Origin of the sequence: Liquorilactobacillus aquaticus DSM 21051, assembly GCF_001436755.1 — a bacterium.
Taxonomy (GTDB): domain Bacteria; phylum Bacillota; class Bacilli; order Lactobacillales; family Lactobacillaceae; genus Liquorilactobacillus; species Liquorilactobacillus aquaticus.
On the sequence record NZ_AYZD01000023.1, the window covers coordinates 1 to 57,671 of the forward strand.

The 57,671-nt window shown below is 36.1% G+C and carries 63 protein-coding genes, 1 other RNA gene, 1 pseudogene and 1 other annotated feature (1 of these 66 running past the window's edge); of the genes and pseudogenes, 7 read left to right on the top strand and 58 right to left on the bottom strand.

All coding sequences use genetic code 11. The features are described 5' to 3' along the window. Nucleotides 1–269: 269 nt before the first annotated feature. Together FC19_RS07940 and FC19_RS07945 are read right to left on the bottom strand one after the other, a co-directional pair. Nucleotides 270–659, bottom strand: coding sequence for a CvfD/Ygs/GSP13 family RNA-binding post-transcriptional regulator (locus tag FC19_RS07940; protein WP_057876447.1), 390 nt, complete (start codon nt 657–659; stop codon nt 270–272). Between the two features lie 28 nt (nt 660–687). Further along, on the bottom strand, nt 688–1,254 hold the full coding sequence (locus FC19_RS07945; protein ID WP_057876517.1) for a peptidylprolyl isomerase: 567 nt from the start codon (nt 1,252–1,254) through the stop codon (nt 688–690). 152 nt (nt 1,255–1,406) lie between these two features. On the opposite strand from FC19_RS07945, the gene FC19_RS07950 reads away from it, so the two are divergent. Together FC19_RS07950 and FC19_RS07955 are read left to right on the top strand one after the other, a co-directional pair. Beyond that, nucleotides 1,407–2,405: an NAD(P)/FAD-dependent oxidoreductase gene (locus FC19_RS07950; RefSeq protein ID WP_057876448.1), complete on the top strand. Its 999-nt coding sequence runs from the start codon at nt 1,407–1,409 to the stop codon at nt 2,403–2,405. 62 nt (nt 2,406–2,467) lie between these two features. Then, nucleotides 2,468–3,109: a VTT domain-containing protein gene (locus tag FC19_RS07955; RefSeq protein ID WP_057876449.1), complete on the top strand. Its 642-nt coding sequence runs from the start codon at nt 2,468–2,470 to the stop codon at nt 3,107–3,109. A gap of 147 nt (nt 3,110–3,256) precedes the next feature. Here the strand turns inward: FC19_RS07955 and FC19_RS07960 are convergent, their stop codons facing one another. The 19 genes from FC19_RS07960 to ccpA all read right to left on the bottom strand — a co-directional run bounded on the left by FC19_RS07960 (nt 3,257) and on the right by ccpA (nt 19,075). Beyond that, the gene (locus FC19_RS07960; RefSeq protein WP_057876450.1) at nt 3,257–3,880 is read right to left on the bottom strand and encodes a TIGR01906 family membrane protein; all 624 of its coding nucleotides are present in this window, start codon (nt 3,878–3,880) and stop codon (nt 3,257–3,259) included. Next, the gene (locus FC19_RS07965) at nt 3,873–4,652 is read right to left on the bottom strand and encodes a TIGR01457 family HAD-type hydrolase (RefSeq protein ID WP_057876451.1); all 780 of its coding nucleotides are present in this window, start codon (nt 4,650–4,652) and stop codon (nt 3,873–3,875) included. The genes FC19_RS07960 and FC19_RS07965 overlap by 8 nt, the downstream gene beginning before the upstream one ends. 13 nt (nt 4,653–4,665) lie before the next feature. Continuing rightward, a complete protein-coding gene (locus tag FC19_RS07970; RefSeq protein WP_057876452.1) occupies nt 4,666–5,295 on the bottom strand; it encodes a YutD family protein in 630 nt (209 codons plus the stop codon). Nucleotides 5,296–5,328: 33 nt separating this feature from the next. Then, nucleotides 5,329–6,708: a bifunctional metallophosphatase/5'-nucleotidase gene (locus FC19_RS07975; protein ID WP_057876453.1), complete on the bottom strand. Its 1,380-nt coding sequence runs from the start codon at nt 6,706–6,708 to the stop codon at nt 5,329–5,331. Nucleotides 6,709–6,729: 21 nt separating this feature from the next. Beyond that, nucleotides 6,730–7,332: a metallophosphoesterase gene (locus FC19_RS07980; protein WP_057876454.1), complete on the bottom strand. Its 603-nt coding sequence runs from the start codon at nt 7,330–7,332 to the stop codon at nt 6,730–6,732. A 117-nt stretch (nt 7,333–7,449) separates the two neighbouring features. Next, on the bottom strand, nt 7,450–8,814 hold the full coding sequence (locus FC19_RS07985; RefSeq protein ID WP_057876455.1) for an amino acid permease: 1,365 nt from the start codon (nt 8,812–8,814) through the stop codon (nt 7,450–7,452). A 329-nt stretch (nt 8,815–9,143) separates the two neighbouring features. Continuing rightward, the gene (locus FC19_RS07995; protein WP_057876457.1) at nt 9,144–10,355 is read right to left on the bottom strand and encodes an acetate/propionate family kinase; all 1,212 of its coding nucleotides are present in this window, start codon (nt 10,353–10,355) and stop codon (nt 9,144–9,146) included. 19 nt (nt 10,356–10,374) lie between these two features. Beyond that, nucleotides 10,375–11,385, bottom strand: a complete 1,011-nt coding sequence (locus FC19_RS08000; protein WP_057876458.1) for a class I SAM-dependent methyltransferase — start codon at nt 11,383–11,385, stop codon at nt 10,375–10,377. A gap of 68 nt (nt 11,386–11,453) precedes the next feature. Further along, entirely contained in the window at nt 11,454–11,768 is a 315-nt protein-coding gene (locus FC19_RS08005) for a hypothetical protein (RefSeq protein WP_057876459.1), read from the bottom strand. Then, a complete protein-coding gene (locus FC19_RS08010; RefSeq protein ID WP_057876460.1) occupies nt 11,765–12,226 on the bottom strand; it encodes a ComGF family competence protein in 462 nt (153 codons plus the stop codon). The genes FC19_RS08005 and FC19_RS08010 overlap by 4 nt, the downstream gene beginning before the upstream one ends. Next, nucleotides 12,198–12,485 carry a hypothetical protein gene (locus FC19_RS08015; RefSeq protein WP_057876461.1) on the bottom strand — a complete coding sequence of 96 codons (288 nt, stop codon included), beginning with the start codon at nt 12,483–12,485 and terminating at the stop codon, nt 12,198–12,200. Before FC19_RS08015 ends, FC19_RS08010 begins: the two co-directional genes overlap by 29 nt. Then, entirely contained in the window at nt 12,472–12,891 is a 420-nt protein-coding gene (locus FC19_RS08020; protein ID WP_057876462.1) for a type II secretion system protein, read from the bottom strand. The genes FC19_RS08015 and FC19_RS08020 overlap by 14 nt, the downstream gene beginning before the upstream one ends. Then, on the bottom strand, nt 12,881–13,198 hold the full coding sequence (gene comGC, locus FC19_RS08025) for a competence type IV pilus major pilin ComGC (protein WP_057876463.1): 318 nt from the start codon (nt 13,196–13,198) through the stop codon (nt 12,881–12,883). Before comGC ends, FC19_RS08020 begins: the two co-directional genes overlap by 11 nt. Next, a complete protein-coding gene (gene comGB / locus FC19_RS08030; protein WP_201782318.1) occupies nt 13,195–14,214 on the bottom strand; it encodes a competence type IV pilus assembly protein ComGB in 1,020 nt (339 codons plus the stop codon). The genes comGC and comGB overlap by 4 nt, the downstream gene beginning before the upstream one ends. Then, nucleotides 14,204–15,190, bottom strand: coding sequence for a competence type IV pilus ATPase ComGA (gene comGA / locus FC19_RS08035; RefSeq protein ID WP_057876465.1), 987 nt, complete (start codon nt 15,188–15,190; stop codon nt 14,204–14,206). Before comGA ends, comGB begins: the two co-directional genes overlap by 11 nt. Before the next feature lie 289 nt (nt 15,191–15,479). Beyond that, nucleotides 15,480–16,400 carry a ribokinase gene (rbsK, locus tag FC19_RS08040; RefSeq protein WP_057876466.1) on the bottom strand — a complete coding sequence of 307 codons (921 nt, stop codon included), beginning with the start codon at nt 16,398–16,400 and terminating at the stop codon, nt 15,480–15,482. A 167-nt stretch (nt 16,401–16,567) separates the two neighbouring features. Then, nucleotides 16,568–17,296 (bottom strand): YebC/PmpR family DNA-binding transcriptional regulator, encoded by a 729-nt coding sequence (locus FC19_RS08045; protein WP_057876467.1) that lies wholly within the window; start codon nt 17,294–17,296, stop codon nt 16,568–16,570. Nucleotides 17,297–17,392: 96 nt separating this feature from the next. Then, complete coding sequence (locus FC19_RS08050; protein WP_057876468.1) at nt 17,393–17,893, bottom strand: VanZ family protein; 501 nt, start codon at nt 17,891–17,893, stop codon at nt 17,393–17,395. Between the two features lie 180 nt (nt 17,894–18,073). Further along, entirely contained in the window at nt 18,074–19,075 is a 1,002-nt protein-coding gene (ccpA, locus tag FC19_RS08055; protein WP_057876518.1) for a catabolite control protein A, read from the bottom strand. A gap of 180 nt (nt 19,076–19,255) precedes the next feature. Between ccpA and FC19_RS08060 the strand changes: the two genes are divergently transcribed. Further along, on the top strand, nt 19,256–20,359 hold the full coding sequence (locus FC19_RS08060; protein ID WP_057876469.1) for an aminopeptidase P family protein: 1,104 nt from the start codon (nt 19,256–19,258) through the stop codon (nt 20,357–20,359). Between the two features lie 240 nt (nt 20,360–20,599). Here FC19_RS08060 and FC19_RS08065 read toward each other — a convergent pair whose 3' ends face one another. Beyond that, nucleotides 20,600–21,064, bottom strand: coding sequence for a hypothetical protein (locus tag FC19_RS08065; protein ID WP_057876470.1), 465 nt, complete (start codon nt 21,062–21,064; stop codon nt 20,600–20,602). Nucleotides 21,065–21,088: 24 nt separating this feature from the next. Next, the gene (locus FC19_RS08070) at nt 21,089–21,496 is read right to left on the bottom strand and encodes a DUF948 domain-containing protein (RefSeq protein ID WP_057876471.1); all 408 of its coding nucleotides are present in this window, start codon (nt 21,494–21,496) and stop codon (nt 21,089–21,091) included. Between the two features lie 162 nt (nt 21,497–21,658). Between FC19_RS08070 and FC19_RS08075 the strand changes: the two genes are divergently transcribed. After that, complete coding sequence (locus tag FC19_RS08075) at nt 21,659–22,570, top strand: mechanosensitive ion channel family protein (protein ID WP_057876472.1); 912 nt, start codon at nt 21,659–21,661, stop codon at nt 22,568–22,570. A gap of 251 nt (nt 22,571–22,821) precedes the next feature. Here the strand turns inward: FC19_RS08075 and FC19_RS08080 are convergent, their stop codons facing one another. The 3 genes from FC19_RS08080 to cbpB form a co-directional block, all read right to left on the bottom strand. Continuing rightward, nucleotides 22,822–23,976 carry an N-acetyldiaminopimelate deacetylase gene (locus tag FC19_RS08080; RefSeq protein WP_057876519.1) on the bottom strand — a complete coding sequence of 385 codons (1,155 nt, stop codon included), beginning with the start codon at nt 23,974–23,976 and terminating at the stop codon, nt 22,822–22,824. 110 nt (nt 23,977–24,086) lie between these two features. Then, complete coding sequence (dapD, locus tag FC19_RS08085; protein WP_057876473.1) at nt 24,087–24,794, bottom strand: 2,3,4,5-tetrahydropyridine-2,6-dicarboxylate N-acetyltransferase; 708 nt, start codon at nt 24,792–24,794, stop codon at nt 24,087–24,089. A gap of 17 nt (nt 24,795–24,811) precedes the next feature. Continuing rightward, the gene (gene cbpB, locus FC19_RS08090; protein ID WP_057876474.1) at nt 24,812–25,321 is read right to left on the bottom strand and encodes a cyclic-di-AMP-binding protein CbpB; all 510 of its coding nucleotides are present in this window, start codon (nt 25,319–25,321) and stop codon (nt 24,812–24,814) included. A 147-nt stretch (nt 25,322–25,468) separates the two neighbouring features. Between cbpB and FC19_RS08095 the strand changes: the two genes are divergently transcribed. Beyond that, nucleotides 25,469–26,203, top strand: coding sequence for an MIP/aquaporin family protein (locus tag FC19_RS08095; protein WP_057876475.1), 735 nt, complete (start codon nt 25,469–25,471; stop codon nt 26,201–26,203). A gap of 314 nt (nt 26,204–26,517) precedes the next feature. Here the strand turns inward: FC19_RS08095 and FC19_RS08100 are convergent, their stop codons facing one another. The 16 genes from FC19_RS08100 to FC19_RS08175 all read right to left on the bottom strand — a co-directional run bounded on the left by FC19_RS08100 (nt 26,518) and on the right by FC19_RS08175 (nt 41,167). Further along, nucleotides 26,518–27,489: a Gfo/Idh/MocA family protein gene (locus tag FC19_RS08100; RefSeq protein ID WP_057876476.1), complete on the bottom strand. Its 972-nt coding sequence runs from the start codon at nt 27,487–27,489 to the stop codon at nt 26,518–26,520. An 86-nt stretch (nt 27,490–27,575) separates the two neighbouring features. After that, nucleotides 27,576–28,652 carry a histidinol-phosphate transaminase gene (hisC, locus tag FC19_RS08105; RefSeq protein ID WP_057876477.1) on the bottom strand — a complete coding sequence of 359 codons (1,077 nt, stop codon included), beginning with the start codon at nt 28,650–28,652 and terminating at the stop codon, nt 27,576–27,578. 20 nt (nt 28,653–28,672) lie between these two features. Then, nucleotides 28,673–28,993, bottom strand: a complete 321-nt coding sequence (gene hisE, locus FC19_RS08110) for a phosphoribosyl-ATP diphosphatase (protein ID WP_057876478.1) — start codon at nt 28,991–28,993, stop codon at nt 28,673–28,675. Between the two features lie 18 nt (nt 28,994–29,011). Beyond that, nucleotides 29,012–29,320 carry a phosphoribosyl-AMP cyclohydrolase gene (hisI, locus tag FC19_RS08115; RefSeq protein WP_057876479.1) on the bottom strand — a complete coding sequence of 103 codons (309 nt, stop codon included), beginning with the start codon at nt 29,318–29,320 and terminating at the stop codon, nt 29,012–29,014. Then, nucleotides 29,317–30,075 carry an imidazole glycerol phosphate synthase subunit HisF gene (gene hisF, locus FC19_RS08120; RefSeq protein ID WP_057876480.1) on the bottom strand — a complete coding sequence of 253 codons (759 nt, stop codon included), beginning with the start codon at nt 30,073–30,075 and terminating at the stop codon, nt 29,317–29,319. Before hisF ends, hisI begins: the two co-directional genes overlap by 4 nt. Then, entirely contained in the window at nt 30,065–30,790 is a 726-nt protein-coding gene (gene hisA / locus FC19_RS08125; RefSeq protein ID WP_057876481.1) for a 1-(5-phosphoribosyl)-5-[(5-phosphoribosylamino)methylideneamino]imidazole-4-carboxamide isomerase, read from the bottom strand. The genes hisF and hisA overlap by 11 nt, the downstream gene beginning before the upstream one ends. Next, nucleotides 30,787–31,398 carry an imidazole glycerol phosphate synthase subunit HisH gene (gene hisH, locus FC19_RS08130; RefSeq protein ID WP_057876482.1) on the bottom strand — a complete coding sequence of 204 codons (612 nt, stop codon included), beginning with the start codon at nt 31,396–31,398 and terminating at the stop codon, nt 30,787–30,789. Before hisH ends, hisA begins: the two co-directional genes overlap by 4 nt. Next, complete coding sequence (hisB, locus tag FC19_RS08135; protein ID WP_057876483.1) at nt 31,398–31,982, bottom strand: imidazoleglycerol-phosphate dehydratase HisB; 585 nt, start codon at nt 31,980–31,982, stop codon at nt 31,398–31,400. Before hisB ends, hisH begins: the two co-directional genes overlap by 1 nt. Further along, on the bottom strand, nt 31,983–33,269 hold the full coding sequence (gene hisD, locus FC19_RS08140; RefSeq protein ID WP_057876484.1) for a histidinol dehydrogenase: 1,287 nt from the start codon (nt 33,267–33,269) through the stop codon (nt 31,983–31,985). Beyond that, nucleotides 33,266–33,922 carry an ATP phosphoribosyltransferase gene (hisG, locus tag FC19_RS08145; RefSeq protein ID WP_057876485.1) on the bottom strand — a complete coding sequence of 219 codons (657 nt, stop codon included), beginning with the start codon at nt 33,920–33,922 and terminating at the stop codon, nt 33,266–33,268. The genes hisD and hisG overlap by 4 nt, the downstream gene beginning before the upstream one ends. After that, nucleotides 33,897–35,069: an ATP phosphoribosyltransferase regulatory subunit gene (locus FC19_RS08150; RefSeq protein WP_057876486.1), complete on the bottom strand. Its 1,173-nt coding sequence runs from the start codon at nt 35,067–35,069 to the stop codon at nt 33,897–33,899. Before FC19_RS08150 ends, hisG begins: the two co-directional genes overlap by 26 nt. Nucleotides 35,070–35,113: 44 nt before the next feature. After that, nucleotides 35,114–35,350: a binding site (T-box leader), on the bottom strand. Nucleotides 35,351–35,419: 69 nt separating this feature from the next. Beyond that, nucleotides 35,420–36,256: a histidinol-phosphatase HisJ gene (gene hisJ, locus FC19_RS08155; RefSeq protein ID WP_057876487.1), complete on the bottom strand. Its 837-nt coding sequence runs from the start codon at nt 36,254–36,256 to the stop codon at nt 35,420–35,422. A 27-nt stretch (nt 36,257–36,283) separates the two neighbouring features. Then, nucleotides 36,284–37,216 carry an alpha/beta hydrolase gene (locus FC19_RS08160; RefSeq protein ID WP_057876488.1) on the bottom strand — a complete coding sequence of 311 codons (933 nt, stop codon included), beginning with the start codon at nt 37,214–37,216 and terminating at the stop codon, nt 36,284–36,286. A 250-nt stretch (nt 37,217–37,466) separates the two neighbouring features. Further along, nucleotides 37,467–38,816 (bottom strand): glucose-6-phosphate isomerase, encoded by a 1,350-nt coding sequence (locus FC19_RS08165; RefSeq protein ID WP_057876489.1) that lies wholly within the window; start codon nt 38,814–38,816, stop codon nt 37,467–37,469. A gap of 230 nt (nt 38,817–39,046) precedes the next feature. Beyond that, entirely contained in the window at nt 39,047–39,907 is an 861-nt protein-coding gene (locus tag FC19_RS08170) for a GRP family sugar transporter (protein ID WP_057876490.1), read from the bottom strand. An 84-nt stretch (nt 39,908–39,991) separates the two neighbouring features. Continuing rightward, nucleotides 39,992–41,167, bottom strand: a complete 1,176-nt coding sequence (locus tag FC19_RS08175; RefSeq protein WP_057876491.1) for an RsmD family RNA methyltransferase — start codon at nt 41,165–41,167, stop codon at nt 39,992–39,994. Nucleotides 41,168–41,394: 227 nt separating this feature from the next. On the opposite strand from FC19_RS08175, the gene FC19_RS08180 reads away from it, so the two are divergent. After that, nucleotides 41,395–43,557, top strand: a complete 2,163-nt coding sequence (locus FC19_RS08180) for an LTA synthase family protein (RefSeq protein ID WP_057876492.1) — start codon at nt 41,395–41,397, stop codon at nt 43,555–43,557. 120 nt (nt 43,558–43,677) lie between these two features. Here the strand turns inward: FC19_RS08180 and ssrA are convergent. From ssrA to trhA, 8 genes and pseudogenes are all read right to left on the bottom strand, one after another. Continuing rightward, nucleotides 43,678–44,045: a transfer-messenger RNA gene (gene ssrA / locus FC19_RS11360) on the bottom strand. A 70-nt stretch (nt 44,046–44,115) separates the two neighbouring features. After that, complete coding sequence (locus FC19_RS08185; RefSeq protein ID WP_235809351.1) at nt 44,116–45,516, bottom strand: L,D-transpeptidase; 1,401 nt, start codon at nt 45,514–45,516, stop codon at nt 44,116–44,118. 213 nt (nt 45,517–45,729) lie between these two features. Further along, complete coding sequence (locus FC19_RS08190; protein ID WP_057876493.1) at nt 45,730–47,190, bottom strand: NCS2 family permease; 1,461 nt, start codon at nt 47,188–47,190, stop codon at nt 45,730–45,732. A 252-nt stretch (nt 47,191–47,442) separates the two neighbouring features. After that, a complete protein-coding gene (locus FC19_RS08195; RefSeq protein ID WP_057876494.1) occupies nt 47,443–47,622 on the bottom strand; it encodes a hypothetical protein in 180 nt (59 codons plus the stop codon). Further along, nucleotides 47,609–48,307, bottom strand: coding sequence for an NAD(P)H-dependent oxidoreductase (locus tag FC19_RS08200; protein WP_057876495.1), 699 nt, complete (start codon nt 48,305–48,307; stop codon nt 47,609–47,611). Before FC19_RS08200 ends, FC19_RS08195 begins: the two co-directional genes overlap by 14 nt. A 17-nt stretch (nt 48,308–48,324) precedes the next feature. After that, nucleotides 48,325–48,879 carry a ribonuclease H family protein gene (locus FC19_RS08205; protein WP_235809352.1) on the bottom strand — a complete coding sequence of 185 codons (555 nt, stop codon included), beginning with the start codon at nt 48,877–48,879 and terminating at the stop codon, nt 48,325–48,327. An 18-nt stretch (nt 48,880–48,897) separates the two neighbouring features. Then, nucleotides 48,898–49,026, bottom strand: a pseudogene (locus tag FC19_RS11910) (ribonuclease H1 domain-containing protein); the annotation flags it as partial. Between the two features lie 141 nt (nt 49,027–49,167). Continuing rightward, nucleotides 49,168–49,800 carry a PAQR family membrane homeostasis protein TrhA gene (gene trhA / locus FC19_RS08210; protein WP_057876521.1) on the bottom strand — a complete coding sequence of 211 codons (633 nt, stop codon included), beginning with the start codon at nt 49,798–49,800 and terminating at the stop codon, nt 49,168–49,170. A 210-nt stretch (nt 49,801–50,010) separates the two neighbouring features. On the opposite strand from trhA, the gene FC19_RS08215 reads away from it, so the two are divergent. Beyond that, entirely contained in the window at nt 50,011–50,532 is a 522-nt protein-coding gene (locus FC19_RS08215) for a DUF1836 domain-containing protein (protein WP_057876497.1), read from the top strand. 380 nt (nt 50,533–50,912) lie between these two features. On the opposite strand, the gene FC19_RS08220 is transcribed toward FC19_RS08215, so the two are convergent. The 8 genes from FC19_RS08220 to pstA all read right to left on the bottom strand — a co-directional run. Beyond that, entirely contained in the window at nt 50,913–51,776 is an 864-nt protein-coding gene (locus FC19_RS08220) for a class II fructose-bisphosphate aldolase (protein WP_057876498.1), read from the bottom strand. Between the two features lie 177 nt (nt 51,777–51,953). Further along, nucleotides 51,954–52,124 (bottom strand): FeoB-associated Cys-rich membrane protein, encoded by a 171-nt coding sequence (locus tag FC19_RS11510; protein WP_157061295.1) that lies wholly within the window; start codon nt 52,122–52,124, stop codon nt 51,954–51,956. Then, on the bottom strand, nt 52,124–54,256 hold the full coding sequence (feoB, locus tag FC19_RS08225) for a ferrous iron transport protein B (RefSeq protein WP_057876499.1): 2,133 nt from the start codon (nt 54,254–54,256) through the stop codon (nt 52,124–52,126). The genes FC19_RS11510 and feoB overlap by 1 nt, the downstream gene beginning before the upstream one ends. Further along, nucleotides 54,253–54,738 carry a FeoA family protein gene (locus FC19_RS08230; protein WP_057876500.1) on the bottom strand — a complete coding sequence of 162 codons (486 nt, stop codon included), beginning with the start codon at nt 54,736–54,738 and terminating at the stop codon, nt 54,253–54,255. The genes feoB and FC19_RS08230 overlap by 4 nt, the downstream gene beginning before the upstream one ends. A gap of 191 nt (nt 54,739–54,929) precedes the next feature. Then, on the bottom strand, nt 54,930–55,583 hold the full coding sequence (phoU, locus tag FC19_RS08235; protein WP_057876501.1) for a phosphate signaling complex protein PhoU: 654 nt from the start codon (nt 55,581–55,583) through the stop codon (nt 54,930–54,932). A 15-nt stretch (nt 55,584–55,598) separates the two neighbouring features. Beyond that, nucleotides 55,599–56,354 carry a phosphate ABC transporter ATP-binding protein PstB gene (pstB, locus tag FC19_RS08240; RefSeq protein ID WP_057876502.1) on the bottom strand — a complete coding sequence of 252 codons (756 nt, stop codon included), beginning with the start codon at nt 56,352–56,354 and terminating at the stop codon, nt 55,599–55,601. A gap of 12 nt (nt 56,355–56,366) precedes the next feature. After that, nucleotides 56,367–57,176 (bottom strand): phosphate ABC transporter ATP-binding protein PstB, encoded by an 810-nt coding sequence (pstB, locus tag FC19_RS08245; protein WP_057876503.1) that lies wholly within the window; start codon nt 57,174–57,176, stop codon nt 56,367–56,369. Nucleotides 57,177–57,193: 17 nt separating this feature from the next. Continuing rightward, nucleotides 57,194–57,671 carry the 3' portion of a phosphate ABC transporter permease PstA gene (pstA, locus tag FC19_RS08250; protein WP_057876504.1) on the bottom strand. Its footprint extends 410 nt past the window's final position, so 478 of the gene's 888 nt are visible here — the last part of the coding sequence; its start codon lies beyond the right edge, outside the window; its stop codon occupies nt 57,194–57,196.

Consider the following 57,671-nt stretch of genomic DNA (forward strand, 5'->3'; position numbering starts at 1 on the left):
TAGGAGACCCTACACATTTGATTCGTCGAAACTTTGTTCAGTTTTCAAAGATCTACTTAATTTAACACAACTTCTAAATGATACCTTAATATTTATGAGATGTCAACAATTTCTTTCATGTATAAAATTAATGACCATCAATAAAAATATAATTGTGTAATTAGTTGACTACTAAACCGCATAAAACTAACAAAAATTCTGTCGCGCCGTTCGTACCAACAAGAAATATATTACCAACATATTCATTAATGGTCAAGCTTTTTTTTATTCTATTTGTCTATATCTGATAATGTTTCCGCAATCCATGCATCTAACCGCTCTTCAATAGGTGTAAAACCAGTATCGACATGCCTACTAGTCCAATAATGCTTATGCTCACACCTAACCTTTATTCCAACCTTGCTTAAGTTATTATCGAGGGATCTCTCCAAACATCGCAATGATAAACTTATTTTTTGAGTATACTCATCAATATCAATGATTCTAACTTTAACCTTTTGATTAACCTTAAGATATTTATGAATGTCCTCCACAAAACCATGTCTGCATTCAGAAATATGAATCAAGCCTTGCGTATTATCTTTCAAAGTAACAAAAGCACCATACGGCTGAATACCCGTGACTCTGCCTTCAACGACCATTCCTATTCTGTATTCCATTTTTTCTCCTCAAAACATAAAGCTAAACTTATTCAATCACAATTTTTTCAACAATAACATCATTGACTGGCTTATCACTTGAATCGGTTTTTACCTCTGCAATCTTGTCAATTGTCACCAAGCCCTTTATTACTTGTCCAAAAACTGTATGGTGATGATCTAACCATGGAGTACCACCTTTTTTATACATTTCAACGACTTCTTCTGGATAACCAGCTTTCCTCATTTGTTCCACCATTTGTGCAGGAAGATTCTTGTTTTGAACAATAAAAAATTGGCTTCCATTTGTATTAGGTCCAGCATTAGCCATTGAAAGGGCTCCTCTAAAATTGAAAAGATCATTAGAGAACTCATCCTCAAATGCTTCTCCCCAGATACTTTGTCCACCCATCCCTGTTCCAGTAGGGTCCCCTCCTTGGATCATAAAGTCTGAAATAATTCGATGAAAGATTCCGGAGTCATAGTATCCTTTTTTTGCCAACGCACAGAAATTTTCAACTGTTTTAGGCGCTTTTTCAGGAAACAACACCACTGTGATGTCACCAAGATTTGTTTTAAAAGTTGCCTTTGGGTTGCTTGTATCCTCTAAATTCATTTGTGGAAATGTCAAATTAATTCCTCCTATTTTATATTTCTTATATTTATTCTTTATTCTATCTAAAAAGTAAATATTTTGCCAATTTAATTTATTTTGTCACTCAATTATGCTAATGTAGCCTAGTGTAAACAATTGAAAGGAGTATTTTGATGTCAAGCCAGAACGATTACGATATAACAATCATCGGTGGTGGTCCTGTTGGGCTTTTTACCGCTACATACGCTAGAATGCATAAAGCAAAAGTCCAAGTTATTGAGAGTCTTGATCAATTGGGAGGGCAAGCCAATGCCCTATTCCCCACCAAAAACATTTATGATATTCCAGGGTTCAGTTCAATAAAAGCATCTGCTCTTATTGATAATCTTATTGAGCAAATTAAAGTTTTTTCACCAGACATTTTTCTAAACGAAACAGTGAATTCATTTGAAAAAACAGATACCGGTTTTTGTATTAAAACTTCTAAGAAAACTACGCATTCACGCTCTATAATAATTACTACTGGTATAGGCTCATTTCAACCCCGCCGCCTTGCAGTTGATGGGGCCTGCGGCTTTGAAGGAAAACAACTTCGCTATTTTGTACAGGATCCCAATGAGTTTACGGATAAAAATGTTGTCGTTGCGGGCGGGGGAGACTCAGCTATCGATTGGGCCTTAGAACTCGAAAAAAAGACTGCTGGACTACATATTGTTCATCGTAGAAATAAATTTCGAGCACTTGAGGCAAATGTTGACAAACTACTGCAGACAAAAACTATTTTCGACACCCCTTACTTGATTGACGGTATCGAAGAGCGCAAGGATGATAAAATTGCCATCACTCTGAAAAAGGTAAAGAGTGACGAACGACAGCAAATAATTGCAGACTATTTGCTAGTAAACTATGGTTTTATTTCAGATAATAAAATCCTCCATTCTTGGAATTTGGAAACTGAACACAATCTAGTGAAGGTTTCACGTGATATGCAAACTTCAATACCAGGGGTCTACGCAGCAGGAGACATTATAACTTATCCCGGACGCGCAAATTTAATTGCAACAGGTTTTGGTGAAGCTCCTGTCGCCGTTAACAGTGCTATGCAATATATTTACCCAAATATGCGACAAGCAGTGCATAGCACTCAGCTAATGAAACACTTTCTTAAGTAAAGAAAAAATAAAAATTGATGCGCATATTGAAAAAAGATGCGTATATTAATAAGGAGTACCCTATGAGTTTTCTAATTGATTTTATTTTGCACATTGATGCCCATCTGGTTACAATCGTAAACACTTTTGGAAACTGGACCTACCTGATCTTGTTTCTTATTATCTTTATCGAGACTGGTGCTGTTATTCTACCGTTTCTACCAGGTGATTCATTACTTTTTGCAGCATGCGCCCTTGCAGCGAATCCCGAATATCATTTGAACATCTGGATTTTTGTAATCTTGTTCTGGGCAGCTCCACTTCTAGGTGATTCCTTGAATTTTTTCATCGGCCAAAAAATAGGTTCAACGATTAATGACCAATCCTTTCTAGGTCGTTTCATCAAAAAAGAAGATTTAAACAAAACAGAAGCTTTCTTCGAAAAACATGGTGGAATGGCAATTTCATTAGCTCGTTTTATGCCTATAATTCGAACCATGTCACCTTTTGTTGCAGGTGGAAGCGGTATACAGTACCGCAAGTTCATTCGCTACAGTTTCATAGGAGCAACATCATGGATGATTCTTTGTTGTAGTGCAGGCTATTATTTTGGTAATTTCCCAATTGTCAAAAAACACTTTTCCTTGATAATCATTGGTATTATTATCGTTTCATTGATACCTGCTATTGTCGCTGGTTTAAAGAAACACTTTGCCAAAAAGTAAATTACTGATTAATAAATGTCCTTATTGATATTTTGGTCTTAAATAAATTATGTTTTTGACTCCACTTAATATAACAAAAAGATTCAGGTACGTTGAGTTTGTTCACTCACTGCCTGAATCTTTTTATCTGAAAATGTTTTAACCACATTATAGATCTTTACGACCACAGATGATCCCGATTCCCATAAGGATTTCCAATAATAAAAAGAACACACCAAAGCAAGCCATAAAAAAAGTATCTGGTAATGCGTTGATAATTGGATCTAAATTAGGGTCAAAAAGCCAGTCATTATTTCTGAATAAAATCCGATGAAAGTCCACAAAAAACGTATTAAACTGTAATACCATCATAAGTGCCACGACAGCAAAGAGAGACATTCCCATCTTGAAGGGAAAAATCAGACGCCATAGCTGCTTTACGTTCTTCATTCTTACCAAAAATAAAATACTTATTGGCAAAGTACCAAAAAATACGAGATGATTGACCAGAAAAAGCCTTTTTACGTCCCAAAAATGATGCAGTCCATTATATGACATATCCAATGAGAGATTAAGCCTATTAACCCACGGAAAATTCAGAAACGCCAACAAACGATAATACTCCCTCATTAACTGGTTATTAGTTAATCCGACATTTCTAGCTAAATCATCATGTATAACAAAGAATTGGTACAAGGGAGTAAAGCTAATTGTCAAAACTATGCTCAATGAAATTAAACACAAGAAAAGACACATCCATTCAAACGTTGATAAAAAACGATTCTTAATCATTTCCTAGCGTCCACTCATCCAAAGAGTCAACTACATGAGTCGGCTTAGTCTCTTTTTCTTTAACCTGTTCAGGCGTTGAAACACCAGTATAGACCAACAACGTATCAATTCCGAAATTGATTCCAGCTGCAATGTCAGTCATATAGTTATCACCAACCATAATTACATCGCCTTTTTCTAATCCTAATTTATTTAGGGCCTTTTTCATAATAATAGATTCGGGTTTTCCAATATAAGTCGCCTTTTGCTGTGTTGCACATTCTACTAAGGCAATTATTGAACCAGCTCCTGGAACTAAGCCCCTTTCATTAGGCAAATTAGTATCCGCATTTGTTCCGATAAACTTGGCCCCCTCTTTGATTGCTAGGGTTGCAAGCTCAAATTTATGATATGTTACATCATAATCTAGACCAACGACAACATAGTCTGGTTTTTTTTCTGCAAAGTAAAAGCCATTATCAAACAATGCTTTCTTCAAACCAAATTCACCTATTGCATAGACGGAGCGTTTAGTTTTATCTAAACTTGCCAAGTAATCGGCGGTTGCAAGAGCCGTTGTATAGACATTATCCGTTGTGACATGAATATCAAAGTTATGCGCTAAATTATTGACCACAGCCTGTGGTTCTTGTGTACTATTGTTAGTCACAAACAAGAATGGAATGTTTTTTTCTTGTAGTCTTTCAATAAAGCGCTTAGCTGCAGGGATTTTTTCCTTTCCCCTATACATCGTACCATCCAAATCAATTAAATATCCCTTATAACTTTTCATTATTTTCCCTCATCTATTCATTTTTACTTTTTTGTCTGATCGTAAAGTGCCTTTTTTTTAAACTTTTAGCATATACTGGTTTGCTTTTCAGATCCTGTTTTTTTTCTTTCTTTTTATGAATTTCAAATCTTTTTTCTTCTGTAAATGCATGTCTTTTCTTAATAGCCTTTTTGAAATTTTTCTTAGTGGGGTTTTTACTATTTTCATTACGTTTTGCTGAGCTCCGTCTGCGGCTACGTTTCTTATTATTTCCAGAGACCTTCACCTTCTGAACATCCAAATTATGCAATATAAAATATGCACAACCAAAATTGCAATATTCGTACAGATAATCATCCAAATGTGCAATATTTTGTGACGGAAATCCCTTGTCACTATCGTCCGCGTAAAAGCCATGCAATCTAAGCTGATCATATCCCCAATCTCCAACAATATAATCGTACTTAGTCAGGATTTGACTAAAACGTTCCTTTAACTTTTCTACTTGAAAACCCTCGCGGACGTTTTTTACAAGTAAATACGGATGTCCATCAATAGTTAGCTCCGTTGAATTTTTCATCTGAATATCACTCGCATAAGCTTTTAACGTTTCAGCTTTTTTCGCGAGCTGGGCCTCTCGGCGTTCTTTTTTTTCACTATTCATGGATACTCTCCTTCAAAAAATGTTGATACCTAATTATACAGGATATTTAGCACCAAAGTAATCCCCAACGACATCCCTTAAAAAACGATCGCCTATATACTTAGGATGCCCTACAATTTCCAATGTCGGAAAAAATGGACAATAAATGAAGTTATCAACAGTTGCAATTTCATAATCTGCACCAGGATCCAATACTTGTCCATGCCAACTAACACTTTTACTTAGTGGATCAAATTCTATACCATCATACACAAGTTCCCCAAATACCTTACCGCGAAAGCCATTTCCCTTGACAACTGAATTACGTAGGTGATTACGATTTTTTTCCATTTCTCTAATCAAACGCCACAAATTATAACCATTCAACCTTACTTTGACTATTCGCATAGGGTGTGGAAGAATATGGTGCAAGTCGTAACGTGTTAAGACTCCTTGATGCAGATCATCCAAAAACAAACCGCCATTTAGAATCGAGGCCTCTGTTTGAGTAACAAATTGAATTGCTTTTAGGCTAACATTCATTAAGGGAGATCTTTTTACCCAAGAACCTGGATAGTCCTTTGGTAAAACCGCAACTTTCTTTTTTCTCAATAATGCCTCACCTTTTTTTTGATATTGCTCTATTTCGATGGCATCACCTGAGCTTTCAGGCAATAAAGCCGTTTCTACAACCTCCGCTTTTTTTTCAAGCAATTTATGGTTAGCTACATTTAAGGTTACTTGTCCGATATACCTCCCCCATTTACCCGCTGCGCAAAGAAGTGTCTGATCAACTTCTTCGCCGTGTTCTAATAAATGGTGTGTGTGACTTCCCAAAATAACGTCAAATTCAGGATATTTTCTCGCAATCGCGCGATCTACATCTATTCCTAAATGGGACATCAATACTAGCACATCAACTTGTGGGCGTACTTTCTTTAGTAAACTCGGTAATACTTCATCAACTTCCATAGGGGCCCAATCATTCATCCGATAAGTTGCACTAAAAGGCGCCGTACAAGCTAGAAGTCCAATTTTAGTCCCTTTATCTGTCGTAATAACTCTGCTCAGATGTGCCCATCGTGGTGGCCTTCGCGTACGTCCATTAACAAGGTTATCTAAAATAATAGGAAAATCAGCTCGTTCATACATTGCATTTAATTGCTCATGTGAATTACCAATTCCTTCATTATTTCCAACTGTGGCTGCGTCATATCCAACAGTATTCATAAGTTCGATATTTATTTTACCGTTAGTTGCCTCACTCAATGGATGAACTCTGTCCATAGCATCACCTAGATCAACTGTTATAACCGCTTCACCTTTTTTGATCAACCGTTTACGTGTTCCGATAAGATACCGTCTTATTTTCGGCCAATTTTCAAAATGTGAATGTATATCATTAGTATGCAGAATTGTAATTCTTTCACTCATCGTCAAAACTGCCTCTTTCTTTTATTTGTTTTCGAAAACACTCTTCTTTTTTTCCACCATTTTAAGAATGTCAACACTGCTAAAGGGCTCACCAAAATAAACCTTTCTGTTCAAATACCCGCTTTCTGGTGTGTCAACTCCAACATTGATATTATAAGAACTATTAAGACTATAATGGTGCACATGTCCATGAAGATTGATGCTATTCTTAGAAATTCCTAGCATTAGCGGATAATGCGTCAAGAAGAATTGATAATGATCGAACTTTATGATACATCCTACGTCATGTAAAACAAATTTACTTTTCCCATTGCTAAGTTGGTAGTTATTTTTCTGTAAAAATTTAAAAAAATCTCTTGTATCATGATTTCCCTTAACAATATTTATTTGTCCATTCAATTCGTTTAGTATGGATGAAAGTTTAATAAAGCCTGCACGATTAGAATCCACCATCCCCACATCCCCTAAAAGATAGACAACATCATTTGAAGAAACAACATTATTCCAGTGATCAATAATCTCCCGGTTCATCTCTGCTGCGTTCAAAAAGTCTCTCTGTGCAAAATGCATATTATGTGCTAGTTTTTCATCAAAAAAATGTGTATCCGCTGTAAAAAAAAGCATTTTTAAACATCTCCATTTTTTTATGGAACACAAACTCCAGTTTAATCTTACAACTAAATATTCTACAAAAAAAGATGCTAAGTTTAAATAAATCAACTCACCATCTGTTTAGAACTACTATATTCGCCGTGCAACAAACTTTATTAAGAACAAAAAACCTAACCATACTATTGATGCAATCAATGCTGCTAACGTTGTCTTATCCAAACACATCACACCTGCAACAAAAAATAAAAAGCCCAAGACCAAGTAGTCTCCCCAAGGAAAGAATGGCATCCTAAACTTACTTTGACGAATCTCATTCTGAATTTTTTGCTGCTGTTTTCTAAACTTTAAATGCGCAATTATAATCATTCCCCAGATAAACAAAAAGCATGTCGTTGCCACACTGGAGATGAAAGAAAACAATGCTGCATTTGGAATGACAAAATTAGCTAAAACAGCAAGTGTAATTACAATTGCTGAGAAGATTATCCCATTAGCTGGCACTTGACGCCGGGATAGTTTACTAAGCCACTTAGCAAAATGATTTTTATTCTTGTAATTTAAAGAAAATAGCATTCTACCCGTGCTAAAAAGAGAACTGTTACATGCAGAAGCCGCCGCCGTCAAGACAACAAAATTAATAATCCCAGCTGCAGCCGTGATCCCAATATTTTCGAAGACCTGTACAAAAGGGCTTTGTGTCGCAGAGATATTCTTCCAAGGATAAATACTCATTAATGCCAGTAAGGAACCGACATAAAAAATAATGACACGCGTCGGGATCTCATTTATTGCTTTCGGAATAACCTTTGTCGGATTTTCCGCTTCAGAAGCCGTCACACCTATCAACTCAATCCCAATAAAACCAAATGTAACCATTTGAAACGATAACAAGAAACCCTTCAATCCTTTTGGAAAAATTCCTCCGTAATTAAACAGGTTTCCTAAACTTGCTTCGCCTAGTGGTGTTTTAAATCCTATTATAACAAGTAAAATCCCAACAAAAATCAATGCTACGATAGCAACAATCTTAATCAGGGCAAACCAGAACTCGGTTTCACCAAATAATCCAACTGTAATCAAATTCAATACCAATAAAATGGCCACGACAATCAGACCAGGAAGCCATTGTGGGACATTAGGGAACCAATATCGTACGTACAATCCAGTTGCTGTCACGTCCGCCATTGCAATGGTGATCCAACAGATCCAGTATGTCCACCCTGTCACAAAGCCTATATTTTCCCCCATATATGTACGAATAAAATCAATAAAAGAATTTTTCTTAAGATCAGAAAGCAGCAGTTCTCCCATCGCTCGCATCAACAAAAAACAAATAGTTCCTGTAATAAGATATGCTAACACAATTGAGGGCCCCGCTAGGTGAATAGATTTACCAGCTCCTAGGAAAAGCCCTGTTCCAATAGTCCCACCTAAAGCGATCAATTGAACATGCCGACTTTTTAACTCTCTTGAAAATTCTTGCTTTGCAGCCATAAAAAAACTCCTAACTAATATCTAATGAATATCTCTAACAATTTGTCCATTAATTTATAAACACAATTAATAGTGTAAACTAATTATTAATTGAAGTAAAATTCAACAAGTTCATTGTACAATGATTTATATTCATCTTAATCAAAAAAGCAATTCGGTTTTCTTACTCGCTTTTTCAAAAAAGACTCCTATTCCATTTTCTGATCACAACAAAAAAGCCGAGACATTCCTGCCTTCGACTTTCAACGTAATTTCGATAATTCAGCTAGTATTGAACTTTGATTTTGATGCTAATTCAAATGAAACATTCAATTTTTTCAATGGTATAACTAATGTAACGCTTTAGTTGCTCTTATTTCACTGTATAATTTTTCAACATCTTCGGCAATCATCAGCTCTTCATTTGTTGGAATTGTCCAAATATCCGACTTTGAATCAGGTGCGCTTATTCTAGTTTCCTTGGCCTTAACCTCATTCAAATTGTCGTCGATTTTTATACCGAAAATTTTTAGCTTATCACAGATAAGCTTTCTAACATACGGAATATTTTCTCCAATTCCTCCTGTAAAGACCAATGCATCGACTTTTTCTAGCTCAGCAGCATATGCGCCAATATATTTTACGATACGATTAACAAAAATTCTAAGTGCAAGATCAGCACGCTCGTTATCCTTGCGAATCTCCATGATTTCTCGCATATCTGAAGACACACCTGAAATGCCTAAAATACCTGACTTATTGTTTAGCATCTTAAGTACTTCTTTAGAGTCAACACCCAACTTGTTTTCAAGATAAATTAACATTGATGGGTCAACATCGCCTGACCGTGTTTGCATAGCTATTCCGGAGACAGGTGAAAAACCCATACTTGTGTCAAAAGACTTGCCACTACGAATAGCACATATAGAAGCACCAGAACCAAGATGCAAAATAATAATATTTGTTTTCGCGCGTTTGTAACCAGCAACTTTTAAGAAACGTTGCAGTACATAACGGTAGCTTATTCCATGTGCACCGAACTTCTGTACATGAAACTTTTGATAATATTCATATGGTATGGCATATACTGTGTTTTCTTCTGGAATCGTTTGGTGGAATCCCGTATCGAAAACCGCTACACTTAGAGCTTGCGGTAATTCTCTCCTGAAAGCTTTGATTGCCATAATATTGGCTGGATTATGCAGTGGGGCAAATTCAATCAGACTCTCCATCTTCTCTAGAACATCATCATCAATAATTACCGAACTCGCAAAGCAGTCCGCCCCGTTAACAAATCTATGCCCTACTCCTTTTATTTCATCTAACCTATCAACTACTTGATATTCTGTCAGGATTACTAAAAGTTTGTCAACTGCCTGCTGATGATTTTTTATTACTAATTCTTCACAAAATTTATTTGTTTTCGTCACAATTGACAAGCGTGCATTTTGAAAACCAATGCGCTCAATTTGCCCTTTTGCAATAACATCTGCTCCAGGCATTTCAAATAACTTCCATTTTAGTGTAGAACTACCTGCATTCACTGCTAAAACTTTAATCATTCTCTTCTCTCTCCAATAACTAATCTAAATTTTCCTTGGCCCAATCATCAATATTTTTAAGAAAATGAGCAAACTCCTTTTTGTCTTTCAATGGTGGAAAGTCACCAATAAGAACTTGTTTTACTTGGTTTCCCTCGCCACCATGCTTTTGAAGCAATAAAAGTGCCTTTTCATTCTTTTTATTCAAGAAAAGATCTTCTGGTAAATTCAACATTCCTTGAAAATAAGCCTGATTCTTAATCACACGCAACAGCCCTTGTGTTTCTTTCGTTTCAAATAAACCGCGTGGGACTAAAAATAGTCCATAACCACCTGGAACAAGCTGCAACAATGCTTGCTCAATGAGTAAATGATGAACATATGAATGTCCCTTATCAGAATGAGTCTTGAAATTAACAACCTTTTTATCTACTGGATAGTACCCAACAGGCAAATCACTTACGACAACATCAACTTTAGGTGTTATCAAGTTGTCTATTGCATCCTGATGAAAAAGTTCAGCTGGAATTTTTTGTAAACGTGCACTCATACTCGCAATCGATAGCAATGTATCATCATTATCTACACCATAAAGTTTTATATCTTTATATCCGTTTACTTTCATCCTTTGATACACCGTACTCAATAAATTCCCAGTTCCCACGGTAATATCAAGAATTTTATAACTCGCATTTTTAGTAAGAAACTTTTCCAAGATATAACCTACCAGAAAGCCAATCGTATCAGGTGTCATTTGATGATTGGCTTGTATTTTATCAAATTGGTTAGCTTTTACAAGAGCAAACTGAATAACTTGTCGCAACTCTTCAGATGTCATAGAAAGAGCCACCATCTGTTTATACAGCTCTGCTAACTGATCTCTGACCTTTAACGAGGGTTTCCCATCTTCTATTAATAGTTCCCCACCTTCTGCAAGATTATCTCCTGTTTCGATTATTGCGTCTAAATAGGAAACAGCCAAATCTTTTTGAAGGAGCTCAACCGCTTGTTCAAATTTTTTATAAAATTGTTCTATCTTTTCCAATGTCAATTAGCACACCCCAAGTATTAAATTACTTGTCTTAGTTTAACGATTCTTCTGCGTTATTTCAAGTCTTGTTACTTGTGCTTTCCCTCTTCAAAATCATATTTTGGCAGCGTCTTTAACTCGATTGCTTTTCTGTTATTCATTTTTATTATGAAACGCCCAGCTTTTTTTGTGACACTTCCTTGATTAAACCACATAACTTCATTGTTGCTGATTCTATTAGCTAAAGCTAAATTTCGCATTGTTCGAGCTATATTATAATCTTTCAAGTTCTGATAACCTAGCAACTGTTCATGATAATATAGAGTTTGTGCACCAAAGATGATCCCCATCAAAAATATTCCCATTATTCCAGAATATAATAAATGTCCTTTCGTTTTCTTCAATTGTCCATCTTCCTTTTTGGCATAACAATATGGCAAATATAGTCCCGACCCTTCATCTTAACCATAATTGTTAGAGTTGAATTTTCATATTTTGTCGTAAAGCTGTGAACATCATACAGCAGAGGAATATATCCTAATTCGACCCCTGTCATTCTGATTAGATTATCCTTATAAAACAAGCGATAAATTTTATTTTTGGTTGGACTATAAAATCTGATTAAATTTTTCCCAGTCACGTATTCTAACGATAAATTATCTGAACTTATCAGATCAACAAACTGAACCCATTCAAAATCATCACTAGTCCTTGTTTGCTTCACCACAGTATTTGAACTTTTTATTGCTACTGCCAAAACACTAAATGCCAATGCACTTATTAAAAGAGCACTTATGCTCTCAATCAACGTAAATCCTGAAACTTTTTTTACTTTATTTAACTTTAACTTCAAATGTTCCATACCGACTTTTAACAGATATTTTATCTTGAAAAGGTCTTGTCTCATTTTTTGAAAACACCTGCTCTTCACTAGTAATCAATATTTTTTTACTCATATTGACTAACTCCTCTGTTGCTTTATATTGTTCTACTGCCTTATTCCTATTTTGAGCAAGATAGCGTTCATTTTCACAGAATAAGATAATTGCAGTGCTGATAAGCACTAATCCTATTGTTGCTTCGGCCAATAAAAAGCCTTCTACTTGTTTAATGTGTAACATGGTATTTCCCCCAGCCAAGCTGAATCATAATATAATATGGCTTATCCTGCAGTGTTGAATCAACAATAATAGTTCTTCCACTTATACTGCCAGTATCATTAACACTTATCGACTCATATCTCCTAATAGACATTGTTTTAGGTAGCCTAACCATAACTTTTCTATTATTTTTTTCACTAAAAACAATTTTATTGTTTTTAAATGCAATTGTGTGCACTTTTTTAAACTTTGATGAAGAAATTATCTCGTTTGTCCAAGTTTGTTTAAAAGACTGCCAAAATATTTTCTCTTGCAATCCGTTAATAGAATTTTCTAATGGGCTTACTGTCAGCAATAACGTGAAGGCACTTAAAGCCAACACGACTAATATTTCAGCTAATGAAAAAGCGGACTGCTTATTCCTCATTTTCTGCCTGAACTTCTATTTTTGCTTTTTTTGCTTCACTATATTGTTTCTCATTTAAATATCCGCTGTTTTTTAAATCCTCAAGTGAAATATTTTCTTTATCTGTTTCGTTTCGATAAAGATCTGCTTGTGTTTGTACAACATCACCCAAAGCTTGATTACCAATGCCACGTGCATTATCACGTTGTTTACCGATGTTAGGAAGAATTATCAAAATAAGCAGACTTATTATAAACATTACCACCGCCATTTCAATTAGAGTAAATCCTGCACATCTTTCCTTTAACGCAAACCGATCATCCTTCATTTATATATTCCCCCTAAATTGTTATACATCGGCATTAACATGCTCAAATATATCGAAATGATGACGATAGCTATGACCAAAAATAATATTGGCTGAACACAGTTGATCATCCTATCAATTTGTCTTATCAGCTTTTCGTATGCTAATTCCGAAAAAAGTAGTAACTCAGAACTTAATTCATCAATAGTGTTCCCCTTGCCTAAGAAGAGATTCAATTCTGGCGGAATAAAAGTATATTTTGAAACAAAATAAGTTAATTCATTGCCGCCTAGTAAGTTTTTTTTCAATTCCTTTCCAAAGTTTGCAAGCAATGACTTTTCATCAAATTCTTCGAGAAAAAGACAGATTTCACGTATTTCAAGACCGCTTTTTAAAAGTAATCCAAAATTAAATGTAATATAGTAATAACAATACTGACGATAAGCAGCGCCTAGAAAAGGAATATGACAATACCATTCTTGGCGAGATAATATCGGTTGTTTAGTTAGACGATATACTAGCTTGAAGCCAAAAACACCTGTTATTAACAGGACGCTACCCACAATGAATGGATATAGCTGCGCTTGCCATAAAGCGGTGTTTAAAACCTGGATTTCCTGAAATTTATCTAGCTCAGGTCTCAACCAAAACTTGATTGCAACCATCAACCCTCCAAGCATTATTAACAATATTATTGGATACAGTAAAACAGCTTTTAATTTATCCATCTGCCTAGCTTTTTGTTCAAGATTCTTACCAAGCTGCTTTATGCTATCACTTAATTTCCCATGCTTTTCAGCAATATAAATTTGATTAAAAACATTTTGTCTAACATATGGCTTAAAGGCAGTGCTCAACATTTTCCCCTCTGCCAATTCAACATGAACGTAGTCCAAAAGATCTTTATTTTCTGGAAAAAAGATCATAATATCTTCAAAAGCTTGTCGAAGAGAAAAACCAGCATTTAATAAATCAGCTAAGGACTGAAAAAATAAAGCTTGTTTCCGTTCACTTAATCGATTTTTTCTAACCTTCACTATATTTTTTATATGTTTCTTCTGAAATCCAATTTTTTTGAACACATTTTTCAAGAGATTCCCTCCATCCTACTGACATTCCAGTCATGCCACCGTTTTCTAATTTTTCCCAAGGCAATTTCTCAACACTCAACTGCTCAAACAATGCCTTAACATTTCCTACGGTAGTTGGAATTAATCGTTGATACATTATTAATTGCAATGTTTGTTCCAAATCTGCTTTTGAAACACCAAAATCCAGTAAACGTCTGACAACTCCAAGTGTACTTTGAGCATGTACCGTACTCAAAACCAAATGACCGCTTAAGGCTGCAGTTACAACTATTTGAGCTGTTTCCGCATCACGTATCTCGCCAATTATGAAAACATCTGGACGGTGACGCAAAGAGGCTTTAACAAGTTCTGCGTATGACATATTAGCTTTTTCATTCACCTGAATTTGCAAAAAATTGGGTTCATATATTTCAACAGGATCTTCAATACACATTACTTGGACATCTGTTAAAGAACGAACCAAATGATACATTGTCGAAGTTTTGCCTGAACCAACTGGTCCGGAAAAAAGTATTAATCCCTTTTTTTGGCTTAGGTTTTCTAACTTTTTGAGTTGACTAGGAAAAAAGAATTTTTCATTTGCATCCTTTTCTTGATAAATCAAGCGCACAACCAGTGATTCACGCCCTAAAAAGTCACCAAGACTGGAGAAGCGACCAAAAACCTTTTTTGTTTGACTATCTTTTAATAAAAATGCACCAATTTGAGGCCTTCGATGCTCACTCAAGGCCATGTCTGCTTTGAATTTCAAGTAATTTATTATCTGTAAGCCATACGAACTCGGAATACAAGAGATTGTTTCAACTGTTCCAACAACATTCATCTTAATACTGTAATGGTCTTCTCGCGGCAAAAAATAAATATCACTCGCTCTTTTTCTTATCGCAGTTTGCAATACTTTATTCACTTGATCTTTAAACATATCTTAATTCCCCCTTTGTCAAATAAATACGCAAATTATTTAACAAGGTTATCTCCATAAAAAATCAACTATCCTTAAAATTATGTTCCGCATTAACAGGAGTACATAATCTGTCTCAAACTTAATTTTCTGTACACAAAAACCAGTTAGAAAATAATTTTAGTCATTTTCTAACTGGTTTTGGTTTTAATTTTTTGAGAACAAAAATATTTTGAAATTGCTAACTAAGTGTTATATTCTTACAAAAGAATAATTAATCTTCAATATTTAATATATAAAAATGAACAAGCTACCTTTTAAGAACTTCTTTTTCTGCTGGAATTGAAGGAATTGCTCCTATTTTTTGAACAGTTAATGATGAAGCTTTATTTGCATAATGTACAGCTTGAGCTATATTATCAAAATTTGGACTAAGTTTTGCCGCTAAACACCCAATAAAAGTATCTCCCGCACCGGTTGTGTCAATTGCTTTAACTTTAAGAGCTGAAACAGCTTCTTCTTGATTATCTTCAGTTAAATAGTAGGCTCCTTCACTTCCCAAAGTAAGAATAACGTTCCTAGCCCCCTTTGATTGCAGTTTATTGGCTGACTTGCGCTGGGCTTTCAAACTATCTACGTGGATGCCTGTTAACATCTCTGCTTCAACTTCATTCGGGGTTATTAAATCTGTCAATTCTAAAAGTTTATCCGATACCTTTGTTGCTGGCGCAGGATTTAGAATTGTTGAAACGCCTGCTGCTTGTGCAATTTTAAAAGCCTCAATTATTCTGTTAATAGGAACTTCAAACTGTGCCACAACAACATCTGCACTTTCAATCAAATGACGTGCATTTTCAACATCTTCTTCTTGAATAGAGGCATTCGCGCCACTGTTAACTAATATACTATTTTCCCCCGAATCTTGAAGTAGGATATATGCTTGTCCCGTAGGATTATCTTTATCTGCCTTTATATGCTCAATATCAATTCCATTCTTCTGCATTAATTCACACATCATTTTCCCATATTGATCATCACCAACGCGTCCAATAAAATGCACATTAGCATTGCTGCGCGCAGCTGCAATTGCCTGATTAGCTCCTTTACCGCCACCTGCTGTTTCGAGCCCTTGTATTTTCATAGTCTCTCCAGGTTTTGGAAGACGTGTAAGTTTTAATATAATATCAACATTAATACTTCCCAAAATAACAACATTCTTTCTTACTTGCATATGCCTTCTTTCCTTCTTTCTCTTTTTTCTAACCGTATCACAAAAATAATATATGCTCAATTATTTTAGCGTTTATTAAAAAAACCAAAAAATAAGAGCTCGAACAAACTTAATTGTCCTGCTCTTTTATTCATTGCAAATCTAAAAATAACATCTTGGTTTAAAAACTATTCCTCTGGAAGCTCACCTGCGTGATAAACAGCTGAAACATCATCTTCATCTTCCAAACGATCAATCATCTTTTCAAATTGCTCCACCTTATTTTCAGGAACAGTCACATAATTTTGGGGAATCATGGTCAGTTCTGCTGTATCAAGGTCATATTTTTTTTGTAGTTGATCACGGACTGCTGCAAAATCCTTAGGATCCGTATAGATTTCAAAAACATCATCCGAAGTCTGCAAATCCTCTGCACCAGCATTTATAACATCTTCAAACATCTGATCCTCATCTACATCAAGGCCCTCACGTGCGATCGCAATATATCCCTGGCGATCAAACATAAAACTAACCGAACCAGATTCGCCTAAATTGCCACCATTACGCGTGAAATCTGCCCGAACTGCTGACGCAGTACGATTACGGTTGTCTGTCAACGCATGGACCATCACTGCAACGCCACCTGGGCCATAGCCTTCGTATGTGATTTCTTCATAGTTTGCACCATCAGCTCCAGTAGACTTATCAACAGCACGCTTAATGTTATCTTTTGGCATATTTGCCGCACGTGCTTTATCAATCATTAAACGAAGTTGTGGGTTAGAATCCGGATCAGGACCACCACTTTTTGCAGCCATATAGATCTCTCGTGATAATTTTTGGAAAACTTTTCCACGTTTTGCATCTTGGGCATTTTTGCGGCCTTGGATGTTATTCCATTTAGAATGTCCTGACATTTCTAATACCTCTTTCCGATAATTTCTTGAAAATTGACGTTACAGTCAACTTTCATAGTATCAAATCATTATAGTTAACGCAACAACTTATAAAAACTAACGTCCTTTTTTGCCCTTTAAAGAAAAAAGAACTACACAACACACCCCGAACAGTGCACCGACCCCATCTAAAACAACATCTTGAAATAGCGGAGTTCTACCGCCAGTGAGCATTTGATGGAACTCATCAAGAGCCGCATATCCGATCGCAGAAAGCGAGCTGATGATAATCGTTAAAAAAATACTTTTGAGCCTTGGTTTCAACCCAGCTGCTAAAAAGGCTCCTAGTCCCATGTAAATCGTAAAATGAGCACCCTTTCTAATAAAAAACTCAACAAACTTGAAATAACCTATTTTGTTGATGCTTATTATCTCGTTAGCATATTTAAAAGAAAAGCGACTCAAAAATTGATCAAATGGTTTATTTGCAAAATACTTTTCCAAAAAAGGCACCGATGTCTGCTGCTGATATGTCATTGAAGAACTAACAAACAAAATAATCATAATCAACAGTGCAAGCAAAAGATAGGTATTTGCACTTGGTTTATTAATCCGCATCAAGAAACACCTCAAAATCATTCTTCTTAATAAAAGGCTATGCAGAAAAGGCATAATATAATTTTAATTACCTAACAAAAATGTACTGTCTCTTTTTGAAAAAGGCGACAGTAACATTGTCCAATATTGAATGTTCTAAGCTGAAGAGATTTTTAAAATCTAAACAAATTAAAAAATAGTCTATTTTGTTGAAGAACGCTTAATATACCCATATGGTAATTCAACTGTCTTTTCCGTTACGTCTTCTTTGTTCATTAACTTAGTTAAAAAGCGCATTGACACTGCCCCAATATCATACAGAGGTTGCGTTATTGACGAAAGCTTAGGGCGAACGATTTCCGTTATCTTAGAATTATTGCTTGTAATAACCTCAAAATCATTTGGAACTTCCACACCTGCATCTTGTGCACCATTCAAGACACCAGCTGCTAATTCATCATCCCCCACAAACGCGGCGGTTGCACCAGCTGATACAATAGCAGGCCATAGGATTTCCCCAGCATGATAACTATAATCCGTTTCAAAAACCAAATCGGGGCTAAATTCAATTCCGTTCTTTGCAAGTATATTTTTGTATCCTTTTAAACGATATTCACTATTAATAGGTTCATTTAACGGACCAGAAATAAAGGCTATCTTTTTATTTCCATGATTGATTAAATCGGAAATTGCTTCCTCAACAGCAGCAACATAGTCAATATGAACACTGCCCATCTTTTCCTGATCATCGACCGAGCCAGCTAGAATAATTGGTGTCTTGCTGCGTTCAAATTGTGTTCGAAGCTCATCGCTGATTTTATTTCCCATGTAGATGATACCATCTACTTGTTTTGCCAAAAGTGTATTTAAAACCTGTATTTCTTTTTGTGCATTTCCATCTGAATTAGCAAGAATGATATTATACTTGTACATTGTTGCAACATCATCAATTCCACGTGCAAGCGATGAAAAATATACATTTGTAACATCAGGAATAATAACCCCTACAGTAGTAGTTTTCTTGCTTGCAAGTCCACGTGCAACAGCATTAGGCCGGTAATCCAATCGGTCTATCACCTCAAGAACTTTTTTGCGCGTTGCTGGTTTAACATTTGGGTTGCCATTTACAACCCTTGAAACAGTAGCCATTGAAACTGCTGCCTCGCGTGCAACATCATAAATCGTAATTGTTTGTTTTTCCATGATTGACCCTTTCTGATTTTCATTCATTTTCATTGACGTTACCTAATTTAGCAAAAAAAGAGACTAAATGCAAGCGTTTCATAGGTTGAAGTCCTTCTTTTCACACTCTTTTCATTTTATGTAAGTCCGATACTTCGCCGCTATGCTATAATTTAGGTATTAAATTAAGGGAGCGATTATATGTCACACATTGAATCTGTACAAAAATGGTTGGCTGATAATAATTATCAAGTTGGCTATATCAGCAATCCTAAGAACATTCAATATTTTACTGGGTTCTCAAGTGATCCTGTAGAGCGTGTCTTAGCACTTTTAGTTTTTCCAGACAAAGATCCATTCTTATTTGCACCAGCTCTAGAAGTTGAAGCAATTAAAGACACCGGTTGGATTTATCCAGTTTATGGTTATTTAGATCATGAAGATCCCTTTGCAATTATTGCGGATAAAATCCGCGCAAGAATTGATGACCCCCAGAAGTGGGCAATTGAAAAGGGAAACTTAAATGTTATTCGCTATGAAATACTAAGAAAACTATTTCCTCAAGCTACATTTGGTGGAGATCTTACACCTTTTATCCAGAATGAACAGCTGATCAAAACGCCAGCTGAAATTAAAAAACTTGAAATAGCAGGTAAATGGGCGGACTTTGCTTTTAAAATTGGATTTGATGCCCTCCAGAAAAGTCGTACAGAACAAGATGTAGTTGCTGAAATCGAGTATGCTCTGAAAAGAAAAGGTATTACACATACCAGTTTTGATACAATAGTCCAAAGTGGCACAAATGCGGCCGAACCTCATGGATTTCCAAAACCAGATAAAATTAAATCAAACGCACTCGTTCTGTTTGATCTAGGTGTCATCTACCAAGGATACATCTCAGATGCTAGTCGGACTGTTGCTTTTGGCAAAGTTAGTACGAAAATCCAAGATATCTATAAAGTCTGTCTTGAGGCGCAATTAACAGCCCAAGCCGCTGCCAAACCCGGCATAGTGGCTGAGGATCTAGATAAAATAGCACGCGATATTATTGTCAAAGCTGGTTATGGTGACTACTTTATCCATCGCTTAGGACATGGCATGGGACAAAGTGAGCATGAATTTCCCTCAATTATGGAGGGTAACAAAATGGAATTACAACCAGGGATGTGTTTTTCCATTGAACCTGGAATTTATATTCCAGGTGTTGCAGGGGTCAGAATAGAAGATTGTGTCCACATTACCGATAACAGTTGTGCACCATTCACACATACCTCTAAAGAACTCAACATTATTCCTATTCGTTAAATTCAAGATATTAAATTAAAAACTTAAGGGACTTTGACAAAAAAATTGTCAAAGTCCCTTAAATTTAATTTTGAATTTTATACTAAGAAGTTCTAAAACTTAATTTTCTACATCTGATCACATCTCGACCATCATTAAATCATCAGATCAGGCTTGTAATCCGCCATCGATAATCACACATCCGAATTTATATGCACCTCTGGCTCTTACCTTACTAACAAAGAAACTGGGCATAAATATTTATTGTCCTTCTTTGGGATAGAAAACCTCAGTCTGTTTCTCTTCAGATTCTGCAGCTCGTTTTGCCTGTCCGAAAGCAGAACGTCCATCAATGACAATGTCTGTTTCAGGAGCCAAGTCATCATACTCAACTTTCTCCTTCTCAAACTGCTGCTTCAAATCTGACGTAGCTTCCTTTAAAGAATCAAATGCTTTATTTACATTCTCATTACTTTTCAAATCTTTGGCTTTTTCAGAAACTTTTTGTTTTAAGCTCTCTAAATCATCACGAAATTCATTTTCATTTTCAAAATATTCTTTAGCGTAATGATAATATCTTAATGCTGCTTCACGTCCATTGTCAGTTAAATCGTTGAATTTATCCAAAGCCTTTTCTCGATGTTCACTTTTAAGCAAATACCTAGTCGCTACGTATGCCGCAGCCCCTGTTGCCAAAGTAACAGCTAATGCTGTCTTCTTTCCCATCAGACCATCCCCTTAAACTCATTTTTATTTTTTGCTTTTTTTGTGTCTCATGTTATAAATACGTTTTAGAAACCCAACAGCGAGTGTTGCTTTGCCAACATTTTTCGACGAATATGAAAAGTTTCCCACTAAATTTCGACTTGCACTATTCAGATCGGAGACACTTTCGCTGAGATCTGCTACCGTTTGGAAAAGCGGGTCTATTTTTTTCGACTTCCCGTTAACATCATCCAATAACACATTTGATTTAGCAAGGATGGCCTCAACTTCCTTCGAAATCGCATCAGCATCGTCACGTAACGTCTTAACGCTTTGATTTACCTCTCCCATTGTTTTCGCAACTTTGATCAAAACAACACACATAAAAACGACAAGTAACAAGAATGCTAATGCAGCTATCAAACCCGCTAGTTGTCCCAAAGATAGTGTCATATAAAAGCCTCCTCTTTTCGACTACTTATCCTTAGAATAGCATTGACACTCTAAAACTTCAATTAAAAGACAAATTAGCTCTCAGCATATTATTTTTTTACCCTTTTCTGTCTTAATCCTTTTTTTTTGATATTATAGAGATAGTTAAAGGAGAGCTGTCATATGCGATATTTTTTTCTAGACGCAAATAATTCATCACTGACTGCTGATGTTTCCCATCAAGTCAGCCGTCAAACAAACTTTTTAGCCAGTTATTTTTCTAGTATTAATTGGAATCAGATAATTAGTAAAATCGTAACTCTTTTTCTCTCACTGATTCTACTTTCAATTTTTTTTATTGTGGTTAATTGGATCGGAAAAAGGATCATTTATCGAAGCTTCAAGACCACTCTCAAAAATGAACATTTAACAGTGAATCGTATAAATACAATCTATACTTTATCTCTGAATATTTTTCATTACTCTGTTTTGTTTTTCTATTTCTATGCCATCCTGTCTGTTTTAGGAATTCCAGTTGGTACGCTAATTGCTGGTGCCGGTATTATGAGTGTTGCATTGGGCTTAGGTGCTCAAGGATTTGTAACTGATGTCGTTACTGGCTTCTTTATTCTTCTGGAACAACAATTTGATGTTGGTGATGATGTCAAAATTGGCCAAATAGAAGGAACTATCCACGCAATCGGATTGCGTACTACGCAAATTATCGGTTACGATGGTACATTGCATTTTGTGCCTAATCGCAACATTACAATTGTCAGTAATTTATCACGCAACGATATGCGAGCAATGATTGATATTTATTTCGATCCAACGGAAGATATTAAGGCGATGTCACTGATTATAAAAAAGGTTAATGCACGTTTAACGCCTCATTTTCCAGACATAACGAAAAAACCTGCATTACTTGGAACTGTGGACAATGGCAACGGTTCACTGTCTTTACGAATCATTATTTACACCAAAAACGGTGCTCAATATGAAATTCAGCGAACTTTTCTGGCTGCTTATCTGGAAGAACTTACAAAAGCCGGTTTCAAAATCAATAGTTCTCCCATCAATCTTACCAGTAGTTGATTATAGAAAAAAAACTTAATTATTAAAAATTGCACCGAACTTTAAAAAGTTCCGTGCAATTTTTAGATTTAACCATTTTTATTTACTTTAAAAAAATTAGATTCTCAATCTGCCATTTACGTTATTTAAATCTTCCAAAGTCAATTTTCTCAATCTAATTCAGAATTGGTCCTATTGGAAAGTAAAAAAAGAAGTGTAAGTGCGCGTGAGCATGGCATTCTTTTTTAATAAGCCTACTCTTAAAACTGCCCTTATTTACTTTTTTGTTCCACTTCATTTTGTCTGATCTGCAAAAAACCAGTCATTGCTTCAACGCCCTTGATAATTGCACCTTCCCTTGGAGCGAAAAATTCAGAATGAAGTGAATATTTACTTTCAACGCCAAGCCAGAACATTGTTCCCGGAATCTTCGACAACAAAAAACCAAAGTCTTCCCCTGTCATCGCAGGCTTTGTTTCAATAAAGTTAACATTTTCAGAGTTTTTCATGTACTTTATGAAAGCAGCCGTTGTTTGTGGATTGTTTTCAACAGGATAATAACCTCCCTGATGCAAATCAAGCTCCAACTGACACTCGTAGGTTGCTGCAACACCCTCAGCTATTTTGCGAACACGTTTCTGTATCATGGCATTCATATCTTGTGTTAATGCCCGAATCGTTCCATCAATTTGTGCACTGCCTGCAATAACATTTCCAGTCTTTCCTGCCTCGAAATGTCCTAATGTGACCACGCCTGCTTGAATTGGATCAACATTTCGACTAACAATCGTCTGAACTTGATTTACAAACTGCGATCCAGCAACGACCATATCATTAGCAAATTGTGGAAAAGCAGCATGACCACTCTCGCCAATAAAACGCGCATGAATTTCACAAGTTCCGGCAAATAAGGTGCCCTGACGGCAACCTATTGCCCCCATTGGAAGTTGTGGATTATCATGGAAAGCATATATTTCATCTGGCATCCAATCATTTAAAACTCCGCTTTCATACAATTGTTTACCGCCGCTTGCATTTTCTTCAGCTGGTTGAAAAATAAACGTCATATCAACCAACGGCTGATTATCAGCAAAAAAACTTAAAATACCAAGCGCGACAGTCATATGAATATCATGTCCGCAAGCATGCATTCTTCCAGAATTTTCAGATGAAAAAGGCAATCTTGTCTGCTCATCCACTGGTAAACCGTCGATATCAGTCCGATACCCAATAGTATAGCCTGCATGTTTTCCTGAAACTTTTACTAAAATAGCGGTTTCCCAGGTTTTTATTTTCAGATATGTCTGTGGTAATTCTTTTATAATTTCAAGTAATTTGGCTTGGGTTTTAAATTCTTGCATGCCAATTTCTGGAATTTTATGTAATTCTCTTCTAATTTCGATTAATTTTTTTTCATTAAGCACCATGTCATCAAATCCCATTCTAAAATATTTTCATTCTTTATATTAAACCACATCCTAAAAAAAAAATACTCGAAAACATAATTATTTTCGAGTACTTATACAAAACCTATCGTTTATATTCTACGTAATTCATCAACAATTTCTGTTTTTCCAGCAGCAACATCGGAAACATTCTTAATTTTTTTAGCTGGCATTCCGACAACGACCGTATTCGGTGCTACATCTTTTGTGACAACTGATCCAGCTCCGACAACTGCCCCTTTTCCAATACGCACTCCCTCTAAAACAACTGCATTGGCACCTATCAAAACGCCATCTTCAACCACAACTGGTTGAGCAGAAGGCGGTTCAACAACACCTGCCAAAACAGTACCAGCACCAATATGACAATTTTCCCCAACGATTGCACGTCCACCTAAAACAGCACCCATATCGATCATTGAATTGGCACCTATTTCAGCTCCGATATTGATAACTGCGCCCATCATGATGACCGCATTATCACCAATTTCAACTTGATCGCGAATAATAGCACCAGGTTCGATACGTGCATTGAAACTTTTCTTGTCCAATAATGGAACACCCGTATTACGCCCATCATTTTCAATATGATAACCAGTAATTTTAGAATTGTTTTTCAAGATTGGCTCAATTACTTTCCAATCACCAAATATAACACCAGATTTTTTTTCTAGATACGCATCAACAGCATCAGGAACTACTATACTATCTAACTCTCCCTTAATATAAACCTTAACCGGTGTTTCTTTTTGTGATTCTGCAATAGTCCGTATAATATCATTTGCATCCAATTTTGCCACAAAAATCCCTCCTATAATTAATCAATTTTTGGTGTACTTCCACCATCAATTATTTTATTTTCGTCTTTTTCTGAAATATTATAATCCTTGTCAAGATCATGTGCAACATAATTAAAGCTCTTCATTACCTCACGTCTGGTCACAATTCCTGTGAAAATACCTTCTTCATTAACCACAATCAAAAACGGCTGGTTAACCAGCATATGCAATATTTCCTCAAAATTGTAAGGCAAAGTAATAGTTGGCGCATCCTTTTCCATGACGTCACGAACAGTTTTTCGGCTTAATTTGGTTGCATCAATTCCATTCATACCTAACATTGTTTCAGTGATCATCGGCAAAGACAGCAATCCCTTGAAATGCTGTTCATTATCTAAAACTGGGATCTTCGAATAACGGACCTTCGTCAAAACTAAGAATGCATGATCCAAGTGATTAGTTTCCTGAACATTTGCGACAATTTCTGCTGGAATCAGAAAATGATCTTGGCGTTCATTTAACATATGCTCAACTGGTTTTGCTATCACATTATTAACCTCCTTCGGCCACTATTTACATTTTATGGTATTTTTTATCAAAAACCAACTATAACATCTAAAATTAAGCGTTTACTAATATTTACTTTGGATTAATTTATGATAAGATTAGAAAGTATTATTTTTAAGGAGGTTATCATGGAGTATTCACTGGCAACACGATTAGCGGCTGAATTTTTTGGAACAGCAATCATGATCATTTTAGGTAATGGTTCAGTCGCAACCGTCGATTTAGAACGTACCAAGGGTAGTAATAGCGGTTGGATTGTCATTTCTGTCGGTTATGGATTTGCTGTTATGATTCCAGCATTAATGTTTGGAAGTATCTCAGGGAATCATATCAATCCAGCTTTTACAGTCGGCTTGGCTGTCTCTGGGCTTTTTCCTTGGAAAGAAGTTATTCCATACATAGTTGTACAGTTATTAGGAGCTATCATAGGTCAATTAGTCGTTTTCGCATGTTTTAAACCGCATTATGACTTAACGGCTGATACGAATCGTGTCTTAGGAACATTCTCTACCACAGATGCTACTAAAGGGAAACTCAACGGATTCATTAATGAATTTTTTGGAACCTTCACATTGGTCTTTGGTGCTCTGGGTATTACCAATTCACCAACTTTTGCCAAAGGAAACCAACTATCCGGTTTCATTGGCATCGGCTTACTTGTAATGGTTATTGTTGCGTCCTTTGGTGGTCCGACGGGTCCTGCTTTGAATCCGGCTCGAGATCTTGGCCCACGCCTGCTGCATCAGATTTTGCCATTAAAGCACAAGGGGTCATCCCAATGGGACTATAGCTGGGTCCCTGTGGTCGCCCCACTCTTGGCCGGCATTTGCGCTGTAGCATTGTTTAAAGCTATTTTTCTATAAATATTTATTTTTTACAGGAAGCTACGTCAAAACCTATTCTTTTGACATAGCTTCTTTTTTATGTGGATTAATATATTTCCAATAGTCAAGCTTCTTCTCATATTCGCGAATTGATCATAATTAAATCCAGAACATATCTGCTATGTATTCAACACAAAAAATATTTTGCCAACTAAAATTAAAAAACAGATCCTAGAATAGCTGCACCTAACTTAGCTTAAAACACAAAAAGCCAACTTAGAAGTTAAAGTGGCTTACTTTCTAATTTGGCTAAATTTATTGCACTCTTTTTTATTTGAGCAAAAAATGTTTTATTAATTCAGTGGGTCTCCATACCATTTTTGGTACAAACTTTGAATTATGTTCATTGTTTGCATAGTCAGCTCAGGTGTGGCAATTGGACTAACCATGACCCCCGATGTCAAGCATTTTGCAACATGATCAATTTCATATATTAGCTCATTTTCCTGATTCTCAAGAACAAATCTTTTTGTACCTAATTTGTTCTCTAAAACTGCAGCAGATCCTTCCCAGTAATTGGGTATTTTTATTTTGCCTTTTGTTCCGTAAATAACCAACTTACTTTCTATGTCAAAGTCAGTCGTTATTAAACTATTGACCAAAACATCTCCGCACTTTAAAGATATGGCACATCTTGTGTCGGCCTCCCCGACTTGATTATATTCAAAACCGGACCATTCTTTTATTGAATCATTTAGTAAGAATTGAATAACACCTAACAGATTTGATCCTCCATTGAAGAAGGCCCCACCACCGGCCGCAAGCTTAGAGAACCACTCACTTCTATCATCAATCGCATGTTTTTCTTTAACATCAACAAATTTTACTTCACCAATGACACCATCTTCGAGCATTTTCTTAACCTTTTGCATAATCGGTAAAAACAAAGCACTCTGAGCTTCCATTATAAATAATTTCTTTTTAGCCGCTAAATGGAAAAGTTCGCTTGCTCCCACTTTGTGCCGTGTAAACGGCCGCTCTAAAAGAACATTTTTTCCATTTTCTAAAGCCATTTTGGCACAATCATAGCGTTCCTTATTTTTAACCGGAATATAAACGATATCAATTCCAACTGACCGGCACAATTGACTGTAGTCCTCATAAGCCTTTGGAACAACCATCTCAGTTGCAAACTTTTTACTCAACGTCTGATCAGCATCAGCAATTCCAACGAGCTCACTACTAGAACTTAAACTTAGCGCTCTAGCAAATTTTGCTGCCTGTGACGTCGCTCCTATAATACCATAACGGATCTTATCTGCCATACCTCTCACCCCATCTGAAATAGAAACTGAAACTCCATCTCCATTGTATCAAATAAACTGAGATAAGCGCATTAATAATATCCAGTTCACTTACTTTTTTCTAACAGCATAATTTTTTGAATGTTCAAATTATCTTCCGCCTCACCAATTGTCACTCTTAACCAATCAGGCCGCAAACCACGCCGCACTTGATAACCATTCGTCAATAATTTGTCAGCTAGCGCTGTCGCATTCGGACACCTAAAGAAAACAAAATTAGCTTGACTATGGTAGAACTTAATTTTATTGTCAATTAGAAAACTTTCCCATTTAATTCGTTCCCTTTTATTTTTCTCAATTGATTCAGCAATAAAATGTTGGTCTTTTAGCCCTGCAAGCGCAGCTATTTGCGCAATCGAACTTAAATTATAAGGTAACCGTGCTGCTTCCATGTAAGAAGCAACTTTTTCTGAAACAAAAGCATAGCCTACACGATAATTTGCAAGCCCATATACTTTAGAAAAAGTCCTTAAAACAGCAACATTTTCAAACTCTTCAACTAATTTTAAAGCACTTGACTCTTCACTATCAGTAGCATAGTCAATATAAGCTTCATCAATCAGAACGAGAACTGACCGCGGAACTTTCTCAACAAAATTTTTTATATCGCTAACTTCTTCATAAGTTCCAGTTGGATTATTAGGATTACATATCCAGATGATTTTTGTTTTTGAAGTAATTTTTTTCAGAAAGCCATTAAAATCATATTTCCCGTTTTGCTCATTGCAGTCAATTTGTATGACTTTGGCATCTTCGATCTCAGCATGAAGTGCATATTCAGAGAATGTCGGGTTAGTCACTAAAACTTCATCCTCCGCCTCAAGAAAAATTCGAGAAAACATAGCAATTATTTCATCGAGACCGACGCCAAAAACGAGCCTCTTAGCATCGACTTTTAACTTTTGCGCCACTGCTGTTCTTAATTCTAGTGCATAGCCGTCGGGATAACGGTTTTCTTCTTCAAAATTCCATTTCAAAATTGCTTCTTTTACCTGCTTAGATGTACCATAAGGATTCTCATTTGCCGACAACCTAACTAGTTTCTTTATCCCATATCTTTTTTTTACTTCACTAAGCGGTTCTTCTGGAGTATAACTTTGAATTGCCTGAATTTGCTTTTTCATGCAGAAAACCTCTTTCTGAATTATAAATCTTTAATTTCGGGACGATCTTTTGTCTTACTCATTAAGCCTTCTCTTTCGGCAAGTTCCTTTTTTATCTCATCATATGAAACTCCTTGTTCAACAAGTAATACCATCAAATGATACAATAAGTCAGCTGTTTCGTAGATTAATTCATTCCTATCTGGATTTTTTGAAGCTACTACAACTTCTGTTGACTCTTCACCGACCTTTTTTAGTATTTTATCCAAACCTTTCGTAAACAGGTAATCTGTATATGAACCTTTTTTGGGATTGTTTTTTCTTTCCAAAACTAATTTGTATAACCCTTCTAAATCTTGCATCTCAATTCCTCCTATTTTTTAATCAACCCGATTAAAGAAACAACTAACATGGCCTGTATGACAGGCGGGGCCGTTAGGTATTACTTCAACCAACAATGTATCAGCATCACAATCTAAAGTCATTTTTTTGACCACTTGGGTATTTCCACTTTCTTCGCCCTTATGCCAAAGTTTCTGGCGTGAACGTGACCAAAACCATGTCTGTTTGGTTGTAAGCGTCTTGTGATAACTTTCTTCATTCATCCATGCCACCATTAAAACTTCTCGTGTAGTTGCATCGACCACAACAGTCGTCAAAAGCCCCTTTTCGAAGTTGGGATAATTCATCTAACATTCACCCCCGCTAACTTAAGCTGCTTTTTAACTTGCGCTATTGTCAGTTCTCCAAAATGAAAAACCGAAGCCGCTAGTGCTCCATCGACGGGAGCTTCTTTAAAGACATGAACAAAATCTTCAATTTTTCCTGCCCCACCAGAAGCAATTATTGGAACATCAACAGCAGCACCTATTTCCTGATACAATTCAATATCAAAACCCGATTTTGTTCCATCTTTGTTCATACTTGTGATCAAGAGTTCCCCTGCTCCCAGAGCTACAACTTTTTTAGCCCACTCAATTGCATTTATGTTTGTCGCTTTTTTTCCACCATGCGTATATACTAATTTTTGTCCTGTTTTTTGATCCTTCTTCACATCAATTGCGACCACGATACATTGATTGCCAAATTTTTTTGCCCCTGCTTGAATTAAATCAGGATCAGCAACAGCCGCTGAGTTTAGTGATATTTTATCCGCTCCAGCTTTAAGCAACTTTTGCATATCATTCAAATTCCGAATTCCGCCACCTACAGTCAAGGGCATAAAAACCTGTCGTGAAACATTTTCAACAACATCTGTCATAGTTGATCTCTTTTGATTAGTTGCAGTGATATCTAGGAAGACTAATTCATCAGCGCCCTGTCGTTCATATTCAGCAGCAATTTCAGCAGGATCACCTACATCTTCCAAGTTAACAAAGTTTACTCCCTTTTTAACTCTGTTATCATCAATATCTAGACATGGAATAATTCTCTTAGCTAACATTTCTCTCCACCTCGGCAATCTCTTCCAACGTCAATCTACCCTCGTACAAAGCTTTCCCAACAATTATGTCATTTATTCCCTTCTTCGTTAGATCCTTAATGTCATTAATGTCGCGAATGCCCCCTGAAGCAATAATATTACATGCTGGAAAAGTCTTTTTCAAATCTACGAGAAGCTCAGTATTAGCTCCTTGCATTGCCCCATCACGGGCAACGTCGGTAACTACAAAATGGCGTGCTCCGGCAATTTGCATTTCAGTTATCAAGTTTTTCATAGTCGTTTCTGACTGTTCCAGCCATCCGTTAGTAGCGACCTTCCCGTCCGCACCATCCACTCCGATAACTATCTTTTCATTCCCATATTGAGCAAGTGCCTTTTTTACAAATACTGGATTTTTCAAAGCCGCAGACCCAATAATTAAACGATTTAAGCCCAATTCGAAATAACGTTCAAGTTGTGCAAAGTTTCGAACCCCACCACCCAATTCAATTAGTCCTTCGAAGTGAGCGCGAATATTTTTAATTGTAGTTAAATTTTGCGGTTTTCCCACTTTAGCGCCGTCTAAATCAACTAAGTGAAGTTGGTGAATCCCCCTTTGATTAATATCTTGAGCCTGATCCAAAGGATCCTTATTTACCAATGTTTTTTTTGAAAAATCGCCTTGAAATAAACGTACGCTCTTGCCTTCTTGCAGATCAATGGCCGGAAAAATCATTTAAACACTATCCTTTCCTTAAATGTTTTCAACACTTCAAGTCCAATATGTCCGCTTTTTTCTGGATGAAATTGCATTCCAAAAACATTTTTATTTTGTACAACAGCTGGAACATTAGCTGAATATTCAACTTCCGAAACAACATATTCAGGTTCGCACTTCGCATAATATGAATGAACAAAATATGTGTATTCATTTTCTAACAATGCAAATTCAGAACTTGGTTTAAGCAGTTTATTTTGATTCCATCCCATTTGTGGAATCTTAAATCCCTTTTTATTTGGCAATTCGATTACCTTTCCAGGAATTAAATGAAGCCCTTCTGTTATTCCATATTCGCTTGAACTATCAAATAATAATTGCATCCCCAAACAAATACCTAACAGTGGAATTCCATCATTAGCAGCCTTTTGAAGCGTCGTATCCAATTTCTTTGCCTTTAAAATCTTCATTGCACTTTGAAATGCTCCAACTCCAGGCAAGACAATCGCTTCACTTGCCAAAATTTCCTTTGGGTCGTCTGTAAGATTTGTTTTCACTCCTAAATAGGCAAATGCCTTTTGGAGATTATAAGTGTTCCCCGCATCATAATCAACTAGCGTTATCATTAAATCACACCCTTTGTCGAGTTAACTCCTTGAATCTCCGGATTGATTGTAACAGCTTGGCGCATAGCCCTTCCAAATGCTTTAAACAAACTTTCTATTTTGTGATGTGTATTACGTCCATATAATATTTCAGCATGCAAATTCATTTCTGTACTAAACGCCACAGCCTGAAAAAAGTCTTCAACAATTTCCGTTTCAAAGCTTCCAAGTCGAGGATTAGTCAATTCAGCATTAAAAACAAGGTAGGAGCGTCCACTTAAATCAACACAAACACGACCAAGTGTCTCATCCATTGGAACTAACGCTGCTCCATATCTTTCAATCTGTTCTTTCTTCCCAAGAGCCTTCTTAAAGCATTCACCTAAAACAATCCCAGTATCTTCAACAGTATGGTGCGAATCCACATTTAAATCACCATTTGCAACAACCTTTAGTCCAAAACGACCATGTTTTGCGAATAATGTTAACATATGATCAAAAAAGCCAACGCCAGTTTCAATTTCAATTCCCGTCTGTTGATCAAGGTTCAAACTAACGTTAATTTGCGTTTCCTTTGTGTTACGTGTTATTTGAGCATTTCTCATTTATTTTACATCTCCTTTAAATCTTGATTCAACAGCTCGTGCATGTGCTTCTAGTCCTTCTGTTCGAGCTAAAGTAGTAATTGCTTTAAGATCTTTTTGCAAGGCTTCCTTCGAAAACTGAATAAACGATGTTTTTTTGACAAAATCATATACACCTAATGGTGAAGAAAATTTTGCTGTTCCACCTGTTGGTAAAACGTGATTAGGACCCGCAACATAATCTCCCAATGGTTCAGAAGCATACTTGCCTAAGAAAACCGAACCAGCATTTCGAATAGAACTTAAATATTGCATAGGATCTGCCAATTGAACTTCTAAATGTTCAGGCGCAACTTCGTTCATCAATGTAAACATGTCTGGAATAGAGTCCATAATAGCGATAAAACCACGGTCTTTGATTGCTACCTCAGCAATTTCCCTTCTAGGAAGGTTTGCAAGCTGCTTTTCAACTTCTTCGCTGACAGCTGTTGCTAATTTTTCACTATCGGTAATCAAAATAGCACGAGCACGTTTGTCATGTTCTGCTTGTGACAATAAATCCGCTGCTAATTGATAAGCATCCGCTGTCTCATCAGCTAAAATTCCAATTTCTGAAGGACCCGCAACCATATCGATCGCAACTTGACCAAACACCTGCTTTTTAGCTGTCGCTACAAAAATATTCCCAGGCCCAACTATCTTATTGACTCTTGGAACTGATTCAGTTCCATAAGCCAAGGCTGCAATTGCTTGAGCTCCCCCGACTTGATAAACTGCCGTCACACCTGCTATTTTTGCAGCAGCTAAAACAGCTGCTGAAATACCATCTTTTTGCGGTGGTGTTACCATAATGATTTCATCAACACCTGCTATTTTTGCAGGGAGAGCATTCATCAAAATAGTTGAAGGATATGCCGCTGTTCCTCCAGGAACGTACAATCCTACGCGCTCCAAAGGGGTGACTTTCTGCCCGCGAATAATGCCTGGTTGAATAGCATCGACAAAACCGTGCTGTAATTCCATCTCATGGTAGTTTCTAATATTCTTTTCTGCCAACTCCAAAGCATCTTTTAATTCCGGTGAGATTGCTTGATATGCATCCTCTAATTGTTTATTAGATATGCGTAATTTATCTAAAGCTACGCCATCGAATTTTTTTTCATAAGCTTTAAGAGCAACATCTCCCTTTACCCTCACACTATCAATAATCTCTGCAACTTGTTTCTCAATCTGTAAATCGGTTGTTTGAGTAGTATAACGGACAACTATTTTTTTCATTTCAGTTAATGACTTTTGATAAATTTTCATCTTATTTTCTCTCCCTGCAGTTTAATTTTTTCTGAAACAACTTTTTTCAGATTATCTACCAAATTGAATACTTCTGTAGAATGTTGCTTAAGTGACATTCTGTTAACCACCAACCGCGTTGAAACCTTATCGAGATAATCAAATACATATAGATTATTTTCTCTTAAAGTGGTCCCAGTTTCCGTAATATCGACAATCGCATCTGCTAGGCCTATCAACGGTGCTAATTCAACAGAGCCTTCAATTCTGACAATTTCAACATCCTGTCCCAATGACTCAAAATATTTTTTTGTTATAACCGGATATTTTGTACCAATTATTTTTCTTTCAGGACTACCTACATTGAAATCAGCAGTTGAAGCTAAAACAAATTGGCATTTTCCTACTTCCAAATCAAGCAGTTCATATTGATCATTTTGCTGTTCATTCAAAATGTCGCTGCCAACAATACCAATATCAACTACTCCCGCATTTAAATATGTTGTAACATCTGGCCCTTTTGCTAAAATAAATTCGAATTTGTTATCCTCAGTTTGAACAATCAGTTTTCTTTTTTTATTTTTCAAAGGTGTACAATCAATGCCTGCCTGCTCTAATAATGGAATAACTTTTCTTTCGACACGACCTTTAGTAAGAGCTATTTTCAACGACATTCTCAATTTCTCCTTGTTTGTTTATTTTTAATAATCTGATATTTTCTAAGCGTGCTTTTTCTTTAGCTGTTTCAAGATTATCTTCCAAAGATAGCTCATAATTTACATTTTGCAAAAGTAATTTGGCAGCATATTCTATTTGGTCCGGTTCAAAGAAGAGATACTCTTTTTTTTCTTTTTTCTCTTTGATTTCAGCAATTTCTGTAAGCAGATCAATATCTATTCCCATTCCAACTGCTGGTTCCGGCTGTGCTTGAAAACTTTCTAGCAGCTGATCATAACGCCCCCCACTGAAAAGGTATTCGGGGATATCATTGACAAATCCCTTAAAAGTAATACCAGTATAGTAACGTTGTGGCGGTGCTGTACTTAAATCAATAATTACTTTTTGACTAGGTATTTTGGATACCCATTTTGCAACTTTAATTGTTTCCTGTAAGGAAGATTGTGCCAACGAAGGCAGCTTTATACCTTTCAACATCTTCGTAATATCATCAACTTTACCGAAAAGACGCGGCCACATTTGAAGAAATACATAATTATCAGTATTTTCAAACTGTTTGATCGCCTTTTGATATTCTGGAATTCTCTTGCGATAAAGTTCATGCTTTATTTTGCTTTTCAGCTTACTATTTGAAGTTATACTAGCTAACAAACTATCTGCAAAGCAGGCGTGACTTATTTCTATTTTGACATTGTTATTCAGCCATTTTTGACTTATTCGATTAATCAAGAGTAAACACTCAAGCTCAGCTTTTAAAGATGAATATCCAACAAGCTCTATTCCAGCTTGAGTCATTTGATTGTTCCGACCAGAAAGCTCTTTTGCTATTTTGAATAAATCACCGACATAATAAAATTTTTGGGGTAGCTTGATATTTGTTGTCGTTAACAAACGTGCAATTGGTAAAGTCAAATCCGGTCGTAAAACGACTGTATTATTATTTCTATCAAGAAGTTGGTACGTTCTCATCTGCTTTAGATCAAAATTTGCAAAAACCTCTTGATACTCTAACAAAGGAGTATTGACTTTCATAAAATTTCTTTTTTGCAAACTCTTTTGGAGCTCAGTAACTAAAAATTGTTTCCTACCGGCACGTTCACCAAATTCGGCGCGCGTTCCCAAGGGTAAGTTTATTTTATGCATATCATTACCTCCTTAAAATAAAAAACGTCCCCTTAGCAAAATGCTAAGAGGACGAATTACCGTGGTTCCACCTCAATTTATTTATTTCTCACAAAATAAATCTCATGTTGAATATATCAACAGGATAACGATCTTCGTCGAATAAGCTTAATTAAGCAATTGTAACCCTTTCAGCCTATTAATTCACAGATGTGTTTCACCACCAACATCAATTCTCTTCCCAGCGCCGAGAACTCTCTCAATGAGCGGTCAATAGCTACTCTTCTATTCATAATATTTTAATTATATTAAATTAAAAATTGATTAACCAATTTGAATTTAACTAATTTTAACTTCATTTTTTAGGGTTGTCAAGACTTAGAAAAAATATTTTTCAAATGATAGCCATGACCTACCTCTTCAATACTGTGTGCATCCGATCCAAAAACCAGTGGCACCTTATTTTGTATTGCGAGGCGGCTAATTTGTTCACCTGGATAAAATTCATTACAATATGTTTTATACATGCCTGCAGTATTAAAGTCCAGCTCTCTTTTCTGAATTGATAAAACTTCAAGTATTTTCCTAATCAAATCCATATTATCAGCATCAAATAGTTCTGGAAGTTTGAAATAATCCTGATATTTTTTAATTAAACTCATATGTCCGATACGTTGTGGACGATATTTGCCTAAATCCGAAGTTACAGACTGATATACTAATTCCAAATACATTTGATACAATTCTTGCGGTTTTTCGAGGAAATGCGCAAAACCATTTGCAAAGTCAGCAGTCGTATAATCCAAACACCAAAAACCGTCCTTTTTTCCTTGCATAAAATGGACAGAGAGAATGTTTTGTTGCGTTCGTGAACCGTACTCATCCAAAAAATTTTTTATCTCATCTTCAAATCCTGGTAAGTAATCAACTTCAAATCCAATAGATATCTTAATTTTGCTCGCATATTTTTTTTTCAACTTCTCCATCATTGAAAAATATGCCTGCAAGTCATTCCAAGCAAGCGAGGCTGTCGTCAACCCCTCCTTGCTCCCCTTATATCTTTTTTCGAATTCTTGTGGTAGTGGTGCATGTTCAGTAACACAATAATGATCAAATCCCAAAACAAGTGCTCTTTGAATCATTTTTTCAACCGGTTCTCCACTTCCATGAGGGCATAATTCTGTATGTGTATGTCCATCTATCTTCATTTGCTCATACCCCTTCTTAAAAATTTGTCAATTCAGATATTTATCTAAAAATAATTGGACATGTTTTTTGTACACTGCGGGATCCATCCAATAACTTTCAGCATGTGTTGCTTTGGGAACAATCCATAATTCTTTTGGAGCATCGGTAGCTCGATAATTTTCTAAAGCCATGTAACTTGGTACATAATCATCTTCTTCACCGTGAATAAAAAAAATAGGAAGTTTATTCTTTTTTAGCTGCGTCACCGTTGAAACATCTCCTAGGTAGTACCCTAGCCGATGATGATTGATTGTATTTATCAATGGATAAAAAGGATACTTAGGTAGATGAAATTGGCGCTTAAGCAAAAACATTAACTCATCTTCGATACTAGAATAACCGCAATCAGCAATAACACACTTTACTTGCACAGGTACATTTTCCCCACTTAACATTGCAACGGTCGAAGCGCCCATACTGACTCCAAATAAGACAATTTGAATATCCTTACCCATTTTTTCAATAATTTTTTTTAACCACTCTAAATAATCTAAACGATCTAACCATCCGAAACTAATGTACTTTCCTGCACTTTCCCCATGGCCACGGTCATCGGGAAGTAGAACACCAAAGCCCATTTCATAGTACATCTTGGCAAAGTTGGCCATTGTTTCACCATTTCCTTTATAACCGTGTGAAATAACAACTACTTTTTTTGAAGCAGCATCGCGAGCTGGAATAAACCAAGCCGACATTTTTTCCGTTTCACTTTTAGTCTTTAGAAACCAATGTTCTTTTCTGCTTTTTTGAAACCAGTCTACATATTCCCAATAACTTTCAGCATATTTTTTCTTTTCTTCAGAGGTCTCTGGAACATACTCAACTCTTTTAAAAGCCATTTTAAATAAATATTCACTTGCTAAAAATGAAGCCGCAGTTGCTCCCATGGTCGCTTTGATCAGCATATTCTTGGTTTTCATAACTCCTCCTAAATAAAAATATACTACAAGAAACTTTCCACCAGCACACAATTCATATTACTAAACTCCCGTACTAAGTAAATTCGTTGCGGTTTCAGGTTATTATAATACAAAATCCTTGTCAGTAAAAACATATAGGGGAGCTGTACCAAAAAATTAATTTTTGGTACAGCTCCCCTAGTTGCTTTGGAAACTATTTAATTAATATGTTTCAAAAAACATCATTCACCCGAATATTGAAACGAAACAATTACTTTAATCTATCATTCAACTTTTTGCTTAATTCCTCAAAACCTGGACGATCCAAAAGAGCAAACATATTATGCTTGTAAGCTTCTACACCTGGTTGATTGAACGGATTGATACCATTTAAATACCCAGAAATAGCAACAGCAATTTCAAAGAAATAAATAGTATACCCCAAGGTATATGCAGTCTGATCGGGAATATTGACAATCATATTAGGAACATTCCCGTCAGTATGTGCTAAAACTACCCCTTGGAATGCTTTGGCGTTTACAAAATCCATTGATTTACCTTCCAAGTAGCCTAATCCATCAAGATTTTCTTTTTCTTTTGGAATTTCAACATCGTGATTAGGCTTACCAACTTTAATTACCGTCTCCATAAGGTTGCGGCGACCTTCTTGAATGTACTGACCTAATGAATGCAAGTCAGTTGAAAAATTAGCCGATGAAGGATAAATTCCCTTCTGATCTTTACCTTCAGATTCACCCATTAACTGTTTCCACCATTCAGAGAAATACTGCAGTGATGGTTCATAATTTTCAAGAATTTCTGTAGTGTACCCCTTACGATATAAAATATTTCTCAAAGCCGCGTACTGATATGCCTCATTCTCATTTAAATCAGCTTTATTATACTCAGAACGCGCATCAGCAGCTCCTTGCATTAACGCATCAATATCTGCCCCTGAAGCTGCAATCGGCAACAAACCAACTGGAGATAAGACTGAGAACCTTCCACCTACATCATCTGGGATTACAAAAGTCTCATAACCTTCAGCGTTTGACTCTTTCTTTAAAGCTCCCTTTGCACGATCTGTTGTAGCATAAATACGCTCTTTAGCGCCTTGTTTGCCGTATTTTTCAATTAATTTCTTTTTAAAGACACGAAAAGCGATAGATGGTTCAGTTGTTGTCCCTGATTTAGAAATAACATTAACTGAAAAGTCACGATCACCAATCAAATCAATTAAATCATGTACATATGACGAACTAATTGAGTTGCCTGCAAAGAACACCTGAGGTGCGTTTCTCTTTTCGGCAGGCAATAAATTGAAAAAGCCATGATGTAAGAATTCAATTGCTGCCCGAGCTCCTAAATATGATCCTCCAATTCCAATTACTACAAGAACATCAGAATCAGATTGAATCTTTTTTGCAGCATCTTTAATACGTGCAAATTCTTCCTTATCGTAATCGACTGGTAAGTTTAGGAAACCACGAAAATCATTACCAGCACCTGTTCCCTCACGCACCTCAGCGTCCGCTGCAGTGACAAGCGCCTGCATTTCACCCAACTCGTTATCTTGGACAAACTTATTCAAATTTGAACTATCAAATGTTATATGTGCCATTAGTATCTCTCCTTTTAGAGTTTTATCTAACCGCTATCATTATACAATAATTTAACTGTCTTGTAAGTAGCTTTCGACGATAAATTATGATTTATACTTAAAACCACTTACTATAACAGTATAAGAACTTGAAAAAGAGTTAAAAAAACTTAGTTAAGCGTATCTCTTAAATGTATTTTACAAATTCACGGATGAAAGTGTTCGCTATTATTAAAATCTACACTTCAGAATCAAATTTTTGATAATAGAATTCCACCTGCTATTATCATTACAGAACCGATGGTAATATATATAAGTTCTTTTTTTGTCTTTTTCTCCCCTAACAGCAGTATACTACCAAAAGTCGAAATAATGATTCCCATTTGGGAAAAAGAGTAACTAATCGCCAGACCAACTGCAGGAATTGCTAAGAACATAAAAATGTTACCAGTCCCCCAAACCATTCCGGTAATAACGTTTTTAAAAGTCTCTTTTTGAAACGCATCTTTTCCATAAGCAAAAAAGCTCGCTCCAATGACCATCCCGATTGCTTGGGGCAGTACCATTGCTTTAGCATCCACTCCTGCAAAATTTACGATTACTGTATACCCAACATATCCGACTGTAGACAAAGTCAAAGCTCTGACCCCAGCCCCGATGTTTTCAGCATGTCTTTTGCTTGAGCTAACTCTATTGTCCCGCAACGATGTCAAAGTAGCTCCAGCAATTAAAATAACTAAAGCAATCGTCCCTAATGCGATTTGATGTCCCGTCTGCCATTCATGAAAAAGAATGACCCCAGCCAGTGCATTGAATAACAATTGTAATCCAGTTGACAATGGTACCGTTTTTGATATTCCAATCGCTTTCATTGAATGAAATTGTTGATTTTGACCCAGACTCCAAAACAAACCTGAAACAACTCCGACAAGACATACTTTAAGAGATATATAGTCCTGAATATGGCTCCAAAAGACAATTGTTGTAAGGGCACTAAAAAGCAGAGCACCCAAAGTCATTCCTAGAGTTTGTTGATTTGCGTTACCGCCTAATTTACCACTGACCAATCCGATACTTCCCCATGCAATAGCAGGGATAAGTGCGATTAACATAATATAATAACCTCATTTCTCTTTTTCTCTCTGTGACTAGATATTATATCAGTTCATCGCTACTCTAAACAAGTCCGTAAAAAATCAGCGCTGGACTTTCAAAATCAATGCCTTGAAATAGTCGCTCTGTCGATATTGTTTTAGTGTAGCGAAGTCTTGCGGTGAATGATAAGTTTGAACAATTTCAAAACTGCTGTTATTCTCCGCAAATACTTCATTAAGCTGTTCCTTTAATTTTCTTAGGGATAAACTTGCTGAATTGACTGTCAAAATCAACAGGCCGCCATCCTTAGTTGCCTTTACCGCTGCTTCGATTAAAGCTGGATAGTCCTTACTCAAATTAAAAGTTCGTTTTTTAGAACGTACAAACACTGGTGGGTCTAGAAAAGTTACATCAAATTCAATATGATGATTGAACGCATAATCAAGGTAGCCTTGAACATCCATAGTTCGAATTTCTTGCTTTTCTGGGTCAATATTATTCGCAAGAAACTGTTTTTTTAAGCGCTCGCTGGCCTTGACCGTCAAATCAACATTTGTCGTCTTAAAAGCACCGCCTACCATCGCACTTGCTCCAACAGCTCCGTTACGGCTAAAACCTGAAAAAACAATTTTTTCTGCGGAATATTTCGATTTTAAATCTGCCAATAATTCACGTTTATCAAGATCAAAATTACCGATCTCACTATTTAAGTAAACAAGAAATTTGACACCATTTTGTTTAACTTCTAATGTGTTAGGAGCCGTTTCTCCTTTTACCTGCCGATTTTTTAATGCATCCTTTTGAACATTGAACTGCAGTTTTTCGTATATTCCCTTACAATCCTTGATAGCTGTTTCAAATGCATCATAGAGGGTCTTCCGATGCTGATATAATCCCTTATTATCAAAAGTAAAGACATAATAGCCAGCATAATAATCGATTGTCAAACCACCTAATCCATCACCAACACCGTTGAAAAAGCGGAACACATTTGTTTCTTCAGAATAGTAAAATGATGATCTCTTGATCTGTGCCATTGTAAATAATTTTCGGAAGAAATTATCATCGATAAATTTATCTTCTGTCGTAAGTATCCAACCATCACTGTTACGCTGTTTGGCTAAATAGGCATATGCTACAAACTGATTTCTGACAACTAATTTGATCAGTTCTCCATCATTTCCTTGGTAAGGTGCAACGAAATCCTTAACACCTAATTTAGGATATCCGTCTTTATATTTGCGAGCTGCTTCATTTGTTATTTCAATTGATTTCACGTTTTTGTTCTCCTATTCGCGTACGAAAAATTCTAGACTACCCTTTATAATAACAGACTTGCCTGCCAATTATCTCTAAATCCGATCATTTTAACTATATTATTAGTTGCCTCAGCAAATTACTTTGTAAAACTTTTATAATATGCTGTAGGTAAATTGACTTCATTTTAATTTATGGTTTAGAATGAAACATTAGTTGAATTCACTCGGAAAGGACGGTTCATGCCGTGTTCCTATCAAAAACAAGAAATTTTCTAAGTACACGTTGGGGGTTTTTTTCTTTATTAGTCTTTCTTTTTTGGTTAAAGACAATTCTAGTGTACCTCATCGACTTTCGTCTAGGAGTCGAAGGATTTTATCAATATGCTGTTTTGTTGTTTAACCCCATAGCTACAACTTTGCTTTTTTTCAGTGCTTCCTTATATATAAAAAGACCTATACCTTCATACTTGGTTTTATTTATGATTTATATCGCTAACTCAGCCTTGCTTCTCTTCAATGTTATTTATTATCGTGAATTTACCGATTTTATGACAATCAATGTTATCTTTGGTTATTCATCTGTTTCAGAAGGACTTAGCTCTAGTTCATTCGCATTGTTAAAACCACAAGACCTTATTATGTTAATCGATATTATTTTTATTATAGTCGCTTTTGCAACACGCTTCATAAAATTCGACAAAAAACCATTACCACAAAGACAAGCTGTTGCGGTATCATCTTTTGCTCTACTTTTAATTTTTTTCAACCTTACCCTTGGAGAAATCAATCGTCCACAACTGCTTTCACGCACCTTTGATCGCAACTATTTAGTAAAATATTTGGGGATAGATGCATTTACTTTCTATGATGGTATTAAGACTGCGAAAAACAACCGTGTTCGCAGCGAGGCAAGCAGCTCTGACTTGAACAAAGTTTTAAATTTCACGCAGAAACATTATGCCAAGCCGAATTCGCAAATGTATGGCATCGCAAAGGGCAAAAATATTATTGTCATTCATTTGGAAAGCTTTCAGCAATTTTTGATCAACTATCGTCTTAACGGAAAAGAAGTTACACCTTTTTTAAATAGTCTCTACAATGACAAGTCAACCTACAGTTTTGCTAATTTCTTTAATCAAGTAGGGCAAGGTAAAACATCTGATGCAGAAAACATGCTTGAGACAAGTGTTTATGGATTACAGCAAGGCTCTTTATTCTCAGCTTTAGGAACGGATAATACCTTCCAAGGTGCTCCTGCTATTTTAAATCAAACACAGGGCTACTCCAGTGCTGTTTTTCACGGTAATAAAGGGTCATTCTGGAATCGAAACAGCGTCTACAAAAACTTAGGCTATCAGTATTTCTTTGACTCCAGCTATTTTAATACAGATTCTAATAATTTGACCGAATATGGACTTAAAGATAAACTGTTATTCCATGATTCAGTCAAATATTTGGAACGTCTACAACAACCATTTTATGCGAAATTCATTACTGTTTCAAATCATTTTCCATATACAATAGATCAAAAAAACACCGATTTTAAAGCAGCTGATACTGGTGATAGTTCCGTAGATAATTACTTTGTAACAGCACATTATCTCGATCAGTCAGTCAAAGAATTTTTCGATTATTTAAAAAAGAGTGGTTTATATAACAACTCTATGATCGTTCTTTATGGAGACCATTATGGTATTTCAAATTCACGTAATTTGAAATTAGCCTCACTGTTGGGAAAATCATCTTCTACTTGGACTGATTTTGATAATACCCAATTACAACGTGTTCCTTTTATGATTCATATTCCCGGCCAAAAAAATGGCGGAATCCAGCAACAATATGGCGGCGAGATAGATGTTCTCCCCACTCTGCTCCATTTAGCAGGAATAGACACAAGTTCTTATATTCAATTCGGGACAGATTTATTCTCAAAACAACATGATCAAGTTGTTGCGTTTCGAAATGAAAATTTTGTCACTCCAAATTACACTGTAGTTGATGGCAATATTTATGACAATAAAACTGGTGTTCAGATAACACATCCTTCAACCGCTTTAGCTAATAAAATCAAATCTGAAAGCAACAAAGTTAATACTGAACTGTCACTATCAGATTCATTGAACAATAAAAACTTACTGCGTTTCTACATTCCAAATGGCTTCACACCTGTGGACCCTAAGAATTACAATTACAAAAATGATTTTGGTCAAATTACCAAGTTGCAACAACAACTTGGAACAAGTTCAACTAGCCTTTGGTCGCGTAATGGTAATAAAACAACAATTGATGATTACACATCTGATGCACCTGAGTTAAATACCACCGATTCAAATGAAAAAAATGAATCTAGTGCATCATCATCAATCAGCACAAACAGCAGCTCGTCGTCTTCAGTCGACAAACGTTAACACGTAACCAGTAACTCTACTGTACCCTAACTGAATTGAATCAAAGATTAGTATTATGCCGCGTATGTTAAACACATAAAAGGACCCCACTTTTCAGTGAGGTCCTTTTGATTACTCTATAAATGGAGATGGCGGGACTCGAACCCGCGTCCAAGCATATCGGCACTTAAATTTCTACGCCCATAGTCATTCTATTTAAAATTCATTGTCAACTACGCCGAATGGCATGGCCAGCATTGACAACTAACCTGATTGATCTCTTCCAGCAACTTCAGGTGGGAGCCTTTGGCGTAAGTCCACTTAATTTAAGACCCGTGACCAACACATGGACGATGCTAGGCGGATCTACGCTAAACTGTTATTAAGCAGCTAAAGCGTAAGAATTGTTATTATTTTTTGCAGTTATATTTAACTGAGCGTCTTTACGTCGCGCAACTACGAGGCGCAATCCAAGCTCGACCTATACCTGTCGAATCCAAAACATCCCCATGGCATGATTTTAACATAAATCAAGTTGCCATGGAAGCTTTTTAGCCTCCATCAGTTAAAAACCCCATCCTAGTAAACGACTACTGCCTCAGCTTGAGATAAGTTGTCATAGACACTCTTCATTTGGGAAACGGGTGTATTCACACAACCACCCGATCCATCATTCAGATAAGCATTACTTGCCCAGTTTGTGCGCCAGCTTGCATCATGAAACCCACAACCGCTGTTTGTGAACTGTGCCCAATAATTTACCTTGACTGAATAATTCTCACTTCCGGATTCACTTCCCTTTAAAACAGAAGGAGATTCTTTGTACATCACATACCATAATCCCTTAGGGGTGTCTTCATTTGTACTGCTTTTTCCAGTAACAACGTTCGTTGAAACAACTTCTTTACCATCTTTATAGATCCACAAATGTTGATCTGAAATCGAAACTTCTGCATAAGTGTTTCCTATACCATCATTAGTCGTATTGTCATATCCTGTGCCATATGTTAAGTAACCTGTTCCATAGATATCTGACTTTGCATCAAGTTGTGATGTTCCTTCATTTTTCTTGAAAGAATTAATAATCCGTCCGACAGCATCACTACTCTTTATTGCCCAACCATAAGTTCCTCCACTGGCAACTGTTACAGTTTTTCCAGCATGTGTTTTAAAACTAATTGACTTACCTAAAGTAGCTTGATTTTTGTTTATTTCATCAATCTTCTTACTAATTCCTGCTTGATTGATTTGATAGTTACTATTCTGATAGGTAACTTCATTTAGCACTTGCTTTGCTTCAAGATCATACTTAGTGTTCTGAACAGTATATTCAACTTTCCTAGCAGCCAGTTTTTCAAGCATCTTTTTCTCATGTTTAACAGTTTTACTTGTTTCACTCAGTGGTTGAACTATTTTGTTTTTTAAATAAACATTTTGTTCATATTTCTGCTTGTCAAATGTCTTTAAAATCAGTGCTACATTGTATTGATCTCCCTTTTGGGCTTTATCGATCCCAACTTTCCCATATCTGAGAACAGCCTTTGCATCAACCGCTTTTTTTCTTTTCTGATTTTCACTTTTCAGTTTTGCTGCAACTGCATTGCGAATCTCTATTTGACGATAGTTCCCCATCTTACTTGGTATAGCTCTATAACTATACTTTTTCTTAGATGGCAAAAAGCTCCATTGCTTTTTCAACAATTTCTGAATTTTTCTCTGATCTTGACTTGAAAATCCTGAAACAGTTTTTTTACCACGATAAAAAAGTTTGTTGTTTAAATAAACATTGTTACTAACAGTTTTAGTCTTTAATTTTTTCGTCGCTTGTGCCTTATTTAAGCCTCCAACATTGATACCATTTATTTCAACGTTTTGGTTGAAATGTGTCATTCGATAATATGTGTAACTACTTCCCAAAATAATACATAAAATACCTATTACTCCTGCAACTAACATCTTTTTGCGTTTAATTTTAATCACCTCATCAAAAGTCGAACCTTCGAACATAGGTCTTAGCATATCACATTTCGAAATAAAGTTTAATTGTTCTAAACTAAAAAGGCCTAATATGTTTATGAAATTAAAATAATTTTAATAAACAAAATTATATTTCACTCCATAAAATAAGCCTACTCACAAAAAAATTCAAGGTCTGAAAGCAGCCCTTGAATTAAAAATGTTAAATTTTTATGTCTATTCAATTATCGCTAATACAACAAAGTTCAAAACAAACAATATTGTACAAACAATCATCATAGGATGAATTTCTTTAAATTTATTTTTTGCAATTTTGACAGCAATGTAAAATATAAACCCAGCTGCAATCCCATAAGAGATACTATAACATATTGCCATGAAGACCGAAGCAAAAAAAGCAGGTATTGCATCTTCCAAATTATTCCAATTTATGTTCTTAAACGATGCCATCATCATAATACCGACCACAATCAAAGCAGGTGCAGTGGCTGAATCTGGAATAATTGCAATAAATGGAGCTAATAAGCTGCTAAGCAAAAACATAATTGCTGCAACCAAGCTAGTTAATCCCGTACGTCCGCCTACTCCAATTCCCGAAGCACTCTCAACAAACGTAGTTACATTAGATGCACCAAAAATAGCAGATATTACTGAACCGATCGCATCAGAAAACAACGAGCGATCCATTTTAGACTTAAAGCCGTGTCCATTAAAAAACTCGGCCTCATCTTTTGCTGAAAAAATACCAGTTCTTTTACCGGTTCCGATAAAGGTTCCGATTGTATCAAAAATATCAGTCAAACTGAAAGCAAAAATAGTCATTATTGCGAGCAAAATTCGCCCTGGGTCAGTAAAAAGTGACCCCATTCCCTTGGACCCAAAAGCAGCCCCTACCGTTGTTCCCAATTGTTGAAAGGATTCGCCTAAGGAATTTCCACCTGCCAATTCAGTATGTGTAACGCCCATTGGTATACCAATGATAGTTGTCAAAATAATCCCGATCAAAATTGCACCACGGACATTTTTAACCACTAAAAATATCATAATGATTAAACCTATCAGTGCCAATAAAGGAGCCGCTTGATTAAAGTTTATCAGAGCAGGAGTTACACTGCTATTCGAAACGATCGACGAAACACCATCTTTAAAATGTGTCGTTCCTGCATTATAAGATGAGCCATTGATAGAAAGTATTCCACCCTTATCAGTAATGAATTTAAGAAAACCAGCATTCTTAACACCTATGTATGCAACAAAAATTCCTATTCCTCCACCAATAGCATGTTGAAGTACGTCGGGAATTGATTTGATTATCAAACGTCTTATTTTGGTTACAGTAACAATGACATTGATTATCCCACATAAAAAAACAAGTGCTAATGCCTGCTGCCATGAAAAACCTAGTTGTAGAACAACAGTATATGTGAAGAAAGTCGCTAATCCTAGCCCAGGTGCTTGAACATAAGGAACGTTTGCAAATAAGGCCATGATGAGTGTACTAACAGCTGAAGAAATAATAGTTGCTAAGAAAATTGCTTGCGTTGGCATTCCTGTCAACCCTAATATGTTTGGTGCTACAAATAATATGTACGACATCGCGAAAAAGGTCGTTAACCCCGCTAAAATCTCCGTCGTAACATTAGTATTGTTCTCCTCAAGCTTGAAGAACTTCTTCATAATCAACAAACTCCCCTTCTTTTTTAAACATTTCAATTATAGCAAAAATAATTCGTCTTTCAATCAATTTCCCTTATAAATGATGAACTTTTAATTTGTTTTCAAATAAAAAAGCGAATTATTTGCATCTAATTAAAAATAAACGTTTAAATTGGAAGAACTGAAGTTATCATTATTTTTAATGAATATACTTCTATAACCGTACCTTGTTCTTAATGGACACCGCCCTTGTAATCTTCAGATTGTTAATCTTTACCATCGACTAGGATTCCACAATCTGCCATCCAGCTCATTTTGTGCTTGTTCAATCCGTTTGTGCTGCTGAAGTGCACTCAAAGACATACTTCTAAAAAAGGCACGTTTTTCATAATCTGTACTGCTGACTGACAACTCTTCCAACCGGTTTACTAGCCAGTCGTTATTGCTCTCCATGCTGGTCATCCTCCTGTCGTAGCAAACTTACCTCTCTTGTTAATTCCTGTAGTTGTTCATGCCGCTCTTTATATCCTTCAAGTATTAATTCTAATTTTTTTTTGTCTTCTACGTCAATTTCTTTCATCATTTCTTTTAGCTTATTCTCAAACCAGCTTTGGCTCTGATCAAAATTAAAATCAATCGGTAGCTCAAGAAACTGTTGATATTTAGTCAACAGTTCTTGATGCTTTCTATCATTTTGATACACAAATTGTTCAATAATGAAGAGTGGCATTAGTCGCATTTGTAAGCGCTTGGCGAAAGCCTGAAAAGGGCTTAGTAAGCTCGATAAAGCTATGCCTTCACGTCCGCCGAGTCGATATTCTTTTAAAGGCTGACCTAACGAAACCGCTAAGCCTAATTCTTTATTTTGCAGCCATGCCACATCTGCTATATCAAAAATCTCATCCATCCATTGTTTTAAAATGGCAGGTGCGCTATACCAATATAATGGAAACTGAAAAATTATTCTTTTCTTATCCTTTAAAAACTTCTTTTCAGCTACTGCATCAAAATGTCCACTGGAATTTACCTTTAATTCATGCCAGTCAATTCTTCTTAGAGAAGTTGTGGCTTCTTTCAAAAAACGCTGTGTACCTGAATCTTCAAGTTGAGGATGTGCAACAATGACTGCTGTTCTCATTAGCCTATTCCTCCTGCTTAATCCATTCTATCCATAGTTTGGTTTAAAAGTTGATCTACAAAAACATTTCCTTCATTTTTTTGGTGACCTTTTGTCCACTGAAAAGCTAAATGAGGAAAATGCGGAAGAATAGTCACCAGTTCCATCCACAGTTCCTTGTTTGCCACATCCGCTCCATTAGAGGTTTTCCAACCTCGTTTTTTCCAAGAATATATCCATTTCTTTTGAATTGCATCTAGTACATACTTTGAATCTAAAGTTGCCAAGATTGAACCACTCTGAAGGTCATGCTCTAACAAGTAAGCTAACGCACGTAAAAGAGCCATCACTTCCATCCTATTGTTTGTAGCACCAAATTCACCGCCAGACCGGTAAATCTTTTCTTCATTCATTTTTATCAGGAATGCCCACGCAGCCTTATCATCTTTTTTGACGTGTTGTCCTAACTTATTTCCATGATTCCGCGATCCTCCATCTGTCCATAATAAAACATCTGCTGTGGCAGTATGAATTTTACTTTCCCTTTTGTGATCAGAGTCAGTTGCCGCGTAACTTTCAGCAGTTGTAGTCACTTCAATCCAGTTTTCAGCCGTTACTTTATCCTGAAAACCTTTGTACCTTGCACCTCTAAAACCATTGATTTGTTTTAAACACTCGGACCACTCAGTATATATTCCCTTTTTTCTTCCACGAGCAACAGCATAAAATCTATAAGCGATAACTTATCCCTCCAATCAATACAATTATTTTGCCTGCTAGCTTAATACATAAGTATTTTAAAAAGCTAACGGCAGTAATGAAACCTTACTTGATAAGCTTCTCTTTTCAAATTAAGATATCGCGCAACATCATTTTTCAATCTAAATATAAAAGTAAATTGAAAAAAACATCGCAACAGATCCAAGAATAACGAACAGATGCCAGTAAACATGTGCATACTTAACTCCCTTTATACTATAGACCAATGCACCCAAAGTAAACATTATTCCACCAATTAATAAAAGTATAAATCCGCCCCAGCCTAGGGAAGCAAGTAAATTCTTTATTCCTAACAGGCATAACCAGCCCATCACTACATATATGATCGTTTCAACCTTTTGCTGTCTTCCCTTTGAGAGAATGTGGTATACAATGCCAGCAATTGTCAAGAACCAGATCAAACTCAAGAGCATGATACCCTTAACCCCTCCTATTGCAAGTAAACAATATGGTGTATATGTTCCAGCAATCAACATAAAAATACTACAGTGGTCTAACACTCTAAAAACTTTCTGAGCTTTTGTAAAATACAAGCAGTGAAAAAACATTGATGCTGCGTACAAAATCATTAATGACACTCCATAAACAATAAAAGCTACTAAATTTAATGTTTCCATCCCATTAGCGGCTTTTACAATTAGTAAAATGAGCGCAACAATGCTCAATATCAACCCTATTCCATGAGTTATCCCACTCCATATTTCATTAATTAGGCGTTCTTTTTTATCTAATATCAATCTTACTCAGCCCCTTTTTTGACTTTCTACATTCATTTTAATACATTATAGCCTTTTAATCAACATTATATAGTCTATAAGTCTAGGTTGAGTAAAAATCAGTATAAGGTAACGGTTCTTTAATACTTTTATGCTAGATATGTGTGGTATAATAAGCAGAGACTAGAATCTATCAAATAAAGATATTATTTAAGTGAGGGTATAAAAATGAACGATGATCAATTTAAGATATGGATGGAAAAATTCAGTCAAATTAGACTTCCATTATGGGATGAGTTCCCTGATCTGGAGCTTTATATGGATCAACTGGTTAACTTAGGAAATCGTTACCTTTCACATCTGCTCGAAAATGAGATAACACCATCCATGATTAATAGCTATGTTAAAAAAGGGCTTATGCAGCGTCCAACTAAAAAGAAGTATACTACTACGAATTTAGCTGAATTAGTCGTTATAAGTTTATTAAAATCAATTTATCCGCTAGAAACAATTAGAGATGGAATCAAACAATCATTAAAAAATAAAACTATTGAGGAATCCTACAGCTATTTTGCAAATCTCTTTAATTTGACTTTGGAAAAAAGCAATTTAGAAGATTCAATACTTAATTTCAACTATGAAGAAGAGCTTATTCTTTTAACTCTGCAATTTTCTGTCCATTCCGTAATATACAAGATCATCGGTCAGAAATTAATTGAACTGCAGCATACACAAAAAAATTCAGATTAGCGAAAGATCTTTTAACAGCAAGTTAGCAAAATACGAGTTAAAACAAAATTATTCGCTACGCCATAAAAGCAATAATTTTTCAATTCCAAATGTTTTGAACACCGAAAAACATAGACTTCTTCTCCAAATTTTGTAGCCTAAGTATATCTCACCTAGGCTTTTTTTGACGTATGCACAATAAGTAAGTGTATCAGATATTCCTTAATTATCGGCCCCAGGTCACAAGTTGGACAATTACTGACCAAAACAATATAACAAGACGAATTTTGTCTGAATATTCTTTTTCAGATATTGTAGAACCAATTAATGACTCTCCTTTTTTAGAATACAAAAGAGCCTGAAGACTTTTCAGTCTCCAGACTCAGATAAAACAAGAGCTATTATTTAACTGAAGGTGTACCGAACCAATCGATACGTTCCTTAACGATATCTGTAATAGCTTGTGCACCAGGAGCAAGCAATTTACGAGGATCGTAACCCTTGCCTTCAAGGTCTTTACCAGCTTCAATGTATTTGCGAGTTGCATCAGCAAATGCTAATTGACATTCTGTATTAACATTAACTTTTGAAACTCCCAATGAAATAGCTTTTTGAATTTGTTCCTTAGGAATACCTGAGCCACCATGTAATACAAGTGGTGTTGAGATTTCAGCTGCAAGTTCCTTCAGACGATCGAAGTGAAGTCCCTTCCAGTTTGCTGGGTACTTACCATGAATATTACCAATACCACATGCTAAGTAGTCAACGCCTGTTGCAGCAATCTTTTTAGCTTCTTCAACATCAGCTAATTCACCTTCACCGATGATACCGTCTTCTTCACCACCGATTGAGCCAACTTCAGCTTCAACTGAAATGTTCTTTGCATGAGCTAATGCAACAATTTCTTTTGTTTTTTCTAAGTTTTCTTCAAATGGTAAATCATGGCCATCAAACATAACAGATGTATAGCCAACTTCGATACATTCCTTAGCAGCTTCGTAGTTACCATGATCAAGATGCATGATAACTGGAACTGTGATTCCCATTGATTTAACCGTTTGTTGAACCAAGTTAAGGCATAATTCATAACCACCCATATACTTACCAGCACCCATTGAAGTTTGAACTAAAATTGGTGTGTTTGTTTCTTGAGCAGCAGCAAGAATAGAACGAGTCCATTCCAAGTTGTTAATATTGAATGCCCCAACTGCATAATGACCTTTGCGAGCAGCAGCAAAGATTTCGTTACCGTTTACGATTGACATAAAACAGCCTCCTAAAATATATTACTCATTTGAGTACGTCTATATTCTAACACAGTTTGCAAACAAATCGCATTAATATTTGCAAGTTTTTTCACTAAAGTAAATTCCGTAAAGAATGATATGTGTACTTGAGACTAAGGACTCAATTCGACTCATTTTCTCTCTATGAGATACTTTCTAATTACCGGCATTTCTTTTTTGATTGATTTTCACCGGGTCAACAAGTGGACAGCCAACATCATCGCAGTTATGACATCCCTTTGCACCTCTATGCTTGATAAACCTTGTATAAACCACATAGCCAAAGCCTCCGAAAATAGCAATACCTAAAATAATCGTAGCCAACATTATATTTTACCTCCTACAGCCATTTTTTCTACACTATAAAGTTTTTCATTCTCATCTTTTTTAATAAAAAGTGCATAAATAATTATAATAATCACAAACAGACTAAGTGACACACTTTCAACAGTAATGCGTAACTGTATGATTTGAGACATTTGATAAATAAACATTGAGATCAAATATGCTAAACCAGTCTGATATCCTAGCGCATATAAAGTCCACTTTATATCTCCATATTCTTTATGCATCGTTCCAATAGCGGCAAAACAAGGCGCACACAACAGATTAAACGCTAAAAATGCATAAGCTCCCATAGAGCTGTAAGTACTTTGCAGAGCATTGGTGAAACTTGCAACACTCCCGCCACCAAAAGCTATGCGAAGTGTACCAACACAATTCTCTTTAGCTATCAATCCAGCAATCACAGCTACTGTTGCGTGCCAATCACCAAAGCCTAACGGTGCAAAAATAGGGGCAATAAATTCACCCATGTAACGCAACATACTATGATTCTGGCTCGTCATTTGAAATTTAAAATTAAAATTAACTAAAAACCAGATCAATACACAAGATGCAAATATAATCGTACCTGCTTTTTGAATAAAACCTTTTGCACGGCTTTCCACCTGACGCAAAACGTTATCAGGTTTGGGAAGGTGATACGCCGGAAGTTCCATAACAAATGGCAAAGGAGGACCTGAGAATAATTTGGTCTTCTTCAAAAAAATTCCCGAAATGACAACTGCCAACATACCCAGAAAATATGCTGAAGGGGCTACCCAACTCTGTCCTGAAAAAAAAGTTCCAGCAATCATTGCGATAACAACCAATTTAGCGGAACAAGGCATAAATGTTGTTAACATAATGGTCATTCGTCGATCTTTATCATTTTCAATTGTCCTCGTCGACATTATTCCTGGAACACCACAACCTGTGGAAATCAACATAGGTATAAACGACTTGCCTGAAAGATTGAAGCGATGGAAAATACGATCCATTACAAAAGCAATTCTAGCCATATAACCGCAATCCTCTAAGATACCCAAACACAAAAAGAGCATCATTATCTGTGGAACAAATCCCAGAACTGAACCAATACCTCCGATAATTCCCTCGACAACCAATCCGTTCATCCAAGGAGCAACATTCCAACTTTTCAAAAGATTATCTGCGAAGTTAGGTATCCATTCCCCAAACAGGACATCATTTACCCAATCGCTTCCCATAGTTCCGATAGTTTGAATAGATAAGTAATATACTACCCACATAACGCCCATAAAAATTGGGAAAGCCAACCAGCGATTCGTCACAATCTCATCTACTCTATCACTCATGCTCATCGTGAAATTTTTTTCATCAATAACACACATGTTAATAATGCGTGCGATATACTCGTATCTTGCATTGACAACAATACTATCGCTGTTATCTTCGAAAAGTTTTTCTGCTGTTTCAATAACATGCTCAATATCTTCTTTTCGAGTGGCATCAAGTTTAATTTCGTTCCAAACTCGCTCATCCCGTTCAAAAAATTTGATAGCATACCAGCGAACGCTTTCCGATGGCACAAGTCCTTGGATATCTGCACAAATCATTTCTAATGCAGCTTCAAGACGTTCATCATACTCAGGAATAGGATACCTTTCTTTCTTGTTTAACGATCGTTCAATTTCACTTTCAAGCTTATCAATATTCGTTCTTTTTAGTGCACTGACTCCCACAACTGGAACAGATAACATGTACGAAAGCTTTTTTACATTTACCTTGCGGCCATGTTTTTTTAGAACATCAATCATGTTCAAAGCCAACACTAATGGAACTCCTGTCTCCATCAATTGTAGCGTCAAATAGAGATTTCGCTCAATATTAGTCGCATCTACAGTATCAACTACCAGACTTGGAACATCATCTAATAAATATTTTCGTGTAACAACTTCTTCAGCTGTATATGGAGAAAGAGAGTAGATTCCAGGAAGATCCTGCACTATAACTGACTTGTCGTTTTTCAGTTTACCTTCTTTACGCTCAACTGTTACTCCTGGCCAGTTGCCGACATACTGATTTGAGCCAGTCAGCCGATTAAAGAGTGTTGTTTTACCGCTATTAGGGTTCCCAGCAAGTGCAATTACGGTCATTCTGCTACCTCCATCTCGCTGACCAATACAAAATCAGCTTCATTTTTCCTGATGCTCAATTTATAGTTACGCACGATCAACTCAATTGGATCTCCCAAAGGAGCTATTTGGTGAATTTTTACAACTGTATTTTTAGTAAGACCCATATCCATTAATCTTTTTCGCAGTGCTTTATTACCAATAATTTTATTTACAATTCCAGCGTTTCCCACTTTAACTTGCGATAATGAAATTAATTTTTCACCATCTTCTTCACTAACCCCTTTTACCATGATGCTTTGAGCCATTGAATAACTTACAGCCAATCTTTGACCGCGCAAATAAATTACCATACCACTTTCATTTTTTGAAACAGTTATAACCGTCAAAGTACTATTGGGGGCGACTCCCATTTCTGCTAGTCTTTTTGCGAATCTACGTTCACCTAAAACATTAACAATCACATATTGACCTTTACTATCTATTTTAGCCAGAGATTCCATTATTGTATCACTTCCATATAGTTGAGAATCACTCTCATTTATCTAAAAATATCACATAATTTTAATAAATTCAATACAAAAAATGCGCTAAAGCTAAGAGCCTCGCGCACAATCTTTTCTATTTGATTTTTAATTTTTATAAAAATATAATTAAAGTGCTGTAATGTTAGTGTTTTCACATCTAAACTTCGTTAGCCTAACTCCGTAATCCTCCCAGTATTTGTGTAGACGATCCATTCAGCAACATTGGTCACATAGTCACCAATTCGTTCTATGTGGCTAGCAACTACAATATACTCTGTCCCCGAACTAATGAACTCTGAATCATTTTGCATTGAACTAAATGCTTCTTTTCTGATTTTCTTTAAATATTCATCAGTTTTTCGATCAGACAAAGCAATCTTTCGTGCCAAGTGCTCATCGTTTTCCACATATGCTTGAATTATTTGTTCAAGCATCTCATGTGCATGATGGCTCATATCACTAATTACTTCTTCAATCAGGGGATTTTTCTTTTCTCTTTTAATTCTTAACCCCGCACGTGCAATACTGACAGCATGATCACCAATTCTTTCTAGATCTGAACTGGCTTTTAAAATGGTTATCAAAATTCTCAAATCACTAGCAACTGGTTGCTGGAGTGCTATAACTTGTGCAGCTTTTCGTTCCAAATATATTTCTTGTTCATTGATATTCTGATCATTATCAATAACTTTGTGAATAAGTTCTTTGTCATTACTTTCAAAAGCATCTATCGCATTTTGAATCGCAGATGCTGCATCAGATCCCATATTAGCAAAGTCCTTGTGTAGGTTTTCTAATTGTCTTTCTAGAATTTTACGCATCAAATCACTCCTCTATTATCCAAACCGGCCGCTTATATAATCGTCTGTCTCTTGATGTTGTGGGTTTAAAAACACACTCTTAGTCTTCCCAGCTTCAATTAATTCGCCATTTAAAAAAAAGGCAGTTCTATCTGAAATACGTGATGCTTGCTGTAAATTATGCGTCACAATTATGATTGTATATCTGTCACGAATTGTCAGCAGCATATCCTCTATTAGACCACTGGAGACTGGATCAAGTGCGCTAGTGGGTTCATCCAATAAAATTACATCTGGTTGAACCGCAAGTACTCGAGCAATACATACACGCTGCTGCTGTCCGCCAGAAAGCGACAAAGCGCTTTTATGAAGATCGTCCTTAACCTCGTCCCACACTGCAGCCTGTTTTAAACTGCGCTCAACTCTTTCATCCAAAACTTGCTTATCTTTAATACCTGCAATTCGTAATCCATATGTCACATTTTCATAAATTGAAAAGGGAAATGGATTAGGTTGTTGAAAAACCATCCCCACTTTTTTACGCAAGTCAACAGTATCCGTTTTAGGGCTATAAATGTCTACCCCATTAATTTTGACACTCCCTGTCATCGTTGCCTGCGGAATCAAATCATTCATTCGATTTAATATGCGCAGATACGTTGACTTACCGCATCCAGAAGGACCGATCAATGCATTAATCCCCTTTGCTGGAAACGAAAGATTAATTCCCTTTAAAGCTTCTTTTTCCCCATAATAGAGATGTACATCGTTCGTTGTGATAAACTCATCCATAGTTTGTTCCTCCTAGCCAAAGTTCCCAGAAATATAATCATTCGTTGCTTTGATCTGTGGTGTTGTAAAAACGTTCTTTGTTTTCCCATATTCTAAAATATGACCCATGTGAAAGAAAGCAGTGTAATCACTTATACGTGAAGCCTGCTGCATGTTATGAGTAACAATTATAATCGTATAGCGTTTCTTTAACTCTACTAAAGTCTCCTCGATTTTGCTTGTTGAGATCGGGTCCAATGCACTAGCCGGTTCATCTAAAAGAAGAATGTCTGGTTTCATAGCAATTGTTCGCGCTATGCATAAGCGTTGCTGCTGTCCGCCAGAGAGCGACCAAGCACTCTTATCTAGGTCATCCTTAACTTCATCCCATAATGCAGCATCTTTAAGACTAACTTCCACAATCTCGTCCAACTTTTTTTTGTCTTTTAATCCTTGCTCCTTGAGTGCAAATGTTATATTAGCTCTTATGGATTTCGAAAAGGGATTAGGTCGTTGAAATACCATTCCAATATGTTTACGCATTTCATAAACATTGATCTTGGAAGAATTAACATCTAATCCACGATACAAAATCTTTCCCTCAACCTTAGCTACATTATCATTCATTCTATTCAAAGAACGCAAATAAGTTGACTTCCCCGAACCTGATGCACCTATTAAAGAAGTTATCCTATAACGTTCAAACTCAAGATCTCCATCAACTAATGCGTGTTTATTCCCATAGTAAACTTGCAATCCTTGCGTTGTTATTGCAAGTTGATGCCTTGAAGTGTCAAATTGCAGTATATTTTTCTCACTGAAATTGTATTTTTCTATACTCATTAATTAGCCTCCTATGTTTATTTAGTAGCCGTTAGTTTTCGGTACAAGCTATTACCTACTATACGTGCAAAAATGTTAAATAGCAGTACGACTATAATTAGGACGGCTGACGCACCTGCTGAAACAGCGCTGGCGTCGGGCATAACTCCTTCTGAATTGATTTTCCAGATATGAACAGCTAATGTTTCTGCTGGACGCATCAAGTTCAACGGACTTGTAGCATTAAAAGGATTCCAGTTTCCAAAGTCAATATTAGTAGCACTTTGACCAGCTGTATAAATTAAAGCTGCAGCTTCACCAAAAACACGTCCAGCGCCTAATACAACACCTGTGATAATACCAGGAAGTGCCTCAGGAAGGATAACTCGCGTTACCGTTCGCCACTTTGACAGGCCAAGTGACATCCCTGCTTCACGTTGCAAATTTGGAACTGCTCTTAAAGATTCCTCGATGTTCCTAGTTAATAACGGTAAATTAAAAAAAGTCAAGGCAATT

Coding starts and splice junctions, on each gene's coding strand:
- FC19_RS07940 (WP_057876447.1), bottom strand. CDS start 659: ATGGAATACAGAATAGGAATGGTCGTTGAAGGCAGAGTCACGGGTATT.
- FC19_RS07945 (WP_057876517.1), bottom strand. CDS start 1,254: ATGAATTTAGAGGATACAAGCAACCCAAAGGCAACTTTTAAAACAAAT.
- FC19_RS07950 (WP_057876448.1), top strand. CDS start 1,407: ATGTCAAGCCAGAACGATTACGATATAACAATCATCGGTGGTGGTCCT.
- FC19_RS07955 (WP_057876449.1), top strand. CDS start 2,468: ATGAGTTTTCTAATTGATTTTATTTTGCACATTGATGCCCATCTGGTT.
- FC19_RS07960 (WP_057876450.1), bottom strand. CDS start 3,880: ATGATTAAGAATCGTTTTTTATCAACGTTTGAATGGATGTGTCTTTTC.
- FC19_RS07965 (WP_057876451.1), bottom strand. CDS start 4,652: ATGAAAAGTTATAAGGGATATTTAATTGATTTGGATGGTACGATGTAT.
- FC19_RS07970 (WP_057876452.1), bottom strand. CDS start 5,295: ATGAATAGTGAAAAAAAAGAACGCCGAGAGGCCCAGCTCGCGAAAAAA.
- FC19_RS07975 (WP_057876453.1), bottom strand. CDS start 6,708: ATGAGTGAAAGAATTACAATTCTGCATACTAATGATATACATTCACAT.
- FC19_RS07980 (WP_057876454.1), bottom strand. CDS start 7,332: ATGCTTTTTTTTACAGCGGATACACATTTTTTTGATGAAAAACTAGCA.
- FC19_RS07985 (WP_057876455.1), bottom strand. CDS start 8,814: ATGGCTGCAAAGCAAGAATTTTCAAGAGAGTTAAAAAGTCGGCATGTT.
- FC19_RS07995 (WP_057876457.1), bottom strand. CDS start 10,355: ATGATTAAAGTTTTAGCAGTGAATGCAGGTAGTTCTACACTAAAATGG.
- FC19_RS08010 (WP_057876460.1), bottom strand. CDS start 12,226: ATGGAACATTTGAAGTTAAAGTTAAATAAAGTAAAAAAAGTTTCAGGA.
- FC19_RS08015 (WP_057876461.1), bottom strand. CDS start 12,485: ATGTTACACATTAAACAAGTAGAAGGCTTTTTATTGGCCGAAGCAACA.
- FC19_RS08020 (WP_057876462.1), bottom strand. CDS start 12,891: ATGAGGAATAAGCAGTCCGCTTTTTCATTAGCTGAAATATTAGTCGTG.
- comGC (WP_057876463.1), bottom strand. CDS start 13,198: ATGAAGGATGATCGGTTTGCGTTAAAGGAAAGATGTGCAGGATTTACT.
- comGA (WP_057876465.1), bottom strand. CDS start 15,190: ATGTTTAAAGATCAAGTGAATAAAGTATTGCAAACTGCGATAAGAAAA.
- rbsK (WP_057876466.1), bottom strand. CDS start 16,400: ATGCAAGTAAGAAAGAATGTTGTTATTTTGGGAAGTATTAATGTTGAT.
- FC19_RS08045 (WP_057876467.1), bottom strand. CDS start 17,296: ATGTCAGGACATTCTAAATGGAATAACATCCAAGGCCGCAAAAATGCC.
- FC19_RS08050 (WP_057876468.1), bottom strand. CDS start 17,893: ATGCGGATTAATAAACCAAGTGCAAATACCTATCTTTTGCTTGCACTG.
- ccpA (WP_057876518.1), bottom strand. CDS start 19,075: ATGGAAAAACAAACAATTACGATTTATGATGTTGCACGCGAGGCAGCA.
- FC19_RS08060 (WP_057876469.1), top strand. CDS start 19,256: ATGTCACACATTGAATCTGTACAAAAATGGTTGGCTGATAATAATTAT.
- FC19_RS08065 (WP_057876470.1), bottom strand. CDS start 21,064: ATGGGAAAGAAGACAGCATTAGCTGTTACTTTGGCAACAGGGGCTGCG.
- FC19_RS08070 (WP_057876471.1), bottom strand. CDS start 21,496: ATGACACTATCTTTGGGACAACTAGCGGGTTTGATAGCTGCATTAGCA.
- FC19_RS08075 (WP_057876472.1), top strand. CDS start 21,659: ATGCGATATTTTTTTCTAGACGCAAATAATTCATCACTGACTGCTGAT.
- FC19_RS08080 (WP_057876519.1), bottom strand. CDS start 23,976: ATGGTGCTTAATGAAAAAAAATTAATCGAAATTAGAAGAGAATTACAT.
- FC19_RS08095 (WP_057876475.1), top strand. CDS start 25,469: ATGGAGTATTCACTGGCAACACGATTAGCGGCTGAATTTTTTGGAACA.
- FC19_RS08100 (WP_057876476.1), bottom strand. CDS start 27,489: ATGGCAGATAAGATCCGTTATGGTATTATAGGAGCGACGTCACAGGCA.
- hisC (WP_057876477.1), bottom strand. CDS start 28,652: ATGAAAAAGCAAATTCAGGCAATTCAAAGTTATACTCCAGAAGAACCG.
- hisE (WP_057876478.1), bottom strand. CDS start 28,993: ATGCAAGATTTAGAAGGGTTATACAAATTAGTTTTGGAAAGAAAAAAC.
- hisI (WP_057876479.1), bottom strand. CDS start 29,320: ATGAATTATCCCAACTTCGAAAAGGGGCTTTTGACGACTGTTGTGGTC.
- hisF (WP_057876480.1), bottom strand. CDS start 30,075: ATGTTAGCTAAGAGAATTATTCCATGTCTAGATATTGATGATAACAGA.
- hisA (WP_057876481.1), bottom strand. CDS start 30,790: ATGATTTTTCCGGCCATTGATCTGCAAGAAGGCAAGAGCGTACGTTTA.
- hisH (WP_057876482.1), bottom strand. CDS start 31,398: ATGATAACGCTAGTTGATTATGATGCGGGGAACACTTATAATCTCCAA.
- hisB (WP_057876483.1), bottom strand. CDS start 31,982: ATGAGAAATGCTCAAATAACACGTAACACAAAGGAAACGCAAATTAAC.
- hisD (WP_057876484.1), bottom strand. CDS start 33,269: ATGAAAATTTATCAAAAGTCATTAACTGAAATGAAAAAAATAGTTGTC.
- hisG (WP_057876485.1), bottom strand. CDS start 33,922: ATGTCGTTGAAAATAGCTCTTACTAAAGGTCGTGTCGAAAGAAAAGTT.
- FC19_RS08150 (WP_057876486.1), bottom strand. CDS start 35,069: ATGCATAAAATAAACTTACCCTTGGGAACGCGCGCCGAATTTGGTGAA.
- hisJ (WP_057876487.1), bottom strand. CDS start 36,256: ATGAAGATAGATGGACATACACATACAGAATTATGCCCTCATGGAAGT.
- FC19_RS08160 (WP_057876488.1), bottom strand. CDS start 37,216: ATGAAAACCAAGAATATGCTGATCAAAGCGACCATGGGAGCAACTGCG.
- FC19_RS08165 (WP_057876489.1), bottom strand. CDS start 38,816: ATGGCACATATAACATTTGATAGTTCAAATTTGAATAAGTTTGTCCAA.
- FC19_RS08170 (WP_057876490.1), bottom strand. CDS start 39,907: ATGTTAATCGCACTTATCCCTGCTATTGCATGGGGAAGTATCGGATTG.
- FC19_RS08190 (WP_057876493.1), bottom strand. CDS start 47,190: ATGAAGAAGTTCTTCAAGCTTGAGGAGAACAATACTAATGTTACGACG.
- FC19_RS08195 (WP_057876494.1), bottom strand. CDS start 47,622: ATGGAGAGCAATAACGACTGGCTAGTAAACCGGTTGGAAGAGTTGTCA.
- FC19_RS08200 (WP_057876495.1), bottom strand. CDS start 48,307: ATGAGAACAGCAGTCATTGTTGCACATCCTCAACTTGAAGATTCAGGT.
- FC19_RS08215 (WP_057876497.1), top strand. CDS start 50,011: ATGAACGATGATCAATTTAAGATATGGATGGAAAAATTCAGTCAAATT.
- FC19_RS08220 (WP_057876498.1), bottom strand. CDS start 51,776: ATGTCAATCGTAAACGGTAACGAAATCTTTGCTGCTGCTCGCAAAGGT.
- FC19_RS11510 (WP_157061295.1), bottom strand. CDS start 52,124: ATGTTGGCTACGATTATTTTAGGTATTGCTATTTTCGGAGGCTTTGGC.
- feoB (WP_057876499.1), bottom strand. CDS start 54,256: ATGACCGTAATTGCACTTGCTGGGAACCCTAATAGCGGTAAAACAACA.
- FC19_RS08230 (WP_057876500.1), bottom strand. CDS start 54,738: ATGGAATCTCTGGCTAAAATAGATAGTAAAGGTCAATATGTGATTGTT.
- phoU (WP_057876501.1), bottom strand. CDS start 55,583: ATGCGTAAAATTCTAGAAAGACAATTAGAAAACCTACACAAGGACTTT.
- pstB (WP_057876502.1), bottom strand. CDS start 56,354: ATGGATGAGTTTATCACAACGAACGATGTACATCTCTATTATGGGGAA.
- pstB (WP_057876503.1), bottom strand. CDS start 57,176: ATGAGTATAGAAAAATACAATTTCAGTGAGAAAAATATACTGCAATTT.